This is a genomic window from Corynebacterium pollutisoli, assembly GCF_900177745.1.
GTDB classification, from domain to species: domain Bacteria; phylum Actinomycetota; class Actinomycetes; order Mycobacteriales; family Mycobacteriaceae; genus Corynebacterium; species Corynebacterium pollutisoli.
This window is the reverse complement of the sequence record NZ_FXAR01000005.1, coordinates 56,819-113,079: the sequence shown is the minus strand read 5'-3', so window position 1 is coordinate 113,079 and position 56,261 is coordinate 56,819. Positions and strand designations below refer to the sequence as shown.

The window sequence follows — 56,261 nt, the reverse complement described above, 5'->3', positions numbered from 1 at the left end:
GGATCGTGTTGGTGGAACCGCCCATGGCCATGTCGAGGGCCATGGCGTTGCGGAACGCGTCCTTGGTGGCGACGCTGCGCGGCAGGACGGACTCGTCCTCCTCGCCGTAGTAGCGGCGGCACATCTCGACGATGGTCTCGCCGGCCTGCTCGAAGAGGCGACGGCGGGCGGAGTGGGTGGCCAGGGTCGTGCCGTTGCCCGGCAGGGACAGGCCGAGGGCCTCGGTGAGGCAGTTCATCGAGTTGGCGGTGAACATGCCGGAGCAGGAACCGCAGGTCGGGCAGGCCGACTCCTCGATCTGTGCCAGGCCCTCGTCGGAGACGGCCTCGTTGGCGGAGGCGGCGATGGCGGTGATGAGGTCGGTCGGGGTCTGCGCGACGCCGTCGACGACGACGGCCTTACCGGCCTCCATCGGACCACCGGAGACGAACACGGCCGGGATGTTGAGGCGCAGGGCGGCGTTGAGCATGCCCGGGGTGATCTTGTCGCAGTTGGAGATGCACACCATGGCGTCGGCCGTGTGGGCGTTGACCATGTACTCGACGGAGTCGGCGATGATCTCGCGCGAGGGCAGGGAGTAGAGCATGCCGCCGTGTCCCATGGCGATGCCGTCGTCGACGGCGATGGTGTGGAACTCCTTGGGCACGCCACCGGCGGCACGGACCGCGTCCGCGACGATGTCGCCGACGTTCTTCAGGTGCACGTGGCCCGGGACGAACTGGGTGTAGGAGTTGACGATCGCCACGATCGGCTTGCCGAACTCATTCTCCTTGGTGCCGGTGGCACGCCACAGGGCGCGGGCACCGGCGGCGTTACGTCCGACGGTGGTGACTTTGGATCGAAGCGGGAACACTTACTGCTCCTTCGGGTTCTCGGTGGTGTTTTCGTTGATGGTGGTGCGGTCAGGTCGCGGCTGCTTGGAGGCCTCCCGAGCAGCGTACTCCTCCTTGGAGACCATGAACTGCTGCCCGTCGCGGTGGATGATGACGACCTTCTCGTCCTGCGCCTCCTGCGCCGCGGTCAGCGCGTCCGGGATGCGTCCCCGGGAGGCCTCCGCCAGCTTCGGCAGGGAGTTGAAGGTGACGCCCGGCATCATGTACTCGGCGCCGTCCTTCGTGGTGAGCAGGGCACGGGAGCCCTTGAATCCGACGCCCGCCACGTCCTCCCAGCCGACCGAGCGGTCGCCGCGGAAGGCGTAGCGGAGGTCGACGCCGCTCTCACCGACCACGGTGCGCGCCCGGAGTACCCAGAAGATGAAGGCCGCCGGGATGAGCAGCAGCCAGGCGAGGTACTGCGGTGCGGAGGGGATGACCAGCAGCGCGACGGCGATGATGAGGCCGGCCGCGAAGAGGTTGGCCCGCTCCGGGGCGAACTCCACGGATTCTGCGTGAGCAGCGTCTGAACTCATGGCGACCATGCTAGTGGAGGCGTCACTGTTCTCCCGCGTCCGGGGTGACCGGGGCCTGCGGGGTCTGCGGAAGCTGCGTATCGACGCCCGGTTCCGGCACCGGGGAGGTCGCCGTCGGCTCCACCGGTTGCGGTGCCTGGCGGGGCTGCGGTTGCTGCTGTGGTGTCTGGGTCGGGGTGGGCGCCGGGGTCTGCTCCCGCCACGTCTGCTCCGGGGTGGCCTCGGGGACAGGCTCGGGGGCGACGGAGGGCGCGGTGGGGGTGGTGGTCTCGACCGTGGGGGTGCGCGGGGCGAGAACCCCGGAGGGGCCATCCTCCCCGGCGTCGACCGTGAGGGTCTTGAGCACGAGCAGTACGAAGAGCGCGGCGAAGAGGGACGTCGTCGAGGTACGCACCCGGCCGCCGAAGGAGACGAAACGGCGCCAGCGGGAGGTGGGGGAGTCGCTGCGGAACACCCCGCCCGCCGGGGTCTGGTCCTCGGTGGTGTCGGTGGGTTCGTCGCCCTGGGGGCCGCGGTCGACGACCGCCGGATCCCGCCCCTCCTCGTCGGCGAAGCCGGAGGGGACATCGATCTCCTGATCGCCGGCGGAGTCCGGGGAGCCGGAGACGGGGACGTCGATAAGCGGGGTTCTGGACAGTGCCGCGGTGGTGACGGTGTCGACGCGGTCCTTGACCTCGCCGGTGATGGTGGTGGCGGAGCCGTACTCGTTCCAGAACTCGTCGAGGATTTCCGTGCGGATGGCGCGTTCGACGAGCCACTGCATGCCGGCCTCGACCTGGATCATGAAACGCATGTCCATCGTCCACGGCATACCGACCGTGGCGGGCGGATTGATGCTCACCGCCGGGTGGACGTCGAGCTCGCCGATGAGCTCCTTCGCGACGTCCGGACGCCGCAGCGCGCGGCGGGTCGCCGCCTCGGATCGGTCGATCGCCTCCTGCGTGTCGGCGGACCCCAGCAGCGGCACCGGGATGACCACCACGGCGCGCGACCAGTAGTTGGAGGTGTTGATGCTCACCCGGGCGGTGGAGTTGGGGATGATCACCGTCTCCTGCGCCAGGGTGCGGATGCGGGTGGAGCGCATCGTGATCTGGATGACCGTGCCCTCCACCTTGATGCCGTTGCCCTCGAAACGCACCCAGTCGCCCACGCCGAACTGCTTCTCCGTGAGGATGAAGAACCCGGCGAGGAAGTCCGCGATGATCGACTGCGCGCCGAAACCGATCGCCGCCGACACCACGGTCGCCGGGATGGCCGCGCCCGCCAGCGAGAAGCCGAGCGTCTGCAGGAAGAACACCAGGAGCAGGAAGAACGCGATGAGCTGGAAGACGTAGACGCCGACGCCGGTGAGCGCCAGGCGGGTCTTCGACTCATCCGCGTCGGTGGTCTCCTCGACACCCCGGGCCAGCCAGCGTTGCGCGAAACGGCCCACGCGGGGCACGAGCAGCGCGATGACGAAGAGGATGGCCAGGGTCAGGCCCTGATCGGCCATCCACGCCCAGGCACGGGAGAGGAGATAGGAGGCGAAGTCGAGCATGCCGCCCACGATACGACTAACCCCCACCCCCGTGTGTATGATGAGCGGCATGAACATCATTCGACTTGTGGTAGCAGCTGCGCGGCGCCTGCCGTAACGACCCTACCCAGTCGTCTCGACAAGCGCCCTCGACAGCACCCACCATCAGTGCTGTGCGGGGGCTTTGTCATTAGATGGTCACAGGTCACAGCCAACTTGTGCCGACGCCAGCCGCCCGGCCGACCCTCCCGCACCACAGGAAGTGTCACCAGGTAGCGTTCCAACTGCATTGTCCTTGTGAAATTAGGAGCTTGATAACGTGGCAGCTTCGCACACGCCCACCCCGGCCACGGTCGCCAAGAAGTCCGCGGGGGCCGAGAACGCCCCCGAGCGGATGACCGGCGCCCAGGCGATCGTCCGGTCCCTCGAGGAGCTCGGCACCGACATCGTCTTCGGTCTGCCCGGCGGCGCCATCCTCCCGCTGTATGACCCCCTGTTCTCCTCCACCAAGCTGCGCCACGTGCTGGTGCGCCACGAGCAGGGTTCCGGCCACGCCGCCACCGGCTACGCCCAGGTGACCGGCAAGGTCGGCGTCTGCATCGCCACCTCCGGCCCGGGTGCCACCAACCTGGTCACCCCGCTGGCCGACGCCAACCTGGACTCCGTCCCGATGGTCGCCATCACCGGCCAGGTCGGCCGCTCCCTGCTGGGCACCGACGCCTTCCAGGAGGCCGACATCCGCGGTGTCACCATGCCGATCACGAAGCACAACTTCATGGTCACCGACCCCAACGACATCGCCCGCACCCTCATGGAGGCGTTCCACCTCGCCCTGACCGGTCGCCCCGGTCCGGTCCTCGTGGACATCCCCAAGGACATCCAGAACGCGGAGTTCGACTTCGTCTGGCCGCCGAAGATGGACCTGCCGGGCTACAAGCCGGTCACCACGCCGCACTCCCGCCAGATCACCCAGGCCGTCCAGATGATCGCCGAGGCCGAGCGCCCCTGCCTCTACATCGGCGGCGGCGTGATCAAGGCCGACGCCAACCAGGAGCTGCTGGAGTTCGCCGAGTACACCGGCATCCCGGTCGTCACCACCCTCATGGCGCTGGGCGCGTTCCCGGAGTCCCACCGCCTGCACATGGGCATGCCCGGCATGCACGGTGCCGTCCCGGCCGTCGGCGCCATGCAGCGCTCCGACCTGCTCATCGCCATCGGCGCGCGTTTCGACGACCGCGTCACCGGCAACCTCGACGAGTTCGCCCCGGACGCCAAGGTCATCCACGCCGACATCGACCCGGCGGAGATCGGCAAGATCCGGGAGGCCGCCGTCCCGATCGTCGGTGACGCCCGCGAGGTCCTCTCCGCGCTGCTGCGCACCTACAGGTCCTCCAAGAACCTCACCCCGCCGGAGATCTCCGAGTGGGTCGACTACCTCACGGACCTCAAGGTGCGCTTCCCGCGCGGCTACGACAAGCAGTCCGACGGCATGATGAGCCCGCAGTTCGTCATCGAGACCCTGTCGCAGGCCGCCGGTCCGGACGCCATCTACGTCGCGGGCGTCGGCCAGCACCAGATGTGGGCCGCCCAGTTCGTCGACTTCGAGAAGCCGCGCACCTGGCTCAACTCCGGTGGCCTGGGCACGATGGGCTACTCCGTCCCCGCCGCCATGGGCGCCAAGGCCGGCCTGCCGGACGCCGAGGTGTGGGCCATCGACGGTGACGGCTGCTTCCAGATGACCAATCAGGAGCTCACCACCGCCGCCGTCGAGGGCTTCCCGATCAAGGTCGCCCTCATCAACAACGGCAACCTGGGCATGGTCCGCCAGTGGCAGACCCTGTTCTACGGCGGCCGTTACTCCAACACCAAGCTCCGCGAGCAGGACGAGTACGTGCCGGACTTCGTCACCCTCTCCGAGGCACTGGGCTGCGTCGCCTTCCGTGTCACCCGGGAGGAGGACGTGCTGCCGACGATCCAGAAGGCCCGCGAGATCAACGACCGCCCCGTCGTCATCGACTTCATCGTCGGCGAGGACGCGCAGGTGTGGCCGATGGTCGCCGCCGGCGCCTCCAACTCCGACATCGAGTACGCCCGCGGCCTGCGTCCTTTCTTCGAGGGTGACGAGTCCGCCGGCGAGTCCCCGGCCGACATCCACGAGGTGCTCGAGGACGCCCAGGGGGAGACCGTCGAAGAGGTCCTCGAGGACCGCGCTGAGAAGAAGGAGAACTAGGACCCATGGCCAACACCGATATCGTCCGTAACACCCTCAGCGTCCTGGTGCAGGACGTCGACGGCATCATCTCGCGTGTCGCCGGCATGTTCACCCGCCGCGGCTACAACCTCGTGTCCATCGTCTCGGCCCACACCGACACCCCGGGCATCTCGCGCATCACCATCGTGGTCGACGCCAACGAGCTGGTCATCGAGCAGGTGACCAAGCAGCTCAACAAGATCATCCCGGTGCTCAAGGTCGTCCGCCTCGAGGAGGAGTCGACCATTGCCCGCGCCATCATGCTGGTGAAGGTCAACGCCGACAACACCAACCGCCCGCAGGTCGTCGACGCCGCGAACATCTTCCGCGCCCGCGTCGTCGACGTGGCCCAGGAGTCCGTGGTCATCGAGGCCACCGGTACCCCGGGCAAGCTGCGCGCCCTGCTGGAGGTCCTCGAGCCCTTCGGCATCCGCGAGCTCATCCAGTCCGGTCAGATCGCGCTCAACCGCGGTCCCAAGACGATGGCTCCCTCCAAGTAACACCCCACTAAATCCCACCAGGTGAGACGACACGCATGAAAGTCCCACCTGGTGGGGCACCCCTGTCTCATGTTGTGGTACAAACAACATCAGCACCTGTATAAGACGAAAGGCGAGATTTTCTCCCATGGCTATTGAACTGCTTTACGACGCTGACGCTGACCTCTCCCTCATCCAGGGCCGCAAGGTCGCCATCATCGGCTACGGCTCCCAGGGCCACGCCCACGCCCAGAACCTGCGTGACTCCGGCGTCGAGGTCTGCATCGGCCTGCGCGAGGGCTCCAAGTCCGCCGAGAAGGCCAAGGAGGCCGGCTTCGACGTCAAGACCAACGCCGACGCCGCCGCATGGGCCGACGTCATCATGCTGCTCGCCCCGGACACCTCCCAGAAGTCCATCTACGAGAACGACATCGAGCCGAACCTCAAGGACGGCGACGCACTGTTCTTCGGCCACGGCCTCAACGTCCACTTCGACCTGATCAAGCCGGCCGACAACATCGTCGTCGGCATGGTCGCCCCGAAGGGCCCGGGCCACCTCGTTCGTCGTCAGTTCGTCGACGGCAAGGGCGTTCCCTGCCTCATCGCCGTCGACCAGGACCCGAAGGGTAACGGCAAGGACCTCTGCCTGTCCTACGCCGCCGCCATCGGTGGCGCCCGCGCCGGCGTCATCCCGACCACCTTCGAGGCCGAGACCGTCACCGACCTGTTCGGTGAGCAGGCCGTCCTCTGCGGTGGCACCGAGGAGCTCGTCAAGACCGGTTTCGAGGTTCTGGTCGAGGCCGGCTACGAGCCCGAGATGGCCTACTTCGAGTGCCTCCACGAGCTCAAGCTCATCGTTGACCTCATGTTCGAGGGCGGCATCGCCAACATGAACTACTCGGTCTCCGACACCGCCGAGTTCGGTGGCTACCTGTCCGGCCCGCGCGTCATCGACGCCGACACCAAGGCCCGCATGAAGGACATCCTCACCGACATCCAGGACGGCACCTTCACCAAGCGCCTCATCGACAACGTCGAGAACGGCAACAAGGAGCTCGAGGGCCTGCGCGCCTCCTACGCCGAGCACCAGATCGAGGAGACCGGCTCCAAGCTGCGCGACCTCATGTCCTGGGTCAAGGTCGAGCTGAACGAGACCGCCTAGTCTCTTCGCTTATCGACGCCCCCGCCACTCACCCCTCCCGGTGGGCGGCGGGGGTTCGGCGTTTCGGGGCACCCCCGCAGCTGCCCTGCAAAATCGGACATATATACACGTCGCGAGCAGGGGGAATGCACGGAATTGAACGCTGTGCAGGGGAGTTTCTGCACAGACGGGGCTCAGGGGTGGAGCAGGTCGAGCAGGTGGCGGCGCAGCTCGGGGTCCGGGTCGACGCCGGCGCGGGGGCGGGGCAGGTCGACGCTGATGTCGGCGATGACCGTGGCGTCGGGGGAGGGGGACATGACGAGGATGCGGTCGGAGAGCAGGATGGCCTCGTCGACGTCGTGGGTGACCATGACGACGGTGCGCCGGTCGGCCTCCCACAGGGAGAGCAGTTCGAGCTGGAGGTCGCGGCGGGTGAGGGCGTCGAGGGCGCCGAAGGGTTCGTCGAGAAGCAGGATCTCGGGCTCGACGGCGAAGGCGCGGGCGATGCCGACGCGCTGCTGCATGCCGCCGGACAGTCGGGCGGGGCGGCGCTCGGCGGCGTGCGCGAGGCCGACGGCCGCGAGGTGCCGGTCGGCGATCTCCCGGCGCTCCTGCGCGCTGAGGTCCGGGCGCGTGGAGCGCAGTCCGAACTCGATGTTGCCGCGCGCGGTGAGCCAGGGGAGCAGGGCGTGGTCCTGGAAGACGACGGCGGGGCGGCCGTCGACGGTGACGTCCCCGGTGGAGGCGTGGTCGAGTCCGGCGACCATCGACAGGATTGTCGACTTGCCGCAGCCGGAGGGGCCGAGGAGGGAGACGAACTGGCCGGACTCGACGTCGATGGACGTCGGCGCGATGATCCGCGTGGATCCGTAAGAGCGGGTGATGTCGGTGAGGGTGATGGCGTTAGTCATAACGGACGGTCCTCTGCAGGGCGGCGACGAGGTGGTCGAGGATGAGGCCGGTGAGGCCGATGATGACGATGGCGACGACGATGGCGTCGATGTCGAGGCGGTTCCACATGTTCCACACGAAGAACCCGATGCCCTGGCCGCCGACGAGCATCTCGGCGGCGATGATGACCAGCCACGACGTCGACAGGGACAGCCGCAGGCCGGTGATGATGCCGGGCAGGGTCGCGGGCAGCCACACCTGGGTGACGGCCAGCCACAGGGGCGTGCCCAGGGTGGAGGTCAGCTTGAGGTAGGTGGGGTGGATGTGGCGCACCGCGTCGATGGTGTTGAGCAGGATGGGCCACAGGGCGGACAGGACGATGACGAAGACGGCGGTGCGCTCGGCGTCGTGAAGCAGGGCGAGACCGATGGGCAGCCACGCGAGCGGGGAGACAGGCCGGAGGATCTGCACGAGTGGGTCGAGGGCCCAGCGCAGGATCTGCAGGCGGCCCAGGAGGAAACCGAGGGGGATGGCGATCGCCGCCGCCAGTAGGAAGCCCACGAGTACGCGCCGCAGTGAGGTCACGAGGTGCCAGAAGATGCCGACGCTGCCGGGTCCGTCCCGGTAGAAGGGGTCGGAGAGGATCTCCACGCCGCGCCGCCAGACGCCGCCCGGGGTGGGGGCGAGGGACCCGGCGGGCACGAGGTTCCACAGCAGGAGGAACGCGACGAGGAGAACGAGGCCGAGCGCGGCCGCACGCAGCCGGGCACTCACACGAGCTCCCAGCGGCGCAGCTGGGTGCGCATCCACTCGAGGGCGGCCGGGTCGGTGGCGTCGCCGAAGTGCAGTCGCTCCTTGTCCACGACCTCCTCGCCGTCCCAGGTGAGGTAGCGGCCCTCGAAGACGGGCTCGAGCAGGGGAGCGGGCTGGTTGAGGTACTTCTCGTGGGAGAGCAGCTGCGAGGCCTCGGCGTGGTGGCCGGGGGAGTTGAGCCAGGCGGAGGCCTCGGCGAGGGCCTCGGTGACGGCGCGGGCCTGCTCGGGGTGGGCGGCGAGCCAGTCGTCACCCATGGCGACGGCGCAGCAGGGGTGGCGGTCCCAGAACTCCTTGGTCATGTGGAGGACGCGGCCGGTACCGGTGGTCAGGGCGCGCTGGTTGAAGGGCTCGGGGCCGATGAAGCCGTCGATGCCGCCGACCTCGAGCTGGGCGACCATGTCGGCGGGACGCAGCAGGCGCAGCTCGAGGTCGGCGGTGGGGTCGACGCCGGCGTCGGCGAGCGCGCTGCGCAGCAACAGGGAGTGGATGGAGTACTCGAAGGGGATGCCGATGACGCGCCCGCGCAGATCCGCCAGCCCGGAGACGGTGCCGTGCAGGTCGGAGGCGAGGGTGATGGCCTGGCCGTTGGTGTTGAGCGTGTAGGCCAGGGTGGTCGGGCGCGCGGTGGGGGTGACCGCCATGGGGGAGAGCATGTGCGTGACGTGCAGCTGTCCGGTGAGGTAGGCGGACCACAGGTCGGCCCAGCCGGCGAAACGGCGGAGGGAGACGGTGAGGCCGCGGCGTCGGAAAGCACCCAGGGCGTCGGCGACGGCGAGCGGCGCGGAGCAGGCGATGGGGACGTAACCGATGGTGAGCACATCGCCGGCCGGGGCGGGGGAGGGGACGGCGGAGACGGCGCGGCCGCCGAGCAGGCCGAGCGTGCCCAGGGCGGCGGCGCCGAGGAAGGTGCGGCGGGTCAACGCCATGTGGAACCTCCGGTACGAACTAAATAGACAGAATAGTCTTAACGGGAACGACCATACTGTACCGGTCGGTATGGTCCGGATGCGGGATAACATTCACGGACCCCACCAGCGCGCGTCCGGGCACGGGGATAGACTCATCGCCATGGGTTTCACCACGCCGAGCTACGACCTGCCTGACCTGTTCGCCCGCATCGACCGCGGCGACCTGCAGCTCCCCGATTTCCAGCGCTCCTACGCCTGGGACGTCGACCGGATCCGGTCGTTGCTCGTCACCGTGCTGCGCGGCTACCCGGTGGGTTCGCTGCTGTCGCTCGACACCCGCAACGCCCCCATGCGGTTCCGTCCGCGCCCCATCGCCGGCGCCCCCACCCCCGTCTCCGATCCCGGGCTGCTGCTTCTCGACGGCCAGCAGCGCCTCACCACCCTCTACCACTGCCTCCAGGGCGACGGCGCGGTGGACACCGTCGACTTCCGCTCCAAGCGCATCCGCCGCACCTTCTACGTCGACGTCGCCCGCGCCGTCGACTCCCAGGTCATGACCGACGAGGCCGTGTTCTCCGTCGACGACGACGGCATCATCAAGTCACACTTCGGCCCCGAGATCGCCGGCGGCATCCCCGACCGCGACGCCGCCATCGCCCACGGCTGCCTGCCCGTCGCGGACCTGTTGTGGGACTCCGGCACCGACCTGCTCTTCGACATGGCCGTCGCCCGCCCGGAGATGCGCGAGGTGGTCAAACGATTCTACGACCGCATCGTCAAGCCCCTCGCCGCCTACGACATCCCCATGATCCGCCTGGCGCGCGAGACCGCCCAGACCGGCGTGGGCTCCATCTTCGCCCAGGCCAACTCCGCCGGCCTGCAGATGGACGTCTTCGAACTGCTCACCGCCGTCTTCGCCACCGAGGACCCGGACTTCTCCCTCGCCGGGGACTGGGCGGAGACCCGCCGCATCCTGGGCCGCTACCCGGCGCTCGACCGCATCGACCGCACCGACTTCCTCACCGCCGTCTCCCTGCTGGTCACCTCCCGCAACGGCCATGCCGCCGGGCAGCGCGAGGACATCCTCAACCTCACCCTCGCCGACTACCTCCACGCCCGCCGCGAACTGCGCATCACCTTCCTGGAGACCGCCGAGTTCCTCTCCCAGCGCTGCATGCTCACCATCGACCAGGTGCCCTACACCGCGCAGCTCATCCCCCTGGCCGTCATCTTCGCCCGCCTCGCGGACACCCCCCGCGCGCTGGCGTCGACGAAGGCGTGGGACAAGCTCAACCAGTGGTTCTGGTGCGGCATCTTCGGCGAGCTCTACGGCTCCGCGGCCGTGATCAACCGCTCCGCGCGCGACGTCGACCAGGTCACCGCCTGGATCGAGGGCCGCACCGAGGAGGTGCCCAAGACCATCCGCGACGCCTCCTTCTCCGAGTCCCGCTTCTTCTCCGTCCGCGAGAACTCCGGCGTGTACCAGGGCATCTACGCCCTGCTCATGGCCCGCGGCGCCCGGGACTGGCGCACCTCCCAGCCCTTCGACCGCTGGACCTTCCCCGAGCTGCAGCCCGGTTTCCACCGCGTGTTCCCCCAGGAGTGGTGCCGCGACAACGGCATCGAGGACGTCGTCGCCAACAGCGTGCTCAACCGCACCCCCATGGGCAAGCGCACCGAGGTCGTCATCGACGGGTATGCCCCCACCCGGTACCTCTCCCGCGTGCAGACCAAGTCGCTGCTCGAGGACTCCGAGTTCGACACCGTCCTGGGCACGCACGAGCTGAACACGGACCTGCTGTACCAGTCCGACTTCCCGAACTTCCTGCGTGACCGGCGTTCCCGCTTCCTCGGCATGGTCGAGTACGCGATGGGCAAGCCCGCGCTGCGCGACGTCGACGACCGCGACTACAGCGGCGGCGACGAGGGGCCCAACGCGTTCTCTGCGTGAACGGGGGTGGCCGGTTGAGTGGCCTGCCTCATAAACGGGCAGGTCATGCGACAACGACGTCCGGTACCGACTAAAGTGTTATCCGTTCCACGCCCCGACTTTCCGGGGCCACCTTTTTCACAGCTGGGAGATAACACGTGAGCAAGCCCGTCGTCCTTATCGCCGACAAACTGGCACCGTCCACCGTAGATGCGCTCGGAGACGCCGTGGAGGTGCGTTGGGTCGACGGCCCGAACACCCCGGAGCTGCTTGCCGCCGTCCCGGAGGCTGACGCCCTGCTGGTCCGTTCCGCGACCACCGTCACCCGCGAGGTCCTCGAGTCCGCCCCGAACCTGAAGATCGTCGGCCGCGCCGGCGTCGGCCTGGACAACGTCGACATCGACGCCGCCACCGAGCGCGGCGTCATGGTCGTCAACGCCCCGACCTCCAACATCCACTCCGCCTGTGAGCACGCCATCGCCCTGCTGATGTCCACCGTGCGCCAGATCCCGGCTGCTGACGCCACCCTGCGTGACGGCGAGTGGAAGCGCTCCGCCTTCAAGGGCGTCGAGATCTTCGGCAAGACCATCGGTATCGTCGGCTTCGGCCACATCGGCCAGCTGTTCGCCCAGCGTCTCTCCGCCTTCGAGACCGAGATCATCGCCTACGACCCGTACGCGAACCCGACCCGCGCCGCCCAGCTGGGTGTGGAGCTCGTCGAGCTGGAGGAGCTGGTCTCCCGCGCCGACATCATCACCATCCACCTGCCCAAGACCAAGGAGACGGCCGGCATGTTCAACGCCGAGCTGCTCGCCAAGTCGAAGAAGGGCCAGATCATCATCAACGCGGCCCGCGGTGGCCTCGTCGATGAGCAGGCCCTGGCCGACGCCATCAAGTCCGGCCACATCTGGGGCGCCGGCTTCGACGTCTTCTCCACCGAGCCGTGCACCGACTCCCCGCTGTTCGGCCTGCCGGAGGTCGTTGTGACCCCGCACCTGGGCGCCTCCACCGAAGAGGCCCAGGACCGCGCCGGCACCGACGTCGCCGCCTCTGTCCTCAAGGCCCTGGCCGGCGAGTTCGTCCCGGACGCCGTCAACGTCTCCGGCGGTCGCGTCGGCGAGGAGGTCTCCCTGTGGCTGGACCTGACCCGCAAGCTGGGTCTGCTCGCCGGCCAGCTTCTCGACGCCGCCCCGGTCGCCGTCGAGGTCGAGGCCCGCGGTGAGCTGTCCACAGAGGATGACCTCTCCGTGCTCGGCCTGTCCGCCGTCCGTGGCCTGTTCTCCGCCACCACCGACGAGCCGGTCACCTTCGTCAACGCCCCGCAGATCGCGGAGTCCCGTGGCCTGGACTACAAGGTGGAGACCGCCACCGAGTCCACCACCCACCGTTCCTCCGTCGAGGTCAAGGCCATCGGCGCCGACGGCTCCTCCCGTTCCGTCGTCGGTGCCCTCACCGGCCTGGAGCGCGTCGAGAAGATCGTGCGTATCGACGAGCGCGGCCTGGACATGCGCGCCGAGGGCCGCAACCTCTTCCTCGAGTACACCGACGCCCCGGGTGCCCTGGGCAAGGTCGGTTCCCAGCTGGGCGAGGCCGGCATCAACATCGAGGCCGCCGCTCTGACCCAGGCCGCCAAGGGTGACGGTGCCATCCTGGTCCTGCGCGTGGACGCCGAGGTCCCGGAGACCCTGGAGAAGCAGATCGCCGAGTCCCTGGGTGCCACCAGCGCCATCCAGCTCGACCTGGACTAACAGCTCATCGACGGCGTGCCACCCGGTCCCTCCCGGACCGGGGCGGCACGCCGTCGGCGATTCCGGGGCTAGTCCGGAACGACGGTGGGGTCGACGACACCCACCGCGACGGCCAGGTCCTCCCAGCTCATGCCGACGCACTTGAACACGCGGGGGCGGCTGATGTCCAACTCGACGCCGCCGGTGACGAGGTCGACGAGGTCGACGAGGTCGTCCTCGGCGAGGACCCCCTCGCGGACGGGCTGGATGACGTCACCGGCCTCGCGCAGGGCGGTGGCGCGGTCCTCGACGACGACCTGCGCGCGCCCCATGAGCTGCGAGTCGAGTTCGCGGAACTCCGGCTCGTGGGAGCCCATGGCGACGACGACGGCATGGTCGGGGACGAGGGCGCCGTCGAAAAGCGGGGTGGGGGCGGAGGTGCAGCAGACGATGAGGGAGGCGTCGGCGACGTCCTCGGCCACGCCGGCGCGGGCCGCGAGCCCGAGGTCGCGGGCGACGGCGACGGTGGCGTCGGTACGCGCAGGATGGCGGCCGCAGACGACGACCTCGCCGATGTCGCGGACCTCCGCCATCGCGGCGATGTGGGTGTGCGCCTGCGGGCCGGTGCCGAACACGACCATCCGGTCGATCGACTCCGGTGCGAGGTAATCAACGGCGACGGCGCTGACGGCCGGGGTACGCAGGGCGGTGAGCGAGTTGCCCTCCATGATGGCCTGCGGGGTGAGGGTCTCGGTGTCCATGAGGATGTACATCGCCTGGATGCGCGGCCGGTCCTTCGACGGGTTGTCGGGGGAGACGGTGGCGATCTTCGTGCCGGTCCACCCGCCGAGCACCGACGGCATGAGCAGCATGTGCCCGGTGCCGGCGGGGATGTTGATGCGCGCGGGATCGACGTCCGGACGGAAACCCTCACGGAGGGCGTGGTCGAGGAGTCGGCGGGCGCGTCCCACGGAGACGGCGGCGGTGATGTCGGCGGGGGAGATGGTGCGGGGGGGCATGTGTTCCTTTCTCAGGGGAGGTCGGGGGCGTTGGCCGCTTCCCGACGCGCGATCGCCGGCGCGAAGATGACGGCCAGCAGCGAGATGGCGGCGGTGATGATGATGTAGATGGCGATGGGGTGCCACTGGTCTTTGAACTCGTGGAGCAGCCAGGTGGCGATGAGCGGGGCGGTGCCGCCGGCGACCGCGGCACCGATCTGGTAGCCGAGGGTGACGCCGGTGTAGCGGATCCGGGCGGAGAAGATCTCCGAGCTCATGGTGCCCAGGGTGCCGGTGACCGGCGGCCACACCACACCCAGGCCGATGACCACCGCCGCGAACACCGCCCAGTTGGCACCGGTGTCCAGGAGCAGGAAGAACGGGAAGGCGAAGGCCGCGATGGCCAGCGCACCGGTGACGTACACCCTTGTGCGTCCCACCCGGTCCGAGAGGGCACCCATGACGGGGATCATGAACGTCGACACCAACGCGCCGAGACTCACCGCGTTGAGCACGGTGGAGCGCTCGAAACTGAGGGTGCCCGTCGCGTACGAGGCGACGAACGTGGCGAAGATGTAGAACGGCGCGGTCTCCACGACCTTGATGCCCACGGACACGAGCACGGCGGGGAAGTGGTGGCGCAGGGTCTCCAGGATCGGCAGCTTAGCGACGCCGTCCTCCTCCCGCGCCGCCTTGAAGTGCGGCGTCTCACCCAGGCCGGAGCGGATCCACAGGCCGACGAGCACGAGGACGATGGAGGCGATGAACGGGATACGCCAACCGATGCCGAGGAGGAACTCGTCACCGAAGAAGGACACGGCGGCGAAGGCCAGCGAGGACAGCAGCATGCCGATGGTGATGCCCATCTGCGGCACAGAGCCGAAGAAGCCGCGGCGCTTGGCGGGGGCGTTCTCGAAGGCGAGCAGCATGGCACCGCCCCACTCGCCGCCGATGGCCAGGCCCTGGATGATGCGGAAGACCACCAGCAGGATCGGGGCGGCGATGCCGATCTGGTCGTAGGTGGGGATGAGGCCGATGGCCACGGTGGCCACACCCATCATCACCAACGTGACCACGAGCGTGACCTTGCGGCCGACGCGGTCACCGAAGTGGGAGAAGACGATGCCGCCGAAGGGGCGGACGAAGAACGTCAGCGCCAGCGTCAGGTACGACAGCATCTGCGAGACGAAGGGGGCCTCGGTGGGGAAGAACTGATGGTTGAAGATCAGCGCTGACGCCGTCGCGTAGAGGAAGAAGTCGTACCACTCGATGGAGCTGCCGGCGAGGGAGCCGGCGAGGACGCGGCGGTCCCGTCTCTTGTCGGTGGGCGGGCTGGAGCTGGCTACAGACATGGTGTGGGCCTTCGGGCCACGGGACATGTGCTGTGATTGGTGCCACAGTACAATGTTACTGGGGTGGGAGTCCAGACCCGGGTGGGGTGTCGCGACCCCGCGGGCGTCAGGCCCAGACGCCGGTGACGTGACCCAGGTGGGCGGCCATGACGGTGTTCATCCGCCCGGGATCGCGGTCGGCGATGGCGTCGACGATGTCGAGGTGCTCGCGCGCGGTCTTCTCCAGCTCACCCTGCTCCGCCAGGGCGCGCAGGCCGGTGAGGCGGGCGAGGGAGCGGAGGGAGCGGACGTGGCGGACCGCGACGTCGTTACCCGCGGCCTTGAGGAGTCCCAGGTGGAGCGAGGTGTCGAGGCGGATGAACTCGATGAGGTCACCGTCGACGGCGGCCTGCAGGGAGTCTGCGGCCAGGCGGCGGGCGGCCGCCAGCTGTTCGTCCGGCATGCCGTGGGCGGCGACCCGCAGCATGAGGGGGATCTCGATGAAGCCGCGCAGCTCCACGTGCTGCGCGCGGGTCTCCGGAGAGAACTCGAGCACCCGGTAGCCCTTGTAACGCAGGGCCCGTACGTGGCCCTCGGTGGCCAGGTCGAGCATGGCCTCGCGGACCGGGGTGGCGGAGATCCCGAACTCCTCCGCCAGGGTGGGCGCGCTGAGGACCACTCCCGGGGCGATGTCGCCGACGATGAACGCGTGACGCAGGTGTTCGGCGACCTGCTCGCGCAGCGGCATGTCCCGCGGCTCGTCGAGGCGGGGGAGGCGGTGCGAGTCGGGGAGTGAGGGGTGGGAGGGCATACCGCGCATTATGCCGGATCGGTCGGTGGTCGGGCGTTGCGCGGGGCCCCACAGGAATGGACAACCCGGTCTACTGCGCCCTGCCGCGGGGGACTTTTATTCACACTGCTCCCGGTGTGAAAAGCCAGCTAGAAACCCCTTCCGTCGCCGCTCCGAACAAAAATAGACCGAACAGTATGGCTAATCTAGACGGATAGGTGTTGAATGGTCCCGACACCGAACGACGCCAAGGAGCATTGATGAGCGACCTCACCCCGAACCACACCGCCGGACAGCCACTGGAGCCGATCGACGCCGAGAAGCTCGCCCAGCTCGCCCAGAAGAACATCGACAACCCGGAGGGCGGCCGCAAGAAGATTCGCACCCACACCGAGGCCGACGGCAAGTTCCGCAATTACACGCAGGTCCGTGACCTCGAGCCGGTCCTGGTCTCCGAGCCGCCGGCCCTCCTCGGCGACGACACCGCGCCGAACCCCACCGAGATCGCCCAGGCCGGCCTCGCCGCCTGCATCTCCGTGGGCATCCAGGCGATCGCCACCCACCGGGGCGTCACCCTGACGAAGATCGCCGTCGACATCGAGTCCGACATCGACGTCTCCCCGACCTGGGGTGTCGGTGACCTCAACGAGGGCAAGCGTCCGGGCGTCTCCGATGTCCGCGTCAAGGTCGAGATCGAGGGCGACGCTGACCGTGAAACCCTGCAGAAGATCCACGACGACGCCATCCAGTGGTCCCCGGTGGTCAACACCTACACCCGCCCGGCCGTCCTGACCTCGGAGCTGGTGTGACCATGACGACTGCACTCCTCGACACCATCGCCGGCAACGCCAAGGCCGTCGACCGCAACGAGCTCTCCGCCCGCTACGGCATCGAGCTGCTCGGCTCCCAGCAGCTGTTCATCCGTGAAAACCTGCAGGAGACCGCCCGCCAGCTGCGCGAGATCGCCGCGGTGGATCTCTCCGTCGCCTTCGGTATCTGGGCCCACACGATGGTGATCACCTACCTGCGCACGGCCGACACCGATTACGTCCGTTACGTCCTCCCGGCCCTGGAGAACGGCACCCGCCCGGGCGTCACCGGCATGGCCCCGGCCTTCAAGGAGGCCGCCGGCGCCGGCACCATCGACCTCACCGCCACCCCCGCGGAGGACGGCTACGTGCTCAACGGCACGCTCGCCTGGGCCTCCAATCTGGCGGACGACGCCGTCATCGTCACCGCCGCCCGTACCCCCTCGGGGGAGCGCCTGCTCGTCGCCTTCGACGGCTGCGCCCCGGGCGTCACCCTCGGCACCCCTTTCGCACTTCTCGGCCTCAACGCCACCTCCTCGGCCGGGATCACCCTGGACAACGTCCCGGTCCCGGCGGGCCAGGTGCTCTCCCGTGACTTCGAGGCCTTCATCTCCACGGTGCGTCCGACCTTCCTCATCCTGCAGACCTCCGAGTGCCTCGGCGTGGCGGATGCGGCGATCGACGCCGCCGCCACCCGCCTGACCGGCGTCAACGAGGTGCTCACGGAGGACGTCGAGAAGTTGCGTGCGGAGATCACCCACCTCATCCACACGCAGGATCTCATAGCCGCGGTGCTCGACGACGGCGCCACCGTCGACCGGGTCAAGCTCCTCGAGCTGCGTCTCGACGCCGCCCGCGCCGCCGTCGACGCCACCGCCCTCGAGGTCCGCGTCGCGGGCGGGGCCGGGTACGCCCAGTCCTCCCCGGCCTCCCGCCGGTTCCGCGAAGCGGCCTTCATTCCGGTACAGTCGCCGTCCGAGACTCAGCTGACGTGGGAGCTTCGCCGGGCGAAGCAGGAGGGATGACGTTGACAGTGGCCGATCTGACCGTCACCGGCGACCAGCTCCGGGCCGCCGTGGGTACGTTCCCCTCCGGCGTCACCGTGGTGACCACGCTGAAGGAGGACGGCTCGGACGTCGGTCTGACGGTCTCCGCCTTCTCCTCGCTGTCGCTGGAGCCGGCGATGGTGGTGCTGGCGGTGGACAACGGCTCGACCTCGCTGCCGTACCTCACCGTCGGCGCGCCGCTGGGCATCTCCGTGCTGGCGGACGGCCAGGGGCCGGTCGCGTACCAGTTCTCCCGTCGCGGGGTGGACCGGTTCGCGGGCGTCGACACGCATCGTGGGGGGCGCGGTGTCGCGCTTCTCGACGGCGCCGCCGCCTGGTTCGCCGGTGAGATCGTCCACGCCTACCCGGGTGGGGACCACACGATCCTCACCGTCGCCGTCCACGACTGCGGCACTCATGAGTCGGCCCGTCCGTTGCTCTACCAGCGCGGACAGGTGCACGACTGGCCGGAGTACCAGATTTAACGGTCCTGCGGCTCCTGGTCGACGAGCTCCTCGTCCTCCGGGATCTCGTCGGCCGGACGCGGGGGAATCGCGCGGATCTGGTCCCGGCTGAGGCCGGGGCCGAAGGGGCGCGGCTGCAGGGGGACCTCGGCCCCCGTGCGCAGGGACTCCTCGGCGGCGGCGAAGACGCGGACATCCGCGAGTCCCTCCGCGCCGTCCGGTTCCGGGCGCACCCCCGCGCGCACGCAGTCGACGAAGTAGCGGATCTCGCCCGCGAACTGGTCGAAGGATTCCGCGGTGCGGGATTCCTCGCCGTCATCGGTGGTGATCGTGTACGTGCGGGGCGGTTCCGGGTCGAAGCCGTAGCAGGAGTCACTGGTGATCGATCCCCGCGAGCCGACGAGGGTGAAGGAGTCGACGTCACCGGCCGCGTAGCTCAGCGTGTACTGCGCGATGCGGTCGTCGGGGAAACGCAGGGTGACGCCGACGGTGTCGCGGAAGTTGAATTCGCGGTCGTCCTGACGGGTACCCAGCGCGTGGACCCTCACCGGTTCGGCGCGGAAGAGGTGGCGCACCAGGTTGAGGGGGTAGGCGCCGAAGTCGGGGACCGGGCCGCCCCAGAATCCGCTGTGCCCGCGGTGGTTGTCCTCGTTGATGTCGTGGGTGAACACCGAGGTGAAGCTGCGGGTCTCGCCGACGTCGCCACGCGCCACCCGCTCGGCGAGCTCCACCATGTAGGCGTCCTGGTGCATGCGGTAGGCGACCATGAGGGTGGCCCCGCTGCGTTCCGCCGCCGCGATCAGCACCTCGCAGTCCTCCACGGAGGTGGCCATCGGCTTCTCCAGGAGCACGTGGATGCCGGCCTCCAGGGCGGGTTCGGCGAACTCGCGGTGGCGGAACACCGGCGTGGCCACGTAGACGGCGTCGATGTCGCCGCTGGCCAGCAGCCGGTCGTAGGAGGAGTAGTCGTGGACGTCGACACTGTCGTCGAGGGCGTCGGCCTTCTCGTCTGAACCGGTGACGGCGGCGACGAGCGCCACGTCGTCGAGACTGCGCAGGGCCGGGAGGAAGGCCTGCTGGGTGATCTGGCCGACGCCGACGACGGCGATACGGAAGGGGGCGTCGTATGCGGAAGTGTTCATGTCCCCAGGCTTCGGAGATCGGTTCGTGCACGAGCGCGGGTGCGGGCTGCTAGAATCGCCACCAGTTCAGCAGGTGAGAAAGGAATCCCACAGAATGAAACTTGCAGTCATTGGCGGCGACGGCATCGGCCCGGAGGTCACCGAGGAGGCCCTCAAGGTCCTGCGCGCGGTGCGCGACGACATCGAGACCACCGACTACGACCTCGGCGCGCGTCGTTACCTGCGCAACGGTGAGCTGCTCACCGACGCCGACCTCGATTCCCTCCGCGAGCACGACGCCATCCTGCTCGGTGCCATCGGCGCCCCGGACACCGTCGCCCCCGGCGTCCTCGAGCGCGGCCTGCTGCTCAAGATGCGTTTCGCCCTCGATCACCACGTCAACCTGCGCCCCTCCAAGCTGTACGAGGGCGTCGAGTCCCCGCTGAAGAACCCGGGCGAGATCGACTTCGTCGTCGTCCGCGAGGGCACTGAGGGCGCCTACACCGGCAACGGCGGCGCCATCCGCGTCGGCACCCCGCACGAGGTGGCCAACGAAACCTCCGTCAACACCCGCTACGGCGCCGAGCGCGTCGTCCGCTACGCCTTCGAGCTGGCCATGACCCGCCGCAAGCACCTCACCCTCGTGCACAAGACCAACGTGCTCGTCCACGGCGGCGGCATGTGGCAGCGCACCGTCGACGAGGTCGCCACCGAGTACCCCGAGGTCACCGTCGAGTACTCGCACATCGACGCCGCGACCATCTACCTCATCACCAACCCCTCGCGCTTCGACGTCATCGTCACCGACAACCTCTTCGGCGACATCATCACCGACGAGGCGGGCGCCGTCTCCGGCGGCATCGGCCTGGCCGCCTCCGGCAACATCGACGCCACCGGCACCAACCCCTCCATGTTCGAGCCGGTCCACGGCTCCGCCCCGGACATCACCGGCCAGGGCATCGCCGACCCGACCGCGGCCATCCTCTCCGCCGCCATGCTGCTGCGCCACCTCGGTGACGAGGACAACGCCGCCCGCATCGAGGCCGCCGTCGCCGAGGACGTGGCCACCCGCACCGGCCAGATCCGCACCACGGAGGTCGGTGACCGCATCGCGGCCGCCCTGCAGTAACGTGTCTGCATAAACCCACCCCTATATAAAGGAGCATCCATGAGGCGATTGACGGCCGCGCTGACCATGACCACCACGCTGACCCTCATCGCCGGATGCACCACCTCCGCCGACAACGGCGGCGGCACCGGGGAGGGCGACTCCGGTCGCCCCACCCTCGAGATGGCCTCCTCCGAGGTCATCGCCGACGCCGCCGACAACGGCGTCGACACCTCGGCCCGCCTCTTCGAGTCCTCCGACGTCGTGGTCGTCGCCGCCGACACCCCGGAGGACCTCTCCCGCGGCGTCCACCTCGCCATCGCCGGGGGAGCACCGCTGCTCACCGCCGGTGACCAGGCCGCCGTCGACGCCGAGATCGAACGACTCGGCGTCGAGCGCGTCATCACCGTCGGCGAGGTCGGCCCGCTTATCGACGGCCCGGAGATCACCCCGGCGACCCCGGCGGAGACCCCGGCGTCGATCAGCGCCGGTGTGGCGGCCTCCCTCGACGCGGAGACCGCGGAGGGCATGGAGGGGCTCGAGCACGCCGAACACCCGCTGGACATGCCGCCGATGCTCGCCACCGACGCCACCTCGCTGGCGTCGATCGCCACCGCGCGGGCCGCCGGTGCCGACGTCCACGTGTTGTCCTATCCCGACCCGCGCATCACCTCCGAGTCGATGGCGCTGGTCACCGAGCAGGACGTCCTCGCCCTCGGCGACGAGTTCGGCTCCCAGGAGCGCCTCGACACCGCCATCGAGATGGCCGCCAACGGCGAGCTGCCCGGCGGCGGCGGACTGGTGTTCCCGGGTCGCCGCATGATCGCCTTCTACGGCCACCCCTCCGGCGACGCCCTCGGCGTCATGGGCGAGCAGCCCCCGGCGGAGGCCGTCGATCGGGTCAAGGCGCACATCGAGAACTACCAGCCGCTCGAGGAGCAGCCGGTCGTCCCGGCGTTCGAGATCATCGTCACCGTCGCCTCCGAGTTCCCGGGCGAGGACGGCAAGTTCACCAACGTCGGCAACCCGGAGGACTTCCTCGGCTACATCGACGCCATCACCGACGCCGGTGGCTACGCCTTCCTCGACCTCCAGCCCGGCCAGGCGTCCTTCCTCGAGCAGGCCAAGGTCTACGAGGACCTGCTCAAGCGCCCCAACGTCGGCCTGGCTCTTGACCCCGAGTGGAACCTGCAGCCCGGCGAGCAGCCGTTGCAGCGCGTCGGCCACGCCGAGGCCGCCGAGATCAACGAGGTCTCCGAGTGGCTGGCCCAGCTCGTCCGCGACAACAACCTGCCGCAGAAGGGCCTCATCGTCCACCAGTTCCAGCTGCAGATGCTGCGCGACCGCGACCAGATCAACACCGACCACCCGGAGCTGTCCTTCATCCTCCACGCCGACGGACACGGTGGCCCGGAGCAGAAGTTCGACACCTGGAACGTCATGCGCCAGGACCTCTCCGACGACTGGTTCATGGCCTGGAAGAATTTCATCGACGAGGACAACCCCACCTTCACCCCGGAGGAGACGTACAACAACGTCGACCCCCGCCCCTGGTTCGTCTCCTACCAGTAACCTGGGCGCATGAGCGCCGCCCCGCAGAAAGGCCAGTCCCGCCGCTACTAGGTGAGCATCCTGCTCTCCTCCGTCCTCGGACTCGCCGTGACCACCGGGCTGCTGTTAGGCGGCGTCATCGGCGACGACGTCATGACGCTGCTCATCCTCTACTACCTGGTCACCTGGGTGGTGTTCTGCCCGCTCTACCTCGTGTGGACCCACCGGCAGTGGAGTCGCACCGACCTCGCGGAGCTGGAACCGATGGCCCGGGAGGGCCGTCGGCCCCGGTGGGGGACCGCCTCGGGTGTGGGCCACCCGGAGTGGTGGTCGATCCAGGCGGGCGTCATCTCCGCCCTCATCGTCATCGCCGCCTCCCGCCTCAACCTCTTCCCCGACCAGCTGTGGCTGCCCCTGCTGGGGCTGCTCACCGTCGCCGGATCCTGGGCGCTCATGGTCTACGCCTTCGCGGAGAAGTACCTCGACCTGCACCTGCGCGGCGAGGAGATCGACCTGCCCGACCAGCACGCGGACGGGGTGCCGGAGTTCGGGGACTTCCTCTCCCACTCGGTGGCGGTGTTCACCATGAGCGGGGTGCACACCCGATCCCGGGCCGCCCGCAGCGCGGTGCGTTCCCACACGCTCGTCGCCTTCGGCTTCAACACGGTCATCGTCGCCATGACCGTCAGCCTCCTGTTCACCTGAGTTGTGTCCACATCCAGGCGAAAGGCTCCCGGCGCGGCGTGGACCCCACTACGCTGAAGACATGACCGTCGAACTCGAAGAAGTCCGCGAATTCATCGCTGACCTTGAGCCCTTCACCCGCCTCCCCGAGGTCGAGCTTGATGCCCTCCCCGCCCGGATGACGATGGAGTACGTCCGACGGGGTGAGGACATCATCCGCCGGGGCGCGGTGAATGACCACCTCTACATCATCCGTTCCGGCGCCGTGGACGTCATCGGCGACGACGGGCTCCTCCTCGACCGGCGTGACGACGGCCGCAGCTTCGGCTACTCCACCCTCCTGGGGGAGACGGAGTCGAAGTACACGATGACCGCGGTGGAGGACTCCCTCCTCCTGCTGCTCCCACGCGCGGAGTTCCTCGCCCTGGCGGAGCGCAACCCGGACATCCTGCGCTTCTACTCCTCCCAGTCCCGCCGCATCCGCGCCGCCGCGGAGGAACTGCGCGGCGACTCCTCCTCGGATGTCCTGCGCACCAAGCTGGGGGAGTTCAAGATCCCCAACCCCGTCTCCATCGCGCCGACCGCGACGATCCGCGAGGCCGCCGAGCTCATGGAGCAGCACAAGGTGTCCTCGCTGCTCATCACCTCCGACGGGCAGCTGGCCGGCATCGTCACCGACCGCGACCTCCGCGGTCGCGTCGTGGCGCAGGGCCTGGACATCTCCCTCCCCGTCACGGAGATCATGACCCCGCGCCCCCGCACGGTGAACTCCGAGACCCTGGCCTTCGAGGCCATGCTCATCATGGCGGAGATGCGCATCCATCACCTCCCGATCGTGGATGAGGGGCAGCTGACCGGCATCGTCACCACCGCCGACGTCATGCGTCTGCTGCGCCACGATCCCATCTACCTCACCGCGGAGTTCTCCCGCCGCAACTCCGCCGAGGAGCTCAAGGACGCCTACTCCCAGGCCTCCGAGGTCGCCGCCCGCTTCATCGAACGCGGCGCCTCCGCCGAGGAGACCTCCGGCATCATGACCATCGCCGCGGACTCGCTGGCCCGCCGCCTGCTCAAGCTGGGCGAGGAGAAGTTCGGCGCGCCCCCGGTGCCTTACACCTTCGTCGTCCTCGGCTCCCAGGGGCGTCGCGAGATGGGCCTGGCCTCCGACCAGGACAACGCCCTGGTGCTGGACAACTCCTACAAGGAGGCCGAGCACGGGGAGTACTTCGCCCAGCTCAGCGAGTTCGTCTGCCAGGGCCTGCACACCGCCGGCCAGATCCTGTGCCCCGGCGACATGATGGCGTCGAACCCGCAGTGGCGCATGACCCGGGAGCAGTGGATCGACACGTTCCACCACTGGGTCACCGCCCCGGAGCCCGACGCCCTCCTGCACGCGCAGACCTTCTTCGACTTCCGCGGCATCCACGGCGACACGGAGCTGGCGGACTTCGTGCACAACAACGCCGTCGGCCTGGCCCGCGGGGCGCGTCGCATGCACGCGCACCTGGCGGCCCTCGCCGCCCGCCGCGAGCCACCCCTCGGCTTCTTCCGTGGCCTCGTCGTCGACCGGTCCGGCGAGTACGCCAACACACTCAACGTGAAGAAGGGCGGCACCGCCGGCATCGTCCAGATGGCGCGCCTGTTCTCTCTGTCCAGCGGCGTCACCGCCCTGGGCACCCGGCAGCGGCTGCTCGAGTCCGCCGCCGCGGGTGGCGTCTCCGAGCGGGGTGCCAACGACCTGGTCGACGCGTTCGACTACCTCAACTCCATCACCCTGCGTCACCAGGCGGCCCAGCTGCGGGAGGACACCGTCCCCGACTACAACATCGACCCGAACAAGCTGGGCAAGATGGACCGCGAGCACCTGCGGGACAGCTTCCAGATTATCAAGGGCATCCAGAACGCGCTGGCCACGAAGTACCTGGTGAGGAACATCTGATGTGGCCCTTCCGTTCTGATCCCTCCCGGAAGGCGACCGGCGCCCTCAGGGAGTTCTACGACGCCCCGCCGCCGGAGGACCGCACCCCGCTCGACGAGCTGCCCCTGCTGGCCGTCGACGTCGAGACCACCGGCATGGATCCGGCGCAGCACCAACTGGTCTCCATCGGCTGGGTGCCCGTCACCGGGCGGCAGGTGGACCTGGCAGGGGCCGGGTACGTCATCCTGCGGGGCTCGGAGGGATTCTCCGTGGGTTCGTCCGCCACGATCCACCGCCTCACCGACGACGAGATCGCCATGGGCGTGGAGCCGGAGGAGGCGGTGGGCAGCTTCCTCGCGGCTCTGCAGGGGCGCGTCATGCTCGCCCATTTCGCAGCCATGGAGGAGGGGTTCCTCTCCGCGGCCTGCCAGCGGCTCTACGGGGCACCCCTGAAAGTGAAGACGGTAGACACCTTCGCCATCGAACGTCGCTACATGGAACGGATGGGCACCTACCCCCGGGGTGAGGATCTCCGCCTCGCCCGGGTCCGCGCGCGCTACGGGCTGCCCGCCTACAAGAACCACAACGCGCTCACCGATGCCCTCGCGTGTGCGGAGCAGTACCTGGCGCACCGGGCGACCCTCAGCGTCGACTCATTGAAGGATGTCATGAATTGATGCCCCAGGGCGGTATGTAGAGTATTGGCCATGCGCTTTGGAAGAATCGCCCACCCCGAGGGCTTCAGTTTCGTCGTCATCGACGGTGAGGGCAGTGAGCTCGCTGACCTCACCGCCAAGGAAATCAAGGACACCCCCTACACCGAGCCGGAGTACACCGGCCGGGAGTGGCCGCTGGCGGACGTGCGTCTGCTGGCCCCGACCCTCCCGAGCAAGGTCGTGGCCATCGGCCGTAACTACGCCGACCACGTCGCCGAGGTGTTCAAGGAGTCCGCGGAGCACCTGCCGCCGACCCTGTTCCTCAAGCCCCCGACCGCGGTCATCGGCCCGGACGCCGCCATCAAGATCCCGGAGTTCGCCACCAAGGTCGAGTTCGAGGGTGAGCTCGCGGTGGTCGTCGGCCAAGTCGCCAAGAACGTCAAGGCCGCCGACTGGAAGTCCGTCGTCCGTGGCTTCACCATCGTCAACGACGTCTCCTCCCGTGACCTGCAGTTCGCCGACGGCCAGTGGGCACGCGCCAAGGGCATCGACACCTTCTGCCCGCTGGGCCCCTGGATCGAGACCGACATCGACGCCTTCGACCTGGACAACCTGTCCATCAAGGCCCACCTCACCCACGACGGTGAGCGCGCCACCAAGCAGGACTCCAACTCCAACCAGATGATCATGAAGATGGGCGAGATCATCGAGTTCATCACCGCCTCCATGACCCTGCTGCCGGGCGACGTCATCTGCACCGGTTCCCCGGCCGGCACCGAGGCCATGCAACCCGGTGACACCATCGAGGTCGAGATCGAGGGTCTGGGCATCCTGCGCAACCCGATCGAGCGGGCTTAAGGGAGCGACAATGCACGACCACGGTGGTCACGAGCACACGGACTTCGACTTGTTCTACGCGGCCGGCCACCGCTGGTCGGGTAACCCGAACGAGGCACTGATCCGGGAGGCGGGGGAACTCACCCCGGGTCGGGTCCTCGACATCGGCTGCGGCGAGGGGGCCGACGCCGTGTGGCTGGCCGAACAGGGCTGGCACGTCACCGCGATCGACACCGCCGAGGTGGCGGTGGAACGGGCGCGGGCGATGGCCGCCGAACGCGGCGTCGACAAGCAGATCACCTTCGAGGTTGCCACCCTCGCCGATTGGCTCGACTCCTACCTGGGGGAGAGCTTCGACCTCATCTGCGGTTTCTTTTTCCCGGCCCCGGTGGTCACCGAGCAGGCGCGCGAGCTGGCGCGGATGTTGCACCCGGGCGGGACGATGCTGTGGGTCGACCATGACTGGGGCGGGCAGCGTCCGGAGCGCATGAGCCCGCTGCAGATGGAGGCGCTCATCACCGACCTCGTGGCGGAGACGGACATCCGCCGCAGCCCCCGCAACGTCACGCACGGGGCGGGCGCGCACCACCACGAGGATCTGATCCTCCGCGCGGTGCGTTAGAGGCCGAGAGAGCGCAGGATCGTCCGCAGCTTGGCGGACGTCTCGGCGAGTTCCTCCGCGGGGTCGGAATCCGCGACGATGCCGCCACCCGCCCAGGCACGCGCCATGGTGCCGTCGCCAGCGACCTCGGCGCAGCGGATGGCCACCATGTACTCGCCGTCGCCGGAGCTGTCGCACCAGCCGACGGCGCCGGCGTAGAAGCCGCGGTCGGATTCAGCGGTGTGGATGAGGGTCTCCGCGGCGTGCGTCGGCGTGCCGCAGATCGCCGGGGTGGGGTGCGCCTGCACGGCCAGCTCCAGGGCGGAGGTCGCCGGATTCTTGAGCGTACCGACGATGGGGGTCGCGAGATGCCACATCTCGTTGGTCCGCGTCACCTCCGGGGTGCCGGGGATGTCGAGCCGTTCGCAGTAGGGGGCGAGCTTCTCCCGCAGGTGCTCCACGACGTAGGCGTGCTCCTCCAGGTCCTTGGCGGACCCGGCCAGACGCTTACCGACGCCCGCGTCGAGCACCGGGTCGACGTGGCGCGGCGCTGAACCAGCCAGCGGGTAGGCGGTGACGGTCGAGCCCTGACGCTTGACCAGGACCTCCGGGGAGGAGCCGACGATCATGTCGCCCTCGCGGCCGGCGGGGGTGAGGTCGGCGATGAAGCCGTCGCGGTTGTAGGAGTTGTCGATGAGGCGGGCGGCCACGAGCAGCGGATCCACCGGCGGGTCGAAGGCGATGTCGACGGCGCGCGCGAGAACGACCTTCTGCAGCTTGGAGGCCCGGATCGTACCGACGGCGGCCTCCACGCGGCGCAGGTGCTCCTCCGGCTCCGGATCGACGCCCGCGATCACGGCGTGGAGGATCGCGCCCTCGCCCTGGCGGTAGTAGGAGTGGGGCTCCAGCGGCCCCTCCTCGCGGATGATCCGCTCCGGCACGGTGAGCGCGGCGGGGGCCTGGACGTCGAAGGGCAGGGCGCCGACGACCATCTCGACACGCCCGCTACGCAGGGCGTCGACGGCGTCCCACGGGTCGGTGAATGTCTCCCGCGACCCCTGGGTGCGTACTGAGCCGTGCGCCCGGGACAAGAGGAAGTCCGGGGCGGTCACAGGTCGGTGGGCACACATGGGGAGACAGTCTAGTACCCACTTAATGTCCCCACATTTTGAGGTCTGCTCTCCGCTTTTCCTGGGACTGATGTGACAATTGTTGCTAATGTGGCTCGATGTGAGTGTCAAGTACCTCGGCCAGCGCGCCGCCGTCTCCGCCGTGGCTGTCTGGGCTGCCATCGCCGTAGTCTTCTCCCTCGCCTCCTTCGCTGCCGTTGCACCCGCGCACGCGCAGTCCTCGGGGATGTCGTCGGCGCTGTCCTCCGGTCTGTCCTCGGCCCTCAGCGCCGGGGCCGTCACCCCGCTGTCGGTGGGCGGCCGCGAGGCGCTCGTCTCCCTGCCGCACGACTACGACCCGGCGCTGACCTACCCGGTCATGCTCGTCTTCGGCGGCTACGGTGCCTCCCCGGAGGACATGGCCTCCACCTCCGGCCTCCACGGCTCGGCGAACGCGATCGTGGCGTACGCGCGCGGCATCGACAACACGTGGGCGGGGGCCCCGTACTCGGCGATGACGATGGAGGAGGACATTCGCTTCGCCCGCGCCATCGTCGATGAGCTCTCCTATGACCACCTCGTCGACCGCTCGCGCGTCTACGCCATCGGCCACTCCAACGGCGGTGCCTTCGCCATCGCCCTGGCCTGCCGCGCCCCCGACCTTGTAACCGGCGCGGTGAGCGTGTCCGGCATGTTCTACGAGGGCATCGACGCCGACTGCGCCGACGTCCCCGTCCCGGTCCTGTTCCTCCACGCCGCGAACGACGACGTCGCCGTCCCCGCGGGCGGCCTCCGCCACGGCACGCCCTTTGAGGCGGTCGGCGGCGTCTTCGACCACTGGGCGGGGCGCAACGGCTGCCTCCCCGAGACCTCCGCCCGATGGACCTCCGCCGTCGGTGCCTCCGTCCACGCGGTGAATGGCTGCCAGGCGGAGACGGAGTTCGTCCTCTCCGCCACTGCCGGCCACCAGTGGCCCTTTTACGCCGCCCAGGAGGCGTGGCACTTCCTCTCCCGGCAGGTCGGCTGACCCACCTTGTGGCGACCGCCTGCCCCGGCAGCGAGGTGCGCAGCGGGGGGTGTCCACGTGGACGCGGATGACCAGGCGCGGATGGGTCGCCACCGTGCCGTCGTCGGGCCCGGTGATCGCGACAGCGGGGGTGAGGGCTGATACGGAGGTGAGCCCGCTGACAGGAGCCCTTGATCAATTGAGTGGGCACGGGTTGGCCGCCCCCGGTGGGGAGGTGCTCCCCGCAGCAGCGGAACCGACGACCAGTAACATGACGGGCATGACTGACGTACGCGTTCGCTTCTGCCCGTCGCCCACCGGGACCCCACACGTGGGCCTGGTGCGCACCGCCCTGTTCAACTGGGCCTACGCCCGCCACAACCAGGGCACCCTGGTGTTCCGCATCGAGGACACCGACGCCGCCCGCGACTCCGAGGAGTCCTACCAGGCCATCATTGACGCCCTGACCTGGCTCGGCCTCGACTGGGACGAGGGCGTGGAGAAGGGCGGCCCGCACACCCCCTACCGCCAGTCCCAGCGCATGGACATCTACGCGGACGTGCTGCAGAAGCTCATCGACGCCGGCGAGGTCTACCCCGCCTACTCCACCGCCGAGGAGGTCGAGGAGCGTCACAAGGCCGCCGGCCGTGACCCCAAGCTCGGCTACGACAACTACGACCGCACCCTCACCGAGGACGAGATCGCCGCTTTCCAGGCCGAGGGCCGCCAGCCCGTCTGGCGCCTGCGCATGCCCGACCAGGACTGGAAGTGGAACGACCTGGTCCGCGGCGAGGTCGAGTTCAAGGCCGCCACCCAGCCGGACTACGTCGTGGCCCGCTCCAACGGTGCCCCGCTGTACACGCTCGTCAACCCTGTCGACGACGCCCTCATGAAGGTCACCCACGTCCTGCGCGGCGAGGACCTGCTGTCCTCCACCCCGCGTCAGCTGGCCCTCTACGAGGCGCTCAAGCGCATCGGCGTCACCGACTTCACCCCGGAGTTCGGCCACCTCCCCTTCGTCATGGGTGAGGGCAACAAGAAGCTGTCCAAGCGCGACCCGCAGTCCAACCTCTTCCACCACCGCGAGAACGGCATCATCCCCGAGGGCATGCTCAACTACCTCGCGCTGCTCGGCTGGTCCCTGTCCGGTGACCGCGACATCTTCTCCGTCGAGGAGCTGGTGGCCAACTTCGACATCGCCGACGTCCTCGGCAACCCGGCCCGCTTCGACCAGAAGAAGCTCGAGGCCATCAACGCCGACCAGATCCGCCTCCTGCCGGCCGACGAGTTCGAGAAGCGTCTGCGCACGCACCTCACGGAGTTCACCGACTTCCCGGAGGACTACCCGGCGGACAAGTTCGCCGTGGCCGCCGAGCTCACCCAGACCCGCATCAAGACCCTCTCCGAGGGCTACGGGCTGCTCAAGTTCCTCGTCACCCCGGACGCCGAGCTCGAGCTCAACGAGAAGGCCGCGAAGAAGAACCTCAAGGAGGCCGCCATCGAGCCCCTCGACGCCGGCATCGCCGCCCTGGAGGCCGTGGGGGAGTGGACCACCCCGGAGATCGAGGCGGCCCTGACGAAGGCGCTCATCGAGGACCTCGAGCTCAAACCCCGTACCGCCTACGGCGCCCTCCGCGTGGCCATCTCCGGCGAGGCCGTCTCCCCGCCGCTGTTCGAGTCCATGGAGCTCCTCGGCCGTGAGTCCACCCTCGCGCGCCTGCGTGCCGCCCGCGCCGTGACCCCGTTCCAGGCGCCCGCCCAGTAGCCGACTGGTGTTGCTCACCGCGTATGAAAAATATGCGGTGAGCAGCTGATTTGGCAGTGTTGCACCGTTGTGGTTATAGTTATCCACGTTGCACAGAGCGACAGCGGGAAGGAAACGGAACGCAGTCGGGACGTGGAACAGGGTAAGTAAATAATGGCCTATGGTGTAATTGGCAACACAACGGTTTCTGGTACCGTCATTCTAGGTTCGAGTCCTGGTAGGCCAGCTGCAGAGTAATCTGCCGGCGAAGTACTTCGCTTCGCCCCGTTCGTCTAGTGGCCTAGGACGCCGGCCTCTCACGCCGGTAACACGGGTTCGAATCCCGTACGGGGTACACGACAATGACTCCCGGATCCAAAACGGATCCGGGAGTTTTTGCGATTCACCCCCGCCCTAACTTTTGGTGCGTGGCTCACACCTCGGGGAATGTTGCGGCGGGGGTAACGTCAGGTAACGGGATTGTGAAATCCCCTTTAACCACGCAGCGTCGGGGCCTAGGCTGCAGGTAAGCGGAAAGGTTCACCCCTCGCACCCCAGGTACCAGGTTCGAGGACACGGATCTTCCGGATGTTGATCGAATGGAAGGAGAGTATATGGCAGAGGCTTTGAACCATATCTCCGGACGCGACGCAGGCGTCCTCCCCTAAGCGGCACAGCCATAATCCACAACATCCCAAGCGCAAGAGATGCGCGGAGTACAGGAGCTAACGGGAGCGATATGAAGCGTCAGCTGTCACCGAACCCCACGGAAATGACAAGCTAACCCCCGACACATAAGGTTCCACAGAACTACAGCGGACGCGGCCACGACGGGATCATTACCCCGGGTCGACGAGACCTCCGCACCGACGTCGGAAGTGGTAGATCTCCTACCGTCCAAGGTTCGGCAAAAGTTAGAAACCCACCACCGAGCGTGGTGGGTTTCTCCTTTGCGCGGAGGTCGCGAGGGCGAGCGAGCCCCAGCTCCTCCTCACGCCCCGTCGCAACACCCCGAGAACCATCCCTGACCTCCTGATTTGTTCTGCGGTACACGCCCTGTTTATAGTTATGAAGTCCGCAACGGACACCGCACAAAAAGCGAACAAGCCCCGTTCGTCTAGCGGCCTAGGACGCCGGCCTCTCACGCCGGTAACACGGGTTCAAATCCCGTACGGGGTACAGACACGAAGCCCTCCACCACCAGGTGGAGGGCTTCAGTCATTCCGCCCCGGGGCCGGACACGTCCTCTACGCTCATTCCCATGACCACGCCCCTCACAACCCGCCTCATGCGCGCGATGAACACCGCCGCCGTCAACCACCGGGATCACGTGCGCAAGGGCTCCGGCATCCCGTACATCGCGCATCTCCTGGCGGTCCACCACCTCGTCGCGCAGTACACGGAGAATGAGGACGTCCAGATTGCCGCGCTCTTCCACGACACCCTCGAGGATGTCCCGGAGCGCTACAGCGAGAAGGACATGCGGCGGGAGTTCGGCGACCGGGTCACCGATCTCGTCCGGCATCTGAGCAAGGACGACTCGCTGCCGGACTGGCGGGCCCGCGCGGACGCCTACCTCCGTCACCTCGAGCATGATGCCCCCGACGAGGTGGTGCTCATCTCCGCGGCCGATAAGCTGCACAACCTCATGTCGATCCTCGACGATCACGCCACCCACGGCGACGCCCTGTGGGAGCGCTTCAACTCCGGGCGGGAGAATCAGCGGTGGTGGTACGGGGAGATCCACCGGGTCGTCGAGAAGCGTCTGCCGGGGCTGGACCTGAACAGACAACTCGGAGAATTAGTCTCATGTTTCCCCGTTGAAGCGTAATATTTCCTGCATGAGTCTCGAACCCGGGAACACCCCGCTCGTGTGCCTGGACCGGCTGAACACGACAGACACCGTCACCCTGTGGGCCAAACTGGAGGGCTACAACCCCTCCGGCAGTGCCAAGGACCGCACCGCCCACGCCATTCTCGCGGCCGCCGATCTGCAGCCCGGCGCGGTCATCGTGGAGTCCAGCTCGGGCAACCTCGGTGTGGCCATGTCGCGGGAGGCCGTCCTCGGCGGATGGACGTTCCACTGCGTCGTCGATCCGCGGGCGAACCGCGCGACGGTGGCCACCATGCGTGCCTACGGCGCGGTCGTCCACGAGGTCACCGCGCCGGATCCGGAGACCGGCGACTGGCTGGCCGCCCGCCGGGCCCGGGTCGCGGAACTGCTCACCGAGCTTCCCGACGCCGTCTGCCTCGACCAGTACTCCAACAAGGCCGCCTTCACCGCCCACGACGAGGGCACGATGCGCGAGATCGTCGAGCAGCTCGGCCACGCCCCGGATCACCTGCTCGTCGCGGTGAGCACCACCGGCACGATCGGCGGCTGCCTGCGCCGCATCAACCGGGAGGGGTTGGGGACCGAGGTCATCGCCGTCGACGCGGAGGGGTCCGTGCTTTTCGACGGCGTCCGCGGCACCCGCCATCTGCCGGGTTTCGGCGCCGGCGTGATGCCGGAACTGGCGGCGTCGGTCCACCCGGACCGGGTCCTGCGGATCACCGACCGGGATTCCGTCGCGGCGGCCCGGAAGCTGGCCCGCACGGAGGGCATCCTGTGCGGTGCCTCGGGTGGGGCGGTGGTGGCGGGCGTCGAAAAGCTCCTGCCGGAACTGACAGGTGACGTGGTGCTCATCCTGCATGACGGCGGCACCAACTATGTTGACACCATCTACAACGACGACTGGGTGGAGGAAACCCTGTGACAACCGTGGCGATCATCGGCGGCGGCCCCCGGGGCCTGTGGGCGGCGGAAGAGGTCCTCGGGCTGGCGCGCGAACGCGGCGCGGCAATCGACCTCCACGTCTTCGACGGTGGCGGTCTCGACGCCTACGACACCGACCAGCCGGGGGAGTGGCTCATCAACGTCCGCGCCTCGGCGATCCGCACGGGCCTGGGGTCCTTTGACGAGTGGCGTGGAGCGAGCGACCCGTTCCCGTCACGCCGACTCGTGGGGGAGTTCCTCGCCGCCTCCTGGGAGGCCCTGCGCCGTCACATTCCGCCGCGCTGCGACCTGACGTGGCACGAGGGGCACGTGGAGAAGCTCGACCGCCGTGACGAGGGCTGGGCCGTCGGCGGCCTGGCCTTCGACGAGGTCCTGCTGGCCACCGGCCACGCCGCCACCTGGCCCGGCTCCCTGGAGCACGCCGACCTGCCGGTGCCCGTCGTCATGCCGTACCCGGCGTCGAATCTGCAGGCCATCGGCCCGAAGGACCGCGTGCTCGTACGCGGTGCCGCGCTGACCTTCATCGACGTCATCCGCGCGTGCGATCCGGAGGTGTTTATCCCCGTCACCCGCACGGGCCGCCTCATGGAGGTCAAGCCCGAGTTCGACGGGGTGGAGGCCGACGACATCATCGCCGCCGGGAAGGCCCTGCTTATCGACGCCCCCGACATCGCCGCCCTCGTCGATGCCCTGGCCGTCACCGCGCGCCGCCTCCTCGAGCGCGCCGACCGTGACGGTGACGTCGACGCCGTGTTGGCCGGCACCGACCACGACGACCCCGACGCCGCGTGGGCCGTCGGCCTGGCGTGGCGCGAATGCTACACCGCCATCGTCGAGCGTGCGTCCTACGACGGCCGCGACAGTCTCGCGGGCTTCGGGGAGCTGTGCCGCCGCCTCGAGCGCGTCGCGTTCGGCCCGCCGCCCGAGAGCGTGGCCCACCTGGAGCAGCTCGTCGAGTCCGGGAAGGTCGACCTCACCCACCTGGGCCGCGGCAACGAGGACCTCGGCGACCTCGTCCGCGAGCTCGACGTCACGGTCGTCATCGACGCGGTCATCCCGCCGCCCGGCGTCGTCGACGGCACCCTCGAGGCCTGGCTCGTCGATGAGGGCCTGGCGCGCGTGCGCCCCGGTACCCGCGGCCTCGACGTGGCCCCCGACGGCACGGTCGTCGGCCAGACGAACCTCGCCGCGGTGGGACGCATGACCGAGGACGTCGTCCTGGGCAACGACACCCTCTCCCGCACCCTCCACGACGTCATCCCGCGCTGGGCCCGCCGCCTCGTGCCCGGACCCGACCACGTCCACGGCATCCCGCCGCTCACCGCCCGTCTCGAGCCGTGGGCCGCCGAGCTCACCACCGACCCCGCCCGGTGCCGCTCCCTGCTCGAGGAGTACGGCAGCCCCGTCAACGTCCTCGACCCCGGGCCGATGCTGGCCAACGTCACTGAACTGGTCGACGCCGGTGCCTCCTGCGGCATTGACACCCGCATCTTCTTCGCCCGCAAGGCCAACAAGGGCCTCGTGTTCGTCGACACCGTCCGGGACGCGGGCCACGGCGTCGACGTCGCCAGCGAGCGCGAGCTCTCGCAGGTACTGGGTCGCGGCGTGCCCGGCGAGCGCATCATCCTCTCCGCCGCCATCAAGCCGGACCGCCTGCTCGAGCTGGCCATCGCCAACGGCGTGACCATCTCCGCCGACTCCCGGGCCGAACTGGCCCGCATCTCGCGGCTGGCGGGGGAGCGCACCGCCCACGTCGCCCCGCGCGTCGCCCCCGACCCTGACCTTCTCCCGCCGACCCGCTTCGGTGAGCGCGTCGAGCAGTGGGCCGAGATCGGCCAGGTCCCGGGCGTGGAGATCGTCGGCCTCCACGTCCATCTCCACGGCTACTCCGCCGCCGACCGCGCGACCGCCCTGCGCGAGTGCTGCCGCCTCGTCGACCTGCTTATCGACGCCGGCCACCACCCCACCTTCATCGACCTTGGTGGCGGCGTCCCCATGAGCTACCTCGACGACGCGGAGCAGTGGCGCGACTACCACGCCGCCCGCGACGCCATGGTCGACGGCTACGCCCGGCCCTTCACGTGGAAGGCCGACCCGCTGGACACCACCTACCCCTTCCACCAGTCCCCGGTGCGCGGGGAGTGGCTGAAGGACGTGCTGTCCGGGGGAGTGGCGGAGATGCTCCGCGAGCGCGGCCTGCGCCTGCACCTCGAGCCGGGACGCAGCCTGCTCGACGGGTGCGGCGTCATCCTGGCGGAGGTGGCCTTCGTCAAGGAGCGTTCCGACGGTCTGCCCCTTGTCGGGCTGGCCATGAACCGCACCCAGTGCCGCACCACCTCCGACGACTACCTCATCGACCCGCTTCTGGTCACCGACCGCACGACAGGAGAGGAGGTGGAGGCGTTCCTCGTCGGCGCCTACTGCATCGAGGACGAGCTCATCCTGCGCCGCCGCATCCGCTTCCCGTACGGTGTGGAGCCGGGCGACGTCATCGCCATCCCCAACGCCGCCGGCTACTTCATGCACATCCTCGAGAGCGCCTCGCACCAGATCCCGCTGGCGAAGAACGTGGTGTACCCCGGCACCCTCGACGACATCGACCGTTAACGGCCTCGCGGGCGGTCCAGCTGCCGCTCGAAGGCCGCAAGGTGGCGCTGCGAGCCGTCGATGAGGAACTGGAGCAGCTCCCGCAGCTCCGTGTCATCCTCCGGGGTGGCCGCCAGGTCGTTCTCGAGCTCCGTGATGTCCCACGTCTCGAAGTCGACGCCCACCTGGTACGCCGCGGTCTCGCTTTCCAGGCCGCGGGCGAGGAGGTCGTCGTACAGCTCCTGCAGCTCCGGGTCGGTGAACTCGCCCGGCACCCCGGTGCGGGGATCCTCGGCTCCGGCGGCGTCGAGCACGCGGAGCACGGCGTCCTGGTGGCCGACCTCCCCGCGGGTGATGTTGGAGAACACCTGCGTGCCGTAGTTCTCGTCGAAGGCGGTGTAGAGGTCATGGGCGACCTTCTCCTCCTCGATGAGGCGCTGGAGGAGGGCGTCGCGGTCGTCGGTGTCAGCGGCCTCGGGGGCCTCGGTGGCCTCGGTGGTCACGGACGTGTCGGTGGTGGTCTCGGACGTGTCGGTGCACGCGCCCAGCGCGAGGGCAGGGACGAGCACGAGGGCGGTGAGCAGTGTGGTTCTCATGCCCGGTGCAACACCGCCCGGGCCGCAGAAATTACCACCGGGGGTATGCGGGGCTACAACGAGCGCGACAGGGCCTCGGCCGCGTCCGTGAGGGCCGCGCCCCACTTCTCGGCGGGGTGGGGGCGCAGGCGTTCCGACGGCCCGGACACGGAGAGCACCGCGACGAAGCGCCCGGCGGGGGTGAACACCGGGGCGGACAGGGAGGCGAGCCCCACCTCGCGCTCGGCCACCGACTCGCTGACGCGCTCCGCCTCGACGCGCGCGAGATCGGAAGGATCGAAGGTGACGTCGGGGAGGATGGTGTCGCGAAGCTGGGGTGAGCCGAAGGCGAGGAACACCTTGGCGGCCGAGCCGGAGGTGAGTGCCAGCTGGGAGCCGACGGGGACGGTGTTCTGCAGGCCGACGGGCGGTTCCTGGGCGGCCACGCACGTGCGGGAGGTGCCGGTGAGCTGGTAGAGCTGCACAGATTCGCCGGTGGTGTCGACGAGGGCGGCCATGATGGGGCGGGCGGCGTCGAGAAGCTGGTCGCGGCTGCCCGTGCCCAGGGAGGTGAGGGCGGGGCCGGTGGTCCAGCGGCCGTCCTCGCCGCGGGCGAGGATGCGGTGGGTCTCCAGGGCGGTGGCCAGGCGGTGGGCGGTGGCGCGCGGCAGTCCGGTGGTCTCGCAGAGCTCGGTGAGCGAGAGTGGATGCGGGGCGACGGCCATCATGATCGCGACCGAACGATCCAGCACCTTGATGCCTGACACTGCGCTATACTGTCCCATACCACGATACTAACATCTCACCCCGTGAGATTTACACAGATGGAAAGGTGGCATCCATGGCCGAGAAGCTGACGCTGGCCGAGAAGGTGTGGAACGACCATATTGTCGCGAAGGGCGAGAACGGCGAACCCGATCTCCTCTACATTGACCTGCAGCTCCTGCACGAGGTGACCTCCCCGCAGGCCTTCGACGGACTGCGCCTGGCCGGCCGTAAGCTGCGCCGCCCGGACCTGCACCTGGCCACCGAGGACCACAACGTCCCCACCGAGGGCATTCAGACCGGTTCCCTCCTGGAGATCAAGGAGGCCACCTCCCGCACGCAGGTCGAGACCCTGCGCAAGAACTGCGAGGAGTTCGGCATCCGCCTGCACCCCATGGGTGACGTCAAGCAGGGCATCGTCCACACCGTCGGCCCGCAGCTCGGTGCCACCCAGCCGGGCATGACCATCGTCTGCGGTGACTCCCACACCTCCACCCACGGTGCCTTCGGTTCCATCGCCATGGGCATCGGCACCTCCGAGGTCGAGCACGTCATGGCCACCCAGACGCTGCCGCTCAAGCCGTTCAAGACCATGGCCATCGAGGTCTCCGGCGAGCTGCAGCCGGGCGTCACCGCCAAGGACCTCATCCTGGCGATCATCGCCAAGATCGGCACCGGCGGCGGCCAGGGCCATATTATCGAGTACCGCGGCGAGGCCATCGAGAAGCTCTCGATGGAGGCCCGCATGACCATCTGCAACATGTCCATCGAGGCCGGTGCCCGCGCCGGCATGGTCGCCCCCGACCAGAAGACCTTCGACTACGTCGAGGGCCGCGAGTTCGCCCCGACCGGCGCCGACTGGGACGCCGCCGTCGAGTACTGGAAGACCCTGCCCACCGACGAGGGCGCCGAGTTCGACACCGTCGTCGAGATCGACGGCTCCGCTCTGACCCCCTTCATCACCTGGGGCACCAACCCCGGCCAGGGCCTGCCCCTGTCCGCCAACGTCCCGGACCCGGAGGACTTCACCAACGAGTCCGACAAGGCCGCCGCCGAGAAGGCCCTGGCCTACATGGACCTCACCCCGGGCACCCCGCTGCGCGACATCGCCATCGACACCGTCTTCCTCGGCTCCTGCACCAATGCCCGCATCGAGGACCTGCGCGCCGCCGCCGAGGTGGTCAAGGGCCGCACCATCGCCGAGAACACCCGCATGCTCGTCGTCCCGTCCTCCACCATGGTCAAGCAGCAGGCGGAGGAGGAGGGTCTGGACAGGATCTTCACCGACTTCGGCGCCGAGTGGCGCACCGCCGGCTGCTCCATGTGCCTCGGCATGAACCCGGACCAGCTCGCCCCGGGTGAGCGCTCCGCCTCCACCTCGAACCGCAACTTCGAGGGCCGTCAGGGTCCGGGTGGCCGCACCCACCTCGTGTCCCCGCCGGTCGCCGCCGCCACCGCCGTCCTCGGCCATCTGGCCAGCCCCGCCGACCTGTAGAAGGAGAAGACCACCATGGAGAAGTTCACCACCCACACCGGCGTCGGCGTGCCGCTGACCCGCTCGAACGTCGACACCGACCAGATCATCCCCGCCGTCTACCTCAAGCGCGTCACCCGCACCGGCTTCGAGGACGGCCTGTTCGCCGGCTGGCGCAAGGACGAGGACTTCGTCCTCAACCAGGAGCCCTACCGCGAGGGTTCCGTGCTCGTCGCGGGCCCCGACTTCGGCACCGGCTCCTCCCGTGAGCACGCCGTCTGGGCCCTCATGGACTACGGCTTCCGCGTCGTCCTGTCCCCGCGCTTCGCCGACATCTTCCGCGGCAACTCCGGCAAGGCCGGCCTGCTCGCCGCCCAGATGGAGGAGGCCGACATCGAGCTGCTGTGGAAGCAGCTCGAGGCCGAGCCGGGCCTGGAGATCACCGTCGACCTCGAGTCCCGCACCGTCACCGCCGGCGAGAACACCTACCAGTTCTCCGTCGACGACTACACCCGCTGGCGCCTCATGGAGGGCCTCGACGACATCGGCCTGACGCTGCGCGACGAGCCGGCCATCACCGCCTACGAGGAGAAGCGCCCGGCGTACAAGCCGACTATCGTCGGCTAGATGAAACATGTGCCGCCGAAAGTAGTTCTCGGTGTGGCGATGGTGCTCGCCGTCGTCACCGCCCTTGTGGACTACACCACCCTGGCGTAACTGTCGGGGCAGGCCGCTGGCTGCGCGGGGCCGCCCTGGGTGTGGGCATTCTGCTGCTCACCATCACCCTGCACTACGCCGTGGGGATCGCGGTGGGCAGCGTGCCCCCGGACGGGTTCGTCGCCGCCGCGGTGTTCGGTATCCCGCTGGGCTTTGCCGGCGTCGCGGCGCACTCCAGCCTCATCGCCCGCCTCGTCCTCCCGCTCGGCATGCTCGCCGAACCCTGGGTGACCAGGCGCTTCTGCGGCTTCTACGGCACGGTGCCCGAGCAGGTCTCCGAGATCGCCAGCGGAGTCATCCTCACCCTGTCCGGGGTCATCCTCGCCGTGGTCGTCATGAGGCGCGGGTACCGTCGGCATCATGACTGACAACCGCTACGACGAGGGCATCCGCATCCGACGGGAGGTCATGGGCGACGATTTCGTCGACGCCGCACTCGACCGCAACGCCGGCACCGACGGCGAGGACCTCCAGCACCACATCACCGCCACCGTCTGGGGGTCCGTGTGGACCCGCGACGGCCTGTCCAGGCGCGACCGCAGCCTGCTCAACATCGGCATGCTCGTGGCCCTGCGCGCCACCGAGGAACTCCGCGGCCACGTGCGCGGCGGCCTGGCCAACGGACTGACCCGCGAGGAGATCACCGAGGCCATCATCCACGCTTCCGGCTACTGCGGCGCGCCGGCGGCACTGTCCGCCATGAAGGTGGCCCAGGAGGTCCTCGTCGACGAGCTGGGCCCGAAGAACTAGCCCTACTTCGCGGGCAGCGGGCTGGTGAGGTAATCCGCCCCCGTCAGCTGGCCGTCGTGGAAGGACAGCACCCACACGGACGCCTTCTTCGCCTCGATCGCCTCGAGCGGGAGGCGTCCATTCGCGCTCAGCCACGCGATCATGTCGGGGATGGCGGTGCCCTGGGAGACGACGACGGAGGTGCCGCCGGCGTCGACGAGCTCCTGGAAGCGCTGCTGGCACTTGGCGGGCTTCTCGGCGTACGCCTTGTCACCGAACATCTCGTCCACGACGATCTCCACGCCGAGTTCATCCGCCAGGGGAGCGGCGGTGGCCTGGCACCGCTCCGGCTCGGCGGAGTACACGGCGACTGGCTTGTAGGGCAGGAGCATGGGCACGAGCATCTCGGCCTGACGACGCCCCTTCTTGTCCAGCGGGCGCAGGTTGTCGTCGCCGTCCCAGTTGCGGCGCTGATGCGCGCGGCCGTGGCGGATGTAGAGCACCCGGGAGGTGGCGGGCAGGCGGAAGCGCTTCTCCGCCTTGCCCAGCACGTGGCGGTCGACCTCGTAGGAGAGGATTTCGCGGGCCTGCGCGATCGGGAGCCAGCGCAGCTCGTCGACCTCGTCGTTGGGGGTGAACTCGCCCCCGAGGACCTCCCCGGTCCAGTAGTAGACCACTTTGGTGCGGTCGCCGACGGGGTAGGTCACCTTACCGAGCAGCTTGCCCAGGCGGATCTCGAAACCGGTCTCCTCGAGGATCTCGCGGGTGGCGGTGGTGGGCAGGGACTCACCCGGGTCGACCTTGCCCTTGGCCAGGGACCAGTCGTCGTAGGAGGGGCGGTGGATGACGGCGACCTCGACGGAGTCCAGATCGGCCAGGTCACCGCGCCACAGCACGGCCCCGGCGGCCAGCATCGCCCGCGGGAACTCCTTCGCCGGATCGGCCGGAATCACCTGGTGACGGCCGTTGACCAGAAGCTCGGGAACCTGATCCTTGTCAACCTCGTGCGGCTGCTTGTTCTTCGGCATGATTCCCCTCAGAGGTAGGTTGCGGATACGGTTCCCCCCATTTTCCCGCACCTGCGGCTTATTCGCAGCACCAACCCATCCTTTAAGCTGGTTTGCAAACGAAACAGATAAGGAGCAGCGCGTGGTCAACGTAGCGATCATGGGTGCCGGTTCATGGGGAACCACCCTGGCCAAGGTCTTCGCCGACGCCGGCAACACCGTCACTCTGTGGGCTCGCCGCGCCGAGCTGGCCGAGCAGATCCAGGACACCCGCGCCAACCCCGACTACCTGCCGGACATCCGCCTGCCGGAGTCCGTCGTCGCCACGCACGACGCGGAGCGGGCCCTGGACTCCGCGGCCATCGTCATCTTCGCCGTCCCCAGCCAGACGATGCGCGACAACTTGGAGGCCTGGACGCCGCTGCTGCCCTCCGACTCGACGCTGGTGAGCATCTCCAAGGGTGTGGAGACCGACACCCACCTGCGCATGAGCGAGGTCATCGCCGAGATCACCGGGGCCGACACCGACCGCATCGCCGTGCTCTCCGGTCCGAACCTGGCCCGCGAGATCGCCGAGGAGCAGCCGGCCGCCACCGTCATCGCCTGCACCGATGAGAACCGCGCCAAGCTGGTGCAGGCCGCCGTGGCGACCCCGTACCTGCGCCCCTACACGAACACCGACGTCGTCGGCGTGGAGCTGGGCGGTGCCTGCAAGAACGTCATCGCCCTCGCCTGCGGTGTGGCCACCGGGCTCGGTTTCGGCGAGAACACGCTGGCCACCATCATCACCCGTGGTCTGGCGGAGATCTCCCGCCTGGGCCACGCCCTCGGCGCGGACCAGCGCACCTTCGCCGGGCTCGCCGGCCTCGGTGACCTCGTGGCCACCTGCTCCTCCCCGCTGTCGCGTAACCGTTCCTTCGGCGTCCGCCTCGGCGAGGGTGGCACCCTGGAGGAGGCGAAGAAGGCCACCCACGGCCAGGTCGCCGAGGGTGTCATCTCCTCGAACTCGGTGTTCCAGCTGGCGCAGGCCAACAAGGTGGAAATGCCCATCACGCAGGCCGTGTACGCCGTGTGCCACCGGGGTCTCGACGTCCGCGACATGATCGCCGCACTCATGGGTCGCTCCAAGAAGGCGGAGTGACCGCGCGGTAGGCTTCCTGCCTATGGAACAGCGCATCACAGTCGGCGTCGTCTACGGCGGCCGCAGCACCGAGCATGAGATCTCCTGCGTGTCCGCGGGCGCCATCATGAGCCACCTCGACTCCGACAAGTACCAGGTCATCCCCATCGGCATCACGAAGGACGGCATGTGGACGGTCGGGGAGTCCGACCACTCGCGGCTGCGCATCGCGGACGGGGTGCTGCCGAGCGTCGAGAAGCGGGAGGAGCTGGCGCTGTCGCTCGACCCGCAGGACAACGGACTCATCCTCAACCTGGACACCGGCCAGCCGCACGCGCGCGTCGACGTCCTCTTCCCCGTCCTCCACGGACCCTACGGCGAGGACGGCACCATCCAGGGCATGCTCGAGCTCGTCGGGCTGCCCTACGTCGGCGCCGGGGTGCTGGCCTCGGCATGCGGCATGGACAAGGAGTTCACCAAGAAGCTGGCCGCCGCCGAGGGGCTGCCCATCACCGCCGAGCTCATCCTGCGCGGGGCGGAGACCGACATCCCGGACGCGGAGAAGGAGCGCCTCGGCCTGCCGGTGTTCGTCAAGCCGGCGCGCGGTGGTTCCTCCATCGGCGTGTCCCGGGTCACCGACTGGGCGGATCTGCCGACGGCGATCGCCTCGGCCCGCGAGTCCGACGACAAGGTCATCATCGAGGCCGAGATCATCGGCGACGAGGTCGAGGTCGGCGTGCTCGAGTACCCGGACGGCTCGCTCGTGGCGTCCGTCCCGGCGAAGCTCAACGGCACCGGCGACTCGGAGGAGGGGTTCTACGGCTTCGAGACGAAGTACCTCGACACGGTCGTCAGCCCCACCATCCCGGCGCCCTACTCCGACGAGGTCAACGACCGGATCCGCGAGCTGGCCGTCGCCACCTTCCGCGCGCTCAACTGCCAGGGCCTGTCGCGCGTCGACTTCTTCCTCACCGCCGACGGCCCGGTGCTCAACGAGATCAACACCATGCCCGGCTTCACGCCGATCTCCATGTACCCGCAGGTGTTCGCCGCCTCCGGCGTCGCCTACGAGGAGCTTCTCGACGTCCTCGTGACTACTGCTCTGCAGTCTCCGCGGCGATGACGTCGCCGAGCTGAACCAGCACCTCGCTGCTCACGTCCTGCGGGGTGCTCACGGCGATGTCCGTCTCCCGGCCGAGGGCGAACCAGGTGCCCGCGGTCGTGCCGGAGGCGAGGACGGTGTCCTCGAACCAGACGATGTCGTTGACCTGGTTGAGCTGGATGCCCGGCTGGTAGTTCTCCGGCGGAGCGACGCCGCAGCGCAGGACGACCGGCTCGCGGCCGTCGGCGACCCAGGCGACGGTGTGGTCCTCGGGGACGTCGATACGCTCGTGGTCCTCGGCGACGGTGTCCGGCAGCGCGGCGAGGAGGTCGCCGCACACGGCGGTGTCGCCGGCGGCGAGCTGGGAGAGCGGGGCCGGGAACGGCTCGTGCTCCGCGACGGGCAGGGTGGCCACGGACCCGCTCAGACCGGAGACGGGCTCCGCGTGGCGGCCCAGGGACTCCGCATCCGCGGTGACGGCCACGACCTGCTCGCGGTCCACCGCGTACCAGGTCTGCAGGGTGGAGCCGGGGGTGGCGTCGGTGATGCGCAGCCACTCGACGCCGTCGACCTCCTCGGTGGGGGCGTAGGCGGTGTACTGCAGCGGGAGGTCCACGCCGCAGCGCAGGGTGACGCGCTCCACGGAGCTCGAGGACCAGGCGGCGACCCCGTCCGGGGCCGGCTCGAGGATCTCGGCGCGGTCGTGGCCGATGAGTTCGTCGGGGAGGGTGTCCAGGAAGGACGCGCATTCGGGGGAGTCCGCGAGCGGAGCCGGCAGGTCGCTCATGGGGACCGGCTGCTTGGCCACCCGGTCGAACACCACCTTCGCGCCGACGACGACACCGAGAACCAGTGCGACCGCCAACACCAGGGAGAGATAGATGGCGGCACGACCGGAACGACTAGGTTGGTAAGCGGAGCTCATGTATGTGAAGTCTATCGAAAGGGTCGGCGTGACCAGCTTTCCCGCCCACTATTCGGGCCCGACGCTCGGTGACGTCGGAGAACACCGCGCGATCGAGGCGATTGTCTCCGCCGCGCCGTCGAACCGCAACGGCGACGACGCCGCCGTCCTCAGCCACGCCTCCCCGAACTCCCGGGCGGTGGCGACGACGGACATGCTCATCGAGGGCCGGCACTTCCGCGTCGACTGGTCCACCCCGGAGGAGATCGGCCGGAAGTCGATCGTGCAGAACTTCGCGGACATCGAGGCCATGGGGGCGCGTCCCATCGCCGCGCTGCTGGCCGTGTCCGCACCGCCGCACACCCCGGTGTCCTACCTGCGGGGCATCGCCGAGGGCATCCACGCCAAGGTGGGGGAGTACTCTGCCGAGCTGGTCGGCGGCGACCTCACCTCCGGAAACGACCTCGTCCTGTCGGTCACGGCCATCGGTTCCCTCGGCGGCTCGCGCCCCGAGCTCACCCTCGACCGGGCGCGCCCGGGGCAGCGCGTCGTGGCGCACGGGCGGATCGGCTGGTCCGGGGCGGGCCTGGCGCTCCTCGAGCGCTTCGGGCGCGATGTCCCCGAGCACCTGCGTCCGCTCATCGACGCCCACTGCGCCCCGACGCTGACCCCCGGCCGCGGGGTCGTCGCGCGGGCCACGGGGGCGACCGCCATGACCGACAACTCCGATGGCCTCATCGTCGACCTCACCACCATCGCCCGCCGTTCCGGCGTCGGCATCGATCTCCATTCGGCGGACATCATGCCCCCGCCGATCGTGTGGGAGGCCGCCGAGCTTCTCGACGCCGACCCCTGGGAGTGGGTCCTCACCGGCGGCGAGGACCACACCCTCCTGGCCACCACCGCCGGCGACCCGCCCTCCGGGTTCCACGTCATCGGCCGGGTCATCCGCGGCGAGGCCGTCACCATCGACGGCCAAACCCCGAAGTACGGCCACGGGTGGGTGAGCTTCTGATGGCGCTGCCCGTGCACGAATCGTGGAAGCCGGCGCTCGCGGGCGTCGAGAAGCAGATCCACGACCTCGGCGACTTCCTGCGCGCCGAACCCGCCTACCTGCCCGCCGGGAACGACATCCTCCGCGCGTTCCAGGACCCCTTCGACGACGTGAAGGTGCTCATCGTCGGCCAGGACCCGTACCCCACGCCCGGCCACGCGATGGGACTGAGCTTCTCGACGCACCCCGGCGTCCGCCCCCCGCGCAGCCTCGTGAACATCCACCGGGAGCTGCAGTCGGACCTCGGCGTGACCCCGCCGCAGGACGGCGACCTCACCCCGTGGTCCCGGCAGGGCGTGCTCCTGCTCAACAGGGTGCTCACCGTGCGCCCCGGGGAGGCCGGCTCCCACCGCGGGCAGGGTTGGGAGGCGGTGACCGAGGCCGCGATCCGGGCGCTCGCCGCCCGGGGGAGGCCGCTCGTGGCGATCCTGTGGGGTCGGGACGCGCAGGGGGCCGCCCGGTTCCTCGGGGACACCCCGCGGATCGAGTCCCCGCACCCCTCACCGCTGTCGGCCTCCCGCGGATTCTTCGGCTCCCGCCCCTTTTCTCGGGCGAATGAGTATCTGACGTCTGTTGGAGCGGAACCGGTGGACTGGCGGCTGTAGACTACGGCGTTATGTCCCATCCGCGAGAGCTAGACGGCCCCCGACTCCACGCCTGGGCGGCGCGCGCCGTCGCCGAACTCTCCGCCCGTCGCGCGGAGATCAACGCTCTCAACGTCTTCCCGGTCCCGGACGCCGACACCGGCTCCAACATGACCCACACCATGGAGGCGGCCCTCGCGGAGGTCGACCGTCTGCCCGCCGACGCCGATGTCGCCGCCGTCGCCGCGGCCCTCGCCAGCGGCAGCGTGCGCGGGGCCCGCGGCAACTCCGGGCTCGTGCTCTCCCAGGTGCTGCGCGCGGTCGCCGATTCCGCCGCCCGCGGCAGCGTCGACGGCGACAGCATCGCCCGCTCGCTCACCCTGGCGGTCACCCTCGTGGACCGGGCGATCGCCGAGCCGGTGGAGGGCACCGTCATCACCGTCCTGCGCGCCGCCGCCCTCGCCGCGGAATCCACCTCCGGGGACCTGCACGCCGTGGCCACCGCCGCCCTCGACGCCGCCCGCACCGCCCTGGCCAACACCCCCTCCCAGCTCGACGTGCTCCGCGAGGCCGGGGTCGTCGACGCCGGCGGCACCGGGTTCGTCGTTCTCCTGGAGACCCTCCTCGCCGAGATCGAGGGCACCGAGGAACTCCCGCAGGTGGAGGCCAGCCCCAACGGCCCGGCCGCCGACCTCGAGGTCACCTTCTTCTTCGTCGGTGACCTCGACGACCTGCAGGCCCGCATCGCCCCGCTGGGCGAGAGCCTCGTCATCGCCCGCGCCGACGACACCTCGGGCCGTGTCCACATCCACTCCCGCACCGCCGGCCGCGTCATCGAGACCGCCTTCTCCGCCGGTGCCGTCAGTGACCTCCGCCTCGAGGTGCTTCCCGACGCCCCGCAGGTCGACGCCCCCCGCCGCGTCGTCGTCGCCGTCACCCCGCCCGGCTCCGTCGCCGAGCTCTACCGGGAGGCCGGTGCCGTGGTCGTCGCGCCGGGGGAGAGCGTCGTCTCCGACATCCTCGGCCAGGTGCGTTCCTCCCGGGCGCAGGAGCTCATCCTCCTGCCCAACGGCCTGCTCGACCGCCGTCAGCTCGTGTCCGTCGAGCGGGCCACCCACGCCTTCGAGCAGACCTTCACCATCGTGCCCACCTCACGCCTCGTGAGCGGGATCGCGGCGCTGAGCGTCCACGACCCGGAGGCCCCCATCGGCGTCGCCGCGTACACGATGACCGAGGCCGCCGCGGCCATGCGCACCGCCATCGTGGCCACCCCCACCCACAGCGTCGAGGACGCCACCGAGGCCGCCTGCCGCCGCCTCCTCGCCGACGGCGGTGAGCACGTCATCCTGCTCACCGGGACGGACGTCGACGTCGACAAGCTCGACGCGGCGCTCGACGTCGACGTCATGGCCTTCCCCGCGGACGGGCTGGGACACCTCGTGGAGATCGGGGTCGAGTAGCGTGCTCGGGTGGCGTGACGAGCGTCTGCTGGCCGACGTCCTGCCCGCCAAGGAGGCGAAGGCACTGGACAAGGCCTTCGGCTACACCACCTGCATGGACCTGCTGCAGCACTTCCCTCGTGCCTGGTCCCGCCACGGTTCCGACGTCCTCGCCGACGACGCCGCCGAGGGCGACATGATCACCTGCGTCGGCGAGGTCCTGTCCATCCAGGACTTCCAGCGCGACAAACGCACCGTCACGCAGGTGTCGCTCACCGACGGCCGCACCCGTTTCACCGCCTCCTTCTTCAACGCCCGCTACATCCAGCATTACCTCCGCCCCGGGAAGCGGGCCATGTTCTCCGGCAAGCTGCGCTTCTTCCGGAACACCCCGCAGCTGCAGCACCCCGACTTCCTCGTCCTGCCCGGACCGGGGGAGAAGATGGCCGGTTCCGGCTCCATGAAGACCATCGCCCTCTACGGCGAACCCGACGACCTCTTCGCCGGGCTGGAGTACATCCCGATCTACCCCGCCACCGCCGGCATGGCCTCGTGGCGCATCATGGCGGCGGTCAAACACGTCCTCGACACCCTCGACCCCGTCGCGGAACCGCTCGGCGAGGCACCCGAGGGGATGCCCGGTTTCGACGAGGCGCTGCGCGGCGTGCATTTCCCCGGCCCCGAGGGGCCCGAACCGCACAAGGAACGACTCAAGTACGACGAGGCCCTCACCCTCGGCCTCGTCATGGCGCTGCGCCGCCTGGAGACCCTGCGTCGCGACGCCCCGCCCCTCACCCCGGTCGACGACGGCCACCGCGCCGGGCTGCTCGCCGCCCTGCCCTACGAGCTGACCGAGGGGCAGCAGCAGGTCATCACGGACATCACCACCGACCTCGACTCCGGGGACCCGATGAGCCGCCTCCTGCAGGGTGAGGTCGGCTCCGGCAAGACGGTCGTCTCCCTCGTCGCGATGCTGCAGGCCGTCGACGCCGGTCACCAGTGCGCCATGCTCGCTCCCACCGAGGTGCTCGCCGTCCAGCACGCCCGCACGCTGACGTCCCTGCTCGCCGACGCCGGTCTTAACGTCTCGGTCGTCCCCCTGGTCGGGTCCATGCCCGTGCCCGTCAAACGGCAGGCCCTGCTGGACATCGTCTCCGGCCAGGCCGACATCGTCGTGGGCACCCACGCGATCATCCAGGACACCGTCGAGTTCTTCGACCTCGGCCTCGTCGTGGTGGATGAGCAGCACCGTTTCGGTGTCGAGCAGCGCGCCCGTCTGCGCTCCAAGGGCCGCGAAGGGCTCACCCCGCACCTCCTCGTCATGACCGCCACCCCGATCCCGCGCACCATCGCCATGACGGTCTTCGGTGATCTCGCGGTGTCCACGCTGCGGGAGCTGCCCGGCGGGCGACGCCCCATCGAGTCCGTCGTCGTGCCCGAGTACAAGCCGACGTGGGTGCGACGCGCCATCACCCGCATCGGGCAGGACGTCGAGGCCGGACGGCAGGCCTACGTGGTGTGCCCGCGTATCGACGGCCCCGGCGGCGTCCTCGACCTCTTCGAGATCCTTGGTCAAGGCCCCTTCCGTGACTTCCACGTCGGTTACCTCCACGGACGCATGCCCGCCGACGAGAAGGACCTCATGATGCGCCGCTTCGCCTCCGGGGAGGTGCAGGTGCTCGTCTCCACCACCGTCATCGAGGTCGGCGTCGACGTCCCCAACGCCACCGTCATGCTCATCCGTGAATCCGAGCTCTTCGGCGTCTCCCAGCTCCACCAGCTGCGGGGCCGCGTCGGCCGTGGCGGGCACGAGTCGCTGTGCATCTTCCACACCTTCGCCGAGAAAGGCTCCGACGCCGACCAGCGCATCCACGCCGTCGCCGAGACCTCCGACGGCTTCGCTCTCGCCGAGCTCGACCTTCTCCACCGCCAGGAGGGCGATGTCCTGGGCACCAGCCAGTCCGGCGCCGCGAAAACCGTCCGCCTGCTCAACCTGCTGCGGGACTTTCCCATCATCGACCGCGCTACCAGCGACGCGACCGCCCTCGTCGAACGCCACCCGCTGCTCGCCCAGCGCCTCGTCCTGGAGATCGACCGCGTGGACCGGGAGTACCTGGAGAAAAGCTAGGGTGTAGGGCATGGATATCTGCGCCCCCTTCGCCGGCATCGTGCGCTACCACGTGGCCGCCGGCGACCACGTCACCACCGGTGAACCGCTGGCCACCGTCGAGGCCGTCAAACTCGAGGCCCCCGTCCTGGCGCCGGGGCCGGGTGTCGTCGGGCGCCTCGCCGTGGAGGACTTCCAGGATGTCCTCGGCGGCGACCTGCTGCTGGAGGTCACCGAATGACCCGCATCGTCTCCGGAGAGGCCCGCGGCCGGAGGATCAAGGTCCCGCCCGCCGGCACCCGCCCCACCTCCGACCGCGCCCGCGAGGGGCTCTTCTCCTCGCTCCAGGTCCGCTTCGGCTTCGCCGACGCCCGCGTCCTCGACCTCTTCGCCGGCTCCGGGGCCCTCGGCCTCGAGGCCGCCTCCCGCGGTGCCGCCGAGGTGGTCCTCGTGGAGAACAACCCGGCGGCCGTGAAGATCATCCGGCACAACGCGGACGTCGTGAAGCATCCCCGCGTGAGCATCGAGGAGACGAAGGCGTCCACCTACCTGGCGCACGCCCCGCGGGAGCACTTCACCATGGTGCTCGCCGACCCGCCGTACGAGCTCACCGACGAGGCCGTCGTCGAGATGCTCGAGGCGCTGAAGCCCGCGCTGGTCGACGGTGCCGCCGTGGTCGTCGAGCGCCACGTGTCCTCCCCGGAGACCGCCTGGCCGCCGGAGTACGTGCCCACCACCCAGAAACTGAAGAAGCGCACCTACGGCATCGCACGCATGGACATGGCCGTCTACCACCGAGAGGACGTTTAAGTGAAAGCCGTCTGCCCAGGATCCTTCGACCCCGTGACCATGGGGCACCTCGACATCTTCCGCCGCGCCGCCAGCCACTTCGACGAGGTCGTCGTGCTGGTCACCGGCAACCCCAACAAGCAGTCGGGGCTGTTCACCATCGACGAGCGCATGGACCTCATCCGGGAGGTCACCGCCGACGTCCCCAACCTCAGCGTCGACTGGTGGGGTGGACTGCTCGTCGACTACACCTCCGAGCACGGGATCTCCGCGCTGGTCAAGGGCCTGCGCACCGCGCTCGACTACGAGTACGAGCTGCCGATGGCGCAGATGAACCGTCGCCTGTCGGGGATCGACACCTTCTTCCTCCTCACCGACGAGAAGTACGGCTACATCTCCTCCTCCCTGTGCAAGGAGGTCGCCAAGTACGGCGGTGACGTCTCCGGTCTGCTGCCGGACCCGGTCGTCGACGCGGTCAAGGAGAAGTACTCCCAATAGGGGGAGTAGTCTGAGCGGGTGCTTGCCGATCTCCTGCTCCTTCTCCTCATCGTCCTCGTCGGGTCCGCCCTGCAACGGATCTCCGGCATGGGCCTCGGGCTCGTCGCCGGCCCGGTCCTCGCGGTGACGATGGGCCCGGTCGAGGGCATCCTCGTGGTCAATGTCCTGGCGTTCCTCAACGCCGCCGCGACCACGGCCACCGTCCGCGAGTACGTCGACTGGCGGAAGTTCTCCCTCATCGCCTCCGTGCTCATCATCGGCGCGGTACCCGGAGCTCTGCTCGTGCGGGAGTTCTCCCCGGCGCTGCTGCAGGCCCTCGTCGGCGCGCTGCTGCTCCTGGCGCTGGCCGTGACCACCTTCGGGCAGAAGTACATCCCGCCGGCCACCGGCAACGCGCCCGCCGTGGTGGCCGGTGTTGTCGGCGGCTTCATGAACACCCTCGCCGGCATCGCCGGACCCGCGATCACCGTGTACGCGCAGGCGTCGCGCTGGGCGCAGCAGTCCTTCGCCGCCACCCTGCAGCCCATCTTCATGGTGGCCGGCGCCATCTCCTTCGGCATCAAGATCCTCCTCGGTGCGGGTGACCTCTCAGACACCAACTGGCTCGTGTGGCCCGTGGGCATCATCGGCATGGCCGTCGGCCTGTGGCTCGGCGTCCGCCTCAGTAAGAAGGTCAGCCGACCACGGGCACGAACCCTCGCCCTCCTGCTCGCCACCGCCGGCGGTGTCACCGCCCTCGTGCGCGGCATCAGCGGCCTCGCCTAGCAGACGTCGGCGCTCCTGCGCCGCGGCCCGGACGCGCTCGTTGCGGGCGTCACGGCGCTGCCGGAAGGTCTGCACCCACCTGCGGTTCTCCGCGGCCAGCGGGCCGTCCGACTCGTTCTCCACCCAGCTGCCGTCGGCGAAGAGAAAGATGGCGTTGCCGGTGGCGGGGCAGATGACGTAGCGGATGTGGCCCGACGTCTTGAGGTTGTGGTGACGGCGGCACAGCTTCCGCAGGTTGCCTGCGGTGGTCGGCCCGCCGTCGTCGTAGTCGACGGTGTGGTCGTTGTCGCAAAATTCCCCCGGAGCCTCGCAGCAGGGGAAGATGCACTGGTCGTCGATGCCCTCGACGCAGGCCTCGATGTCCTCCGGCGTGTTGTATCCCCGGCTCACCTTGTCGCGGATGATGTCCATGTCCCGGGTCGTGGTGGCCCTGCCCTCCCATTCCGCGGAGCGGTGCGGGTTCAGCCAGCCGGCCCGGGGCAGGTAAGTCGGGGCGTCGGGCACATCGTGCGCCCGGTAGAGGTTGAGGGTGACCGTCACCCCCTCGTCCTCTCCGGTGACCAGCAGCGCGTGCGCCTCGGCGAGGCCGATGCCCCGCTTCCGGGCCAGTGCCCGCACCCGCTTGTCGACGGCCGCCGCCGACGCCGCATCCATCCGGGCGGACAAGTCCGCGGTGCCGTCGGCGTTGAACTCCACGTGGTAGGTGAGCTGGGGCAGATCCGGGTCCTCCTGGTCGGTGGTGATCGAGCAGTCGAGCTCGTTGACCATCGCCTGGATCCGCTTCTTGATCGCCTTCGGGGAGGGCAACGGCTGGTTGGCACGGGTGGGGGTGAGGTATTCGGTGATCCGGGAGTCCAGCTGCGGGAAGTACTCCCGGTCGGCCATGGCCAGTGCGGACTCGATGGCGCGCAGGCGCTTCATGTCGAGGTGGTACAGCTCCTCGACGAGCGCCCGCAGCCGCGGCAGCTCGTCGAGGGTCGCGAGGGCGAACAGGTTGTGTTCGACCGTCCACTTGCCCTCGCCCGTGGAACGGACGATGGGCGCGTAGACGGCGTCGGAGTCGAGCTGGACGTCGACGGCGTCGGCCTGGCCGCGCCACAGGGTGTACTGCGCCCGGGTGACGGCGGTGGAGGCCACCGCCAGGGGGTCGTCGGGATTGTTGACTGTGTAGTAGGCGGACACGGGACACACCTCCCAGGGTGTCGCTAGAGTGTTCGACCCGCACTCTAGAACGTCCATCGGACATGACCACCCCCGGGGGTGGAAAAGTGCCGTTCTACCGGTGGTTATCCCCGGCCGAGGTAGGGCATGCCCGCGGCCGTCACGGTCACCTGATCGACGCTCACCTCGGCCGGCATCGCGGCGACGGCCACGAGAAGGCGGGCGGCCTCGGCGGCGTCGAACATCGGCTCGGAGCCGGTGAAAGAACCCAGCAGGGCGGTGCGGGCGTTGCCGATGTCGAGCTCGGTGGCGGTGATGCCGTGGGGGCGCCCGTCGAGGGAGGTCGACACCGTGAGGCTGGCCACCGCCGCCTTCGACGCGGCGTAGGCGGCGACGCCGGCGCGCGGGGAGTGGCCGGCGATGGAACCGTTGTTGATGATGCGCCCGCCGCCGTTGTCGGCCATCCACGCGAAAGCGGCCTGCGTGCACAGGAACACGCCGGTGGTGTTGGTCTCGAAGGTGCGGCGCCACTCTGCGGGGTCGATGGTGTGCAGTTCACCGGTGGGGCCGGGGACCCCGGCGTTGTTCACCAGCAGGTCGAGGCGACCGTAGTGCCCCGTGATCTCGTCGAAGGCACCCGCCACCGACTCCTCGTCCGCCACGTCGCACACCACCACGAGGGCATCCGCCACTCCGGCGGCGGTCTCCTCGAGGGTCTCGCGGGTGCGCCCCAGGAGGGCGACGGACCAGCCGTCGGCACCCAGGGCCTGCGCGAACATTCTTCCCAGTCCACCGCCGGCACCGGTGACCACTGCAACCTTGTTGTCCATGTGACCATCGTAGAGTGGAGCGCATGATCACCGCGACGAACTGCTCCATCGGACGCACTAGTTACCTCGAGGGCCTCGACGCCGCCCCGACGACCAGGGTCGAGCTGTGGTGGCCCTTCGCCCACCCGGACCCGACGGACGCGGAGATCCGCCACGTAGTCGGCGAGCTCGAGGCCAGGAACAAGCAGCTCATCGCCCTCAACATGTTCGGCGGTGACCTGGCTGCCGGCGACCGCGGCATCCTCCATGAACAGGATCTTCCCGACGCCCACCTCGACGCCGTCGAGCGCTTCCACGAGCTCACCGGGGTGCGCCGGTTCAACCTCCTCCTCGGCCGCGGTGGGACCGAGCTGAGCGCCGACCAGGAACGCAGGTTCGCGGCGGTGGCACGGGACGTCGGCAGGCGATTCGGGGGAGTGGCCATGGTGGAGCCGATCTCGGCGACCCCGGACTACCCGGTCACCACCGTCGACGACGCGCGCCCGCTCCTCGAGTACGGTGGGCTGTTGCTCGACCTCTACCACCTGGCGGTCAACGACGCCGTCGATCTCAGCGTCCCGCCGGAGCACGTGCAGGTGGCCGACAACCCCGGCCGCGGTGCCCCGGGGACGGGCAGCCTGCCGCTGGAGGAGTGGGTCACCACGCTGCGGGAGCAGGGTTACACCGGTGAGGTCGCCGCGGAGTGGTTGCCGTGAGTGAGCTGTGGGACCTGCTCGACGACAACCGCCTGCCCCTCGGCCGCACCGCCGACCGGGCTGCCGGGCTGCGCGACGGTGAGCTGCACGTCGTCGTCCACGTGTGCCTGTTCAACGACCGCGGGCAGATGCTCATCCAGCGCCGCACCGACACCAAACCGGACTGGCCGGGCCTGTGGGACTTCTCCGTCGGCGGCAGCGTTCACGCCGGGGAGACCAGCCGCGAGGGCGCGCTGCGGGAGGTCCGGGAGGAACTCGGCCTCGACATCGAGCTCGCGCGCCCCAGCTTCACGTTCAACTTCCAGTACGGTTTCGACGACTTCTACCTGCTGCGTACCGACGTCCCGTTGCCCCTGGCCGCCGTGCCCAACGACGAGGTCGCCGAGGTCCGCTGGGCGGATCTCGACGACGTGGTGGGGCTGCTGCGGGCCGGGCAGTTCATCAACTACCGCGAGTCGGCGGTGCGCTTCGTGTTCGACTTCCTCGACCAGCGCAACATCTTCGACTCCCGGGACCTGCGTTAGAACAGCGAGGAGAGGAACGCGCGGGTGCGGCCCTCCTGCGGGTTGTCCAGCACCTGCGCCGGGGTGCCGGCCTCGACGACGCGGCCGCCGTCCATGAACACGACGGTGTCGGCGACCTCGCGGGCGAAGCCCATCTCGTGGGTGACCACGAGCATGGTCATGCCGTCGTCGGCCAGCTCGCGCATGACGCGGAGGACCTCTCCGACGAGCTCGGGGTCGAGGGCGGAGGTGGGCTCGTCGAAAAGCATGAGCTTGGGGTCCATCGCGACGGCGCGGGCGATGGCGACGCGCTGCTGCTGACCGCCGGAGAGCTGCACCGGGTAGGCGTTCGCCTTGTGTGCCAGTCCGACCTGGTCGAGCAGTTCGAGGGCGCGCTTCTTCGCGGTGGCCACCGGGGTGCCCTTGACGTGGACGGGCGCCTCGATGACGTTCTCCAGCACCGTGCGGTGGGGGAAGAGGTTGAACTGCTGGAAGACCATGCCGATGTCGGCACGCTGGCGGGCGGCCTCCTTCTCGGAGATCTCGTAGAGGACGCCGTCGCGCTCGCGGTAACCGATGAGGTCGCCGTCGACGTAGAGGCGGCCGGCGGTGACCTTCTCGAGGTGGTTGACGCACCGGAGGAAGGTGGACTTGCCGGAGCCGGAGGGGCCGATGAGGCAGGCGACCTCACCGCGGGGGACCTGCAGGTCGATGCCCGTGAGCACCTCGAGGGAGCCGAAGGACTTGCAGACCTGCTGGGCGTCGATCATGAGCTCGGTCATGTCAGTTCTCCTTCACGACGGAAATGTTGCCGGGGACGGTGCCCTCGGCGTCGGCCAGGGCGGCGAGCTGGCGGGCGGTGAGCTCGCGGCGCGCGCCCTTCTCGAAGTGCTTCTCCAGGTAGTACTGGCCGACCATGAGCAGGGAGGTGACGGCGAGGTACCAGGTGGCGGCCACCAGCAGCATGGGCACCGGCTCGAAGAGCGCGGCGGCGATGTCCATGGAGCGGCCGTAGAGCTCGAGGGTGTAGGGCACGGCGACGACGAGCGAGGTGGTCTTGAGCATGGAGATCAGTTCGTTGCCCGTCGGCGGGATGATGATGCGCATGGCCTGCGGCATGACGGTGCGGCGCATGGTCATGGTCCAGCTCATGCCGAGGGCCTTGGAGGCCTCCATCTGGCCTTCGGGGACCGAGGAGATACCGGAGCGGACGATCTCGGCCATGTAGGCGGCCTCGTTGA

Annotated in this window: 54 protein-coding genes and 3 tRNA genes (2 of these 57 running past the window's edge); 39 read left to right on the top strand and 18 right to left on the bottom strand. The window is 69.2% G+C overall.

Annotated features, from left to right (window positions below):
• The 3 genes in view from ilvD to B9Y70_RS08070 are tightly spaced (at most 22 nt apart) and all read right to left on the bottom strand, a layout consistent with a single transcriptional unit that may run on beyond the window.
• Positions 1-853: the beginning of a dihydroxy-acid dehydratase gene (ilvD, locus tag B9Y70_RS08080; RefSeq protein WP_085549755.1), read on the bottom strand. The gene continues 986 nt to the left of window position 1, outside the view; the window shows 853 of its 1,839 coding nt (coding positions 1-853); it begins with the start codon at positions 851-853; its stop codon lies off the left edge, out of view.
• Entirely contained in the window at positions 854-1,408 is a 555-nt protein-coding gene (locus B9Y70_RS08075) for a PH domain-containing protein (RefSeq protein ID WP_240309175.1), read from the bottom strand.
• Between the two features lie 22 nt (positions 1,409-1,430).
• Positions 1,431-2,996, bottom strand: coding sequence for a mechanosensitive ion channel family protein (locus B9Y70_RS08070; protein ID WP_240309174.1), 1,566 nt, complete (start codon positions 2,994-2,996; stop codon positions 1,431-1,433).
• A 322-nt stretch (positions 2,997-3,318) separates the two neighbouring features.
• Between B9Y70_RS08070 and B9Y70_RS08065 the strand changes: the two genes are divergently transcribed.
• The 3 genes from B9Y70_RS08065 to ilvC all read left to right on the top strand — a co-directional run bounded on the left by B9Y70_RS08065 (position 3,319) and on the right by ilvC (position 6,816).
• Positions 3,319-5,154 carry an acetolactate synthase large subunit gene (locus B9Y70_RS08065; protein ID WP_420838442.1) on the top strand — a complete coding sequence of 612 codons (1,836 nt, stop codon included), beginning with the start codon at positions 3,319-3,321 and terminating at the stop codon, positions 5,152-5,154.
• A 5-nt stretch (positions 5,155-5,159) separates the two neighbouring features.
• Positions 5,160-5,675 carry an acetolactate synthase small subunit gene (gene ilvN, locus B9Y70_RS08060; RefSeq protein WP_085549751.1) on the top strand — a complete coding sequence of 172 codons (516 nt, stop codon included), beginning with the start codon at positions 5,160-5,162 and terminating at the stop codon, positions 5,673-5,675.
• 127 nt (positions 5,676-5,802) lie between these two features.
• Positions 5,803-6,816 (top strand): ketol-acid reductoisomerase, encoded by a 1,014-nt coding sequence (ilvC, locus tag B9Y70_RS08055; RefSeq protein ID WP_085549750.1) that lies wholly within the window; start codon positions 5,803-5,805, stop codon positions 6,814-6,816.
• A 173-nt stretch (positions 6,817-6,989) separates the two neighbouring features.
• Here the strand turns inward: ilvC and B9Y70_RS08050 are convergent, their stop codons facing one another.
• Genes B9Y70_RS08050 through B9Y70_RS08040 form a run of 3 tightly spaced genes read right to left on the bottom strand, consistent with a single transcriptional unit; the run spans position 6,990 to position 9,428 of the window.
• Entirely contained in the window at positions 6,990-7,706 is a 717-nt protein-coding gene (locus B9Y70_RS08050) for an ABC transporter ATP-binding protein (protein WP_085549749.1), read from the bottom strand.
• Entirely contained in the window at positions 7,699-8,403 is a 705-nt protein-coding gene (locus tag B9Y70_RS08045; protein WP_240309192.1) for an ABC transporter permease, read from the bottom strand. Before B9Y70_RS08045 ends, B9Y70_RS08050 begins: the two co-directional genes overlap by 8 nt.
• Positions 8,404-8,456: 53 nt before the next feature.
• Positions 8,457-9,428 carry an ABC transporter substrate-binding protein gene (locus tag B9Y70_RS08040; protein WP_085549747.1) on the bottom strand — a complete coding sequence of 324 codons (972 nt, stop codon included), beginning with the start codon at positions 9,426-9,428 and terminating at the stop codon, positions 8,457-8,459.
• A 142-nt stretch (positions 9,429-9,570) separates the two neighbouring features.
• On the opposite strand from B9Y70_RS08040, the gene B9Y70_RS08035 reads away from it, so the two are divergent.
• Positions 9,571-11,361: a GmrSD restriction endonuclease domain-containing protein gene (locus B9Y70_RS08035; protein ID WP_085549746.1), complete on the top strand. Its 1,791-nt coding sequence runs from the start codon at positions 9,571-9,573 to the stop codon at positions 11,359-11,361.
• Positions 11,362-11,498: 137 nt separating this feature from the next.
• On the top strand, positions 11,499-13,088 hold the full coding sequence (serA, locus tag B9Y70_RS08030) for a phosphoglycerate dehydrogenase (protein ID WP_085549745.1): 1,590 nt from the start codon (positions 11,499-11,501) through the stop codon (positions 13,086-13,088).
• Positions 13,089-13,156: 68 nt separating this feature from the next.
• On the opposite strand, the gene B9Y70_RS08025 is transcribed toward serA, so the two are convergent.
• The 3 genes from B9Y70_RS08025 to B9Y70_RS08015 form a co-directional block, all read right to left on the bottom strand.
• Positions 13,157-14,086 (bottom strand): ornithine cyclodeaminase family protein, encoded by a 930-nt coding sequence (locus B9Y70_RS08025; RefSeq protein WP_085549744.1) that lies wholly within the window; start codon positions 14,084-14,086, stop codon positions 13,157-13,159.
• 11 nt (positions 14,087-14,097) lie between these two features.
• A complete protein-coding gene (locus B9Y70_RS08020) occupies positions 14,098-15,417 on the bottom strand; it encodes an MFS transporter (protein ID WP_085549860.1) in 1,320 nt (439 codons plus the stop codon).
• A gap of 106 nt (positions 15,418-15,523) precedes the next feature.
• Positions 15,524-16,207, bottom strand: coding sequence for a GntR family transcriptional regulator (locus tag B9Y70_RS08015; protein WP_085549743.1), 684 nt, complete (start codon positions 16,205-16,207; stop codon positions 15,524-15,526).
• Positions 16,208-16,446: 239 nt separating this feature from the next.
• On the opposite strand from B9Y70_RS08015, the gene B9Y70_RS08010 reads away from it, so the two are divergent.
• Genes B9Y70_RS08010 through B9Y70_RS08000 form a run of 3 tightly spaced genes read left to right on the top strand, consistent with a single transcriptional unit; the run spans position 16,447 to position 18,526 of the window.
• On the top strand, positions 16,447-16,995 hold the full coding sequence (locus B9Y70_RS08010; RefSeq protein ID WP_085549742.1) for an OsmC family protein: 549 nt from the start codon (positions 16,447-16,449) through the stop codon (positions 16,993-16,995).
• A gap of 2 nt (positions 16,996-16,997) precedes the next feature.
• On the top strand, positions 16,998-18,020 hold the full coding sequence (locus B9Y70_RS08005) for an acyl-CoA dehydrogenase family protein (RefSeq protein WP_085549741.1): 1,023 nt from the start codon (positions 16,998-17,000) through the stop codon (positions 18,018-18,020).
• Positions 18,017-18,526 (top strand): flavin reductase family protein, encoded by a 510-nt coding sequence (locus tag B9Y70_RS08000; protein ID WP_162841656.1) that lies wholly within the window; start codon positions 18,017-18,019, stop codon positions 18,524-18,526. The genes B9Y70_RS08005 and B9Y70_RS08000 overlap by 4 nt, the downstream gene beginning before the upstream one ends.
• Here B9Y70_RS08000 and B9Y70_RS07995 read toward each other — a convergent pair.
• Positions 18,523-19,647: a Gfo/Idh/MocA family protein gene (locus tag B9Y70_RS07995; protein ID WP_085549739.1), complete on the bottom strand. Its 1,125-nt coding sequence runs from the start codon at positions 19,645-19,647 to the stop codon at positions 18,523-18,525. The two genes, B9Y70_RS08000 and B9Y70_RS07995, sit on opposite strands and share 4 nt — an antisense overlap.
• Before the next feature lie 94 nt (positions 19,648-19,741).
• Between B9Y70_RS07995 and B9Y70_RS07990 the strand changes: the two genes are divergently transcribed.
• The 7 genes from B9Y70_RS07990 to B9Y70_RS12935 all read left to right on the top strand — a co-directional run bounded on the left by B9Y70_RS07990 (position 19,742) and on the right by B9Y70_RS12935 (position 27,002).
• The gene (locus B9Y70_RS07990; protein ID WP_085549738.1) at positions 19,742-20,755 is read left to right on the top strand and encodes a 3-isopropylmalate dehydrogenase; all 1,014 of its coding nucleotides are present in this window, start codon (positions 19,742-19,744) and stop codon (positions 20,753-20,755) included.
• Between the two features lie 39 nt (positions 20,756-20,794).
• Complete coding sequence (locus tag B9Y70_RS07985; protein ID WP_085549737.1) at positions 20,795-22,306, top strand: cell wall-binding repeat 2 family protein; 1,512 nt, start codon at positions 20,795-20,797, stop codon at positions 22,304-22,306.
• 51 nt (positions 22,307-22,357) lie between these two features.
• Positions 22,358-22,990: a DUF1345 domain-containing protein gene (locus tag B9Y70_RS07980; protein WP_085549736.1), complete on the top strand. Its 633-nt coding sequence runs from the start codon at positions 22,358-22,360 to the stop codon at positions 22,988-22,990.
• Positions 22,991-23,051: 61 nt separating this feature from the next.
• Entirely contained in the window at positions 23,052-24,908 is a 1,857-nt protein-coding gene (locus B9Y70_RS07975) for a DUF294 nucleotidyltransferase-like domain-containing protein (RefSeq protein WP_085549735.1), read from the top strand.
• A complete protein-coding gene (locus B9Y70_RS07970) occupies positions 24,908-25,564 on the top strand; it encodes an exonuclease domain-containing protein (RefSeq protein WP_085549734.1) in 657 nt (218 codons plus the stop codon). Before B9Y70_RS07975 ends, B9Y70_RS07970 begins: the two co-directional genes overlap by 1 nt.
• Positions 25,565-25,594: 30 nt before the next feature.
• The gene (locus B9Y70_RS07965; RefSeq protein WP_085549733.1) at positions 25,595-26,401 is read left to right on the top strand and encodes a fumarylacetoacetate hydrolase family protein; all 807 of its coding nucleotides are present in this window, start codon (positions 25,595-25,597) and stop codon (positions 26,399-26,401) included.
• A gap of 10 nt (positions 26,402-26,411) precedes the next feature.
• Positions 26,412-27,002, top strand: a complete 591-nt coding sequence (locus B9Y70_RS12935; protein WP_085549732.1) for an SAM-dependent methyltransferase — start codon at positions 26,412-26,414, stop codon at positions 27,000-27,002.
• Here the strand turns inward: B9Y70_RS12935 and B9Y70_RS07955 are convergent.
• Positions 26,999-28,111: an isochorismate synthase gene (locus B9Y70_RS07955; protein WP_085549731.1), complete on the bottom strand. Its 1,113-nt coding sequence runs from the start codon at positions 28,109-28,111 to the stop codon at positions 26,999-27,001. The genes B9Y70_RS12935 and B9Y70_RS07955 overlap by 4 nt on opposite strands.
• 100 nt (positions 28,112-28,211) lie before the next feature.
• On the opposite strand from B9Y70_RS07955, the gene B9Y70_RS07950 reads away from it, so the two are divergent.
• The 8 genes from B9Y70_RS07950 to B9Y70_RS07915 all read left to right on the top strand — a co-directional run bounded on the left by B9Y70_RS07950 (position 28,212) and on the right by B9Y70_RS07915 (position 36,223).
• Positions 28,212-29,117 carry a CE1 family esterase gene (locus B9Y70_RS07950; RefSeq protein WP_159449797.1) on the top strand — a complete coding sequence of 302 codons (906 nt, stop codon included), beginning with the start codon at positions 28,212-28,214 and terminating at the stop codon, positions 29,115-29,117.
• Positions 29,118-29,367: 250 nt separating this feature from the next.
• A complete protein-coding gene (gltX, locus tag B9Y70_RS07945; protein WP_085549729.1) occupies positions 29,368-30,861 on the top strand; it encodes a glutamate--tRNA ligase in 1,494 nt (497 codons plus the stop codon).
• Positions 30,862-31,015: 154 nt separating this feature from the next.
• A tRNA-Gln gene (locus tag B9Y70_RS07940) sits at positions 31,016-31,087 on the top strand.
• Positions 31,088-31,122: 35 nt separating this feature from the next.
• A tRNA-Glu gene (locus B9Y70_RS07935) sits at positions 31,123-31,195 on the top strand.
• Positions 31,196-31,946: 751 nt separating this feature from the next.
• Positions 31,947-32,019, top strand: a tRNA-Glu gene (locus B9Y70_RS07930).
• Between the two features lie 82 nt (positions 32,020-32,101).
• Entirely contained in the window at positions 32,102-32,671 is a 570-nt protein-coding gene (locus tag B9Y70_RS07925; protein ID WP_085549728.1) for an HD domain-containing protein, read from the top strand.
• Between the two features lie 10 nt (positions 32,672-32,681).
• On the top strand, positions 32,682-33,596 hold the full coding sequence (locus B9Y70_RS07920; protein ID WP_085549727.1) for a pyridoxal-phosphate dependent enzyme: 915 nt from the start codon (positions 32,682-32,684) through the stop codon (positions 33,594-33,596).
• Positions 33,593-36,223: an FAD/NAD(P)-binding protein gene (locus B9Y70_RS07915; protein ID WP_143337573.1), complete on the top strand. Its 2,631-nt coding sequence runs from the start codon at positions 33,593-33,595 to the stop codon at positions 36,221-36,223. The genes B9Y70_RS07920 and B9Y70_RS07915 overlap by 4 nt, the downstream gene beginning before the upstream one ends.
• Here the strand turns inward: B9Y70_RS07915 and B9Y70_RS07910 are convergent.
• Together B9Y70_RS07910 and B9Y70_RS07905 are read right to left on the bottom strand one after the other, a co-directional pair.
• Complete coding sequence (locus B9Y70_RS07910; protein ID WP_085549725.1) at positions 36,220-36,798, bottom strand: DUF2202 domain-containing protein; 579 nt, start codon at positions 36,796-36,798, stop codon at positions 36,220-36,222. The two genes, B9Y70_RS07915 and B9Y70_RS07910, sit on opposite strands and share 4 nt — an antisense overlap.
• Before the next feature lie 53 nt (positions 36,799-36,851).
• On the bottom strand, positions 36,852-37,562 hold the full coding sequence (locus B9Y70_RS07905; RefSeq protein WP_085549724.1) for an IclR family transcriptional regulator: 711 nt from the start codon (positions 37,560-37,562) through the stop codon (positions 36,852-36,854).
• A 56-nt stretch (positions 37,563-37,618) separates the two neighbouring features.
• On the opposite strand from B9Y70_RS07905, the gene leuC reads away from it, so the two are divergent.
• The 4 genes from leuC (at position 37,619) to B9Y70_RS07885 (ending at position 40,483) form a co-directional block, all read left to right on the top strand.
• Positions 37,619-39,037, top strand: a complete 1,419-nt coding sequence (gene leuC, locus B9Y70_RS07900) for a 3-isopropylmalate dehydratase large subunit (protein ID WP_085549723.1) — start codon at positions 37,619-37,621, stop codon at positions 39,035-39,037.
• A gap of 15 nt (positions 39,038-39,052) precedes the next feature.
• Positions 39,053-39,643, top strand: a complete 591-nt coding sequence (gene leuD, locus B9Y70_RS07895) for a 3-isopropylmalate dehydratase small subunit (protein WP_085549722.1) — start codon at positions 39,053-39,055, stop codon at positions 39,641-39,643.
• Positions 39,644-39,774: 131 nt separating this feature from the next.
• The gene (locus B9Y70_RS07890) at positions 39,775-40,101 is read left to right on the top strand and encodes a hypothetical protein (protein ID WP_085549721.1); all 327 of its coding nucleotides are present in this window, start codon (positions 39,775-39,777) and stop codon (positions 40,099-40,101) included.
• Positions 40,094-40,483, top strand: coding sequence for a carboxymuconolactone decarboxylase family protein (locus tag B9Y70_RS07885; protein ID WP_085549720.1), 390 nt, complete (start codon positions 40,094-40,096; stop codon positions 40,481-40,483). The genes B9Y70_RS07890 and B9Y70_RS07885 overlap by 8 nt, the downstream gene beginning before the upstream one ends.
• 2 nt (positions 40,484-40,485) lie before the next feature.
• On the opposite strand, the gene B9Y70_RS07880 is transcribed toward B9Y70_RS07885, so the two are convergent.
• Positions 40,486-41,490 carry an NUDIX hydrolase gene (locus B9Y70_RS07880; RefSeq protein ID WP_085549719.1) on the bottom strand — a complete coding sequence of 335 codons (1,005 nt, stop codon included), beginning with the start codon at positions 41,488-41,490 and terminating at the stop codon, positions 40,486-40,488.
• Positions 41,491-41,629: 139 nt separating this feature from the next.
• Between B9Y70_RS07880 and B9Y70_RS07875 the strand changes: the two genes are divergently transcribed.
• Entirely contained in the window at positions 41,630-42,610 is a 981-nt protein-coding gene (locus tag B9Y70_RS07875) for an NAD(P)H-dependent glycerol-3-phosphate dehydrogenase (protein WP_085549859.1), read from the top strand.
• Positions 42,611-42,632: 22 nt separating this feature from the next.
• Positions 42,633-43,712: a D-alanine--D-alanine ligase family protein gene (locus tag B9Y70_RS07870; protein ID WP_085549718.1), complete on the top strand. Its 1,080-nt coding sequence runs from the start codon at positions 42,633-42,635 to the stop codon at positions 43,710-43,712.
• Here the strand turns inward: B9Y70_RS07870 and B9Y70_RS07865 are convergent.
• Positions 43,684-44,616 (bottom strand): DUF3515 domain-containing protein, encoded by a 933-nt coding sequence (locus B9Y70_RS07865; protein WP_085549717.1) that lies wholly within the window; start codon positions 44,614-44,616, stop codon positions 43,684-43,686. The genes B9Y70_RS07870 and B9Y70_RS07865 overlap by 29 nt on opposite strands.
• A gap of 28 nt (positions 44,617-44,644) precedes the next feature.
• Here B9Y70_RS07865 and B9Y70_RS07860 point away from each other — a divergent pair, with 28 nt between their 5' ends.
• The 8 genes from B9Y70_RS07860 to B9Y70_RS07825 are packed head-to-tail and all read left to right on the top strand — an operon-like array spanning position 44,645 to position 51,831.
• Positions 44,645-45,610, top strand: coding sequence for a thiamine-phosphate kinase (locus B9Y70_RS07860; RefSeq protein ID WP_240309173.1), 966 nt, complete (start codon positions 44,645-44,647; stop codon positions 45,608-45,610).
• Positions 45,610-46,254, top strand: a complete 645-nt coding sequence (locus B9Y70_RS07855) for a uracil-DNA glycosylase (protein WP_085549715.1) — start codon at positions 45,610-45,612, stop codon at positions 46,252-46,254. The genes B9Y70_RS07860 and B9Y70_RS07855 overlap by 1 nt, the downstream gene beginning before the upstream one ends.
• Before the next feature lie 11 nt (positions 46,255-46,265).
• Positions 46,266-47,693 carry a DAK2 domain-containing protein gene (locus tag B9Y70_RS07850; RefSeq protein ID WP_085549714.1) on the top strand — a complete coding sequence of 476 codons (1,428 nt, stop codon included), beginning with the start codon at positions 46,266-46,268 and terminating at the stop codon, positions 47,691-47,693.
• Position 47,694: 1 nt separating this feature from the next.
• Positions 47,695-49,800: an ATP-dependent DNA helicase RecG gene (locus B9Y70_RS07845; RefSeq protein WP_085549713.1), complete on the top strand. Its 2,106-nt coding sequence runs from the start codon at positions 47,695-47,697 to the stop codon at positions 49,798-49,800.
• A 10-nt stretch (positions 49,801-49,810) separates the two neighbouring features.
• Positions 49,811-50,020: a biotin/lipoyl-containing protein gene (locus B9Y70_RS07840; protein ID WP_085549712.1), complete on the top strand. Its 210-nt coding sequence runs from the start codon at positions 49,811-49,813 to the stop codon at positions 50,018-50,020.
• Positions 50,017-50,589, top strand: coding sequence for an RsmD family RNA methyltransferase (locus B9Y70_RS07835; protein ID WP_085549711.1), 573 nt, complete (start codon positions 50,017-50,019; stop codon positions 50,587-50,589). The genes B9Y70_RS07840 and B9Y70_RS07835 overlap by 4 nt, the downstream gene beginning before the upstream one ends.
• Positions 50,590-51,066, top strand: a complete 477-nt coding sequence (gene coaD, locus B9Y70_RS07830; protein ID WP_085549710.1) for a pantetheine-phosphate adenylyltransferase — start codon at positions 50,590-50,592, stop codon at positions 51,064-51,066.
• 18 nt (positions 51,067-51,084) lie between these two features.
• Positions 51,085-51,831 carry a sulfite exporter TauE/SafE family protein gene (locus B9Y70_RS07825; protein WP_085549709.1) on the top strand — a complete coding sequence of 249 codons (747 nt, stop codon included), beginning with the start codon at positions 51,085-51,087 and terminating at the stop codon, positions 51,829-51,831.
• Positions 51,832-53,117: 1,286 nt separating this feature from the next.
• Here B9Y70_RS07825 and B9Y70_RS07815 read toward each other — a convergent pair.
• Positions 53,118-53,822 carry an SDR family oxidoreductase gene (locus B9Y70_RS07815; protein ID WP_085549708.1) on the bottom strand — a complete coding sequence of 235 codons (705 nt, stop codon included), beginning with the start codon at positions 53,820-53,822 and terminating at the stop codon, positions 53,118-53,120.
• Positions 53,823-53,845: 23 nt separating this feature from the next.
• On the opposite strand from B9Y70_RS07815, the gene B9Y70_RS07810 reads away from it, so the two are divergent.
• Together B9Y70_RS07810 and B9Y70_RS07805 are read left to right on the top strand one after the other, a co-directional pair.
• Positions 53,846-54,517 carry a TIM barrel protein gene (locus B9Y70_RS07810; RefSeq protein WP_085549858.1) on the top strand — a complete coding sequence of 224 codons (672 nt, stop codon included), beginning with the start codon at positions 53,846-53,848 and terminating at the stop codon, positions 54,515-54,517.
• A complete protein-coding gene (locus tag B9Y70_RS07805) occupies positions 54,514-55,041 on the top strand; it encodes an NUDIX hydrolase (RefSeq protein WP_085549707.1) in 528 nt (175 codons plus the stop codon). Before B9Y70_RS07810 ends, B9Y70_RS07805 begins: the two co-directional genes overlap by 4 nt.
• Here the strand turns inward: B9Y70_RS07805 and B9Y70_RS07800 are convergent.
• Both B9Y70_RS07800 and B9Y70_RS07795 read right to left on the bottom strand, forming a co-directional pair.
• Positions 55,038-55,802, bottom strand: a complete 765-nt coding sequence (locus B9Y70_RS07800; RefSeq protein ID WP_085549706.1) for an amino acid ABC transporter ATP-binding protein — start codon at positions 55,800-55,802, stop codon at positions 55,038-55,040. The genes B9Y70_RS07805 and B9Y70_RS07800 overlap by 4 nt on opposite strands.
• Before the next feature lies 1 nt (position 55,803).
• Positions 55,804-56,261, bottom strand: the 3' portion of a protein-coding gene (locus tag B9Y70_RS07795) for an amino acid ABC transporter permease (protein WP_085549705.1). Its footprint extends 457 nt past the window's final position; only the last 458 of its 915 coding nucleotides appear in the window; its start codon lies off the right edge, out of view — the gene reads right to left on this strand; it ends in the stop codon at positions 55,804-55,806.

Coding starts and splice junctions, on each gene's coding strand:
- B9Y70_RS08040 (WP_085549747.1), bottom strand. CDS start 9,428: ATGGCGTTGACCCGCCGCACCTTCCTCGGCGCCGCCGCCCTGGGCACG.
- B9Y70_RS07885 (WP_085549720.1), top strand. CDS start 40,094: ATGACTGACAACCGCTACGACGAGGGCATCCGCATCCGACGGGAGGTC.
- B9Y70_RS08075 (WP_240309175.1), bottom strand. CDS start 1,408: ATGAGTTCAGACGCTGCTCACGCAGAATCCGTGGAGTTCGCCCCGGAG.
- B9Y70_RS07955 (WP_085549731.1), bottom strand. CDS start 28,111: ATGTGTGCCCACCGACCTGTGACCGCCCCGGACTTCCTCTTGTCCCGG.
- B9Y70_RS07880 (WP_085549719.1), bottom strand. CDS start 41,490: ATGCCGAAGAACAAGCAGCCGCACGAGGTTGACAAGGATCAGGTTCCC.
- B9Y70_RS07870 (WP_085549718.1), top strand. CDS start 42,633: ATGGAACAGCGCATCACAGTCGGCGTCGTCTACGGCGGCCGCAGCACC.
- B9Y70_RS07835 (WP_085549711.1), top strand. CDS start 50,017: ATGACCCGCATCGTCTCCGGAGAGGCCCGCGGCCGGAGGATCAAGGTC.
- B9Y70_RS12935 (WP_085549732.1), top strand. CDS start 26,412: ATGCACGACCACGGTGGTCACGAGCACACGGACTTCGACTTGTTCTAC.
- leuD (WP_085549722.1), top strand. CDS start 39,053: ATGGAGAAGTTCACCACCCACACCGGCGTCGGCGTGCCGCTGACCCGC.
- gltX (WP_085549729.1), top strand. CDS start 29,368: ATGACGGGCATGACTGACGTACGCGTTCGCTTCTGCCCGTCGCCCACC.
- B9Y70_RS07810 (WP_085549858.1), top strand. CDS start 53,846: ATGATCACCGCGACGAACTGCTCCATCGGACGCACTAGTTACCTCGAG.
- ilvN (WP_085549751.1), top strand. CDS start 5,160: ATGGCCAACACCGATATCGTCCGTAACACCCTCAGCGTCCTGGTGCAG.
- B9Y70_RS08020 (WP_085549860.1), bottom strand. CDS start 15,417: ATGTCTGTAGCCAGCTCCAGCCCGCCCACCGACAAGAGACGGGACCGC.
- B9Y70_RS07920 (WP_085549727.1), top strand. CDS start 32,682: ATGAGTCTCGAACCCGGGAACACCCCGCTCGTGTGCCTGGACCGGCTG.
- leuC (WP_085549723.1), top strand. CDS start 37,619: ATGGCCGAGAAGCTGACGCTGGCCGAGAAGGTGTGGAACGACCATATT.
- B9Y70_RS08065 (WP_420838442.1), top strand. CDS start 3,319: ATGACCGGCGCCCAGGCGATCGTCCGGTCCCTCGAGGAGCTCGGCACC.
- B9Y70_RS08070 (WP_240309174.1), bottom strand. CDS start 2,996: ATGCCGCTCATCATACACACGGGGGTGGGGGTTAGTCGTATCGTGGGC.
- B9Y70_RS07800 (WP_085549706.1), bottom strand. CDS start 55,802: ATGACCGAGCTCATGATCGACGCCCAGCAGGTCTGCAAGTCCTTCGGC.
- ilvC (WP_085549750.1), top strand. CDS start 5,803: ATGGCTATTGAACTGCTTTACGACGCTGACGCTGACCTCTCCCTCATC.
- B9Y70_RS08050 (WP_085549749.1), bottom strand. CDS start 7,706: ATGACTAACGCCATCACCCTCACCGACATCACCCGCTCTTACGGATCC.
- B9Y70_RS07985 (WP_085549737.1), top strand. CDS start 20,795: ATGAGGCGATTGACGGCCGCGCTGACCATGACCACCACGCTGACCCTC.
- B9Y70_RS07990 (WP_085549738.1), top strand. CDS start 19,742: ATGAAACTTGCAGTCATTGGCGGCGACGGCATCGGCCCGGAGGTCACC.
- B9Y70_RS07905 (WP_085549724.1), bottom strand. CDS start 37,562: ATGGGACAGTATAGCGCAGTGTCAGGCATCAAGGTGCTGGATCGTTCG.
- B9Y70_RS07865 (WP_085549717.1), bottom strand. CDS start 44,616: ATGAGCTCCGCTTACCAACCTAGTCGTTCCGGTCGTGCCGCCATCTAT.
- B9Y70_RS07925 (WP_085549728.1), top strand. CDS start 32,102: ATGACCACGCCCCTCACAACCCGCCTCATGCGCGCGATGAACACCGCC.
- B9Y70_RS08035 (WP_085549746.1), top strand. CDS start 9,571: ATGGGTTTCACCACGCCGAGCTACGACCTGCCTGACCTGTTCGCCCGC.
- B9Y70_RS07855 (WP_085549715.1), top strand. CDS start 45,610: ATGGCGCTGCCCGTGCACGAATCGTGGAAGCCGGCGCTCGCGGGCGTC.
- B9Y70_RS07995 (WP_085549739.1), bottom strand. CDS start 19,647: ATGAACACTTCCGCATACGACGCCCCCTTCCGTATCGCCGTCGTCGGC.
- B9Y70_RS07840 (WP_085549712.1), top strand. CDS start 49,811: ATGGATATCTGCGCCCCCTTCGCCGGCATCGTGCGCTACCACGTGGCC.
- B9Y70_RS07970 (WP_085549734.1), top strand. CDS start 24,908: ATGTGGCCCTTCCGTTCTGATCCCTCCCGGAAGGCGACCGGCGCCCTC.
- B9Y70_RS08010 (WP_085549742.1), top strand. CDS start 16,447: ATGAGCGACCTCACCCCGAACCACACCGCCGGACAGCCACTGGAGCCG.
- B9Y70_RS07875 (WP_085549859.1), top strand. CDS start 41,630: ATGGGTGCCGGTTCATGGGGAACCACCCTGGCCAAGGTCTTCGCCGAC.
- B9Y70_RS08015 (WP_085549743.1), bottom strand. CDS start 16,207: ATGCCCTCCCACCCCTCACTCCCCGACTCGCACCGCCTCCCCCGCCTC.
- B9Y70_RS08005 (WP_085549741.1), top strand. CDS start 16,998: ATGACGACTGCACTCCTCGACACCATCGCCGGCAACGCCAAGGCCGTC.
- B9Y70_RS07965 (WP_085549733.1), top strand. CDS start 25,595: ATGCGCTTTGGAAGAATCGCCCACCCCGAGGGCTTCAGTTTCGTCGTC.
- B9Y70_RS08000 (WP_162841656.1), top strand. CDS start 18,017: ATGACGTTGACAGTGGCCGATCTGACCGTCACCGGCGACCAGCTCCGG.
- B9Y70_RS07850 (WP_085549714.1), top strand. CDS start 46,266: ATGTCCCATCCGCGAGAGCTAGACGGCCCCCGACTCCACGCCTGGGCG.
- B9Y70_RS07910 (WP_085549725.1), bottom strand. CDS start 36,798: ATGAGAACCACACTGCTCACCGCCCTCGTGCTCGTCCCTGCCCTCGCG.
- B9Y70_RS08025 (WP_085549744.1), bottom strand. CDS start 14,086: ATGCCCCCCCGCACCATCTCCCCCGCCGACATCACCGCCGCCGTCTCC.
- B9Y70_RS07975 (WP_085549735.1), top strand. CDS start 23,052: ATGACCGTCGAACTCGAAGAAGTCCGCGAATTCATCGCTGACCTTGAG.
- B9Y70_RS07815 (WP_085549708.1), bottom strand. CDS start 53,822: ATGGACAACAAGGTTGCAGTGGTCACCGGTGCCGGCGGTGGACTGGGA.